Source organism: Exiguobacterium flavidum, from assembly GCF_003344535.1.
Classification (GTDB): domain Bacteria; phylum Bacillota; class Bacilli; order Exiguobacteriales; family Exiguobacteriaceae; genus Exiguobacterium_A; species Exiguobacterium_A flavidum.
This window is the reverse complement of sequence record NZ_QPKS01000016.1, coordinates 1-43,006: the sequence shown is the minus strand read 5'-3', so window position 1 is coordinate 43,006 and position 43,006 is coordinate 1. Positions and strand designations below refer to the sequence as shown.

The 43,006-nt window shown below is 54.3% G+C and carries 43 protein-coding genes, 2 tRNA genes and 2 rRNA genes; 46 read left to right on the top strand and 1 reads right to left on the bottom strand.

The genetic code is table 11. The annotated features are described in order from the left end of the window. The 11 genes from DFG60_RS13215 to rsmI all read left to right on the top strand — a co-directional run. Positions 1–1,333: ribosomal RNA gene (locus tag DFG60_RS13215) — 23S ribosomal RNA — on the top strand; the annotation flags it as partial. A 47-nt stretch (positions 1,334–1,380) separates the two neighbouring features. Beyond that, positions 1,381–1,496 (top strand): 5S ribosomal RNA (gene rrf / locus DFG60_RS13210). 78 nt (positions 1,497–1,574) lie between these two features. Continuing rightward, positions 1,575–2,987, top strand: a complete 1,413-nt coding sequence (locus DFG60_RS13205) for an aminotransferase class I/II-fold pyridoxal phosphate-dependent enzyme (protein WP_114572244.1) — start codon at positions 1,575–1,577, stop codon at positions 2,985–2,987. Then, on the top strand, positions 2,988–3,653 hold the full coding sequence (gene tmk, locus DFG60_RS13200) for a dTMP kinase (RefSeq protein ID WP_114572243.1): 666 nt from the start codon (positions 2,988–2,990) through the stop codon (positions 3,651–3,653). Then, complete coding sequence (locus DFG60_RS13195) at positions 3,622–3,951, top strand: cyclic-di-AMP receptor (protein WP_114572242.1); 330 nt, start codon at positions 3,622–3,624, stop codon at positions 3,949–3,951. The genes tmk and DFG60_RS13195 overlap by 32 nt, the downstream gene beginning before the upstream one ends. Then, positions 3,951–4,940, top strand: a complete 990-nt coding sequence (locus tag DFG60_RS13190; protein ID WP_114572241.1) for a DNA polymerase III subunit delta' — start codon at positions 3,951–3,953, stop codon at positions 4,938–4,940. The genes DFG60_RS13195 and DFG60_RS13190 overlap by 1 nt, the downstream gene beginning before the upstream one ends. A 6-nt stretch (positions 4,941–4,946) precedes the next feature. Then, positions 4,947–5,777 (top strand): PSP1 domain-containing protein, encoded by an 831-nt coding sequence (locus tag DFG60_RS13185; protein ID WP_114572240.1) that lies wholly within the window; start codon positions 4,947–4,949, stop codon positions 5,775–5,777. Positions 5,778–5,792: 15 nt separating this feature from the next. Continuing rightward, positions 5,793–6,131, top strand: a complete 339-nt coding sequence (gene yabA, locus DFG60_RS13180) for a DNA replication initiation control protein YabA (RefSeq protein ID WP_114572239.1) — start codon at positions 5,793–5,795, stop codon at positions 6,129–6,131. A gap of 49 nt (positions 6,132–6,180) precedes the next feature. Then, on the top strand, positions 6,181–6,918 hold the full coding sequence (locus DFG60_RS13175) for a tRNA1(Val) (adenine(37)-N6)-methyltransferase (RefSeq protein ID WP_114572238.1): 738 nt from the start codon (positions 6,181–6,183) through the stop codon (positions 6,916–6,918). Then, on the top strand, positions 6,911–7,186 hold the full coding sequence (locus DFG60_RS13170; protein WP_114572237.1) for a GIY-YIG nuclease family protein: 276 nt from the start codon (positions 6,911–6,913) through the stop codon (positions 7,184–7,186). Before DFG60_RS13175 ends, DFG60_RS13170 begins: the two co-directional genes overlap by 8 nt. Continuing rightward, complete coding sequence (gene rsmI / locus DFG60_RS13165; protein ID WP_114572236.1) at positions 7,164–8,015, top strand: 16S rRNA (cytidine(1402)-2'-O)-methyltransferase; 852 nt, start codon at positions 7,164–7,166, stop codon at positions 8,013–8,015. The genes DFG60_RS13170 and rsmI overlap by 23 nt, the downstream gene beginning before the upstream one ends. 55 nt (positions 8,016–8,070) lie before the next feature. Here the strand turns inward: rsmI and DFG60_RS13160 are convergent, their stop codons facing one another. Next, positions 8,071–8,367: an AbrB/MazE/SpoVT family DNA-binding domain-containing protein gene (locus tag DFG60_RS13160; RefSeq protein WP_114572235.1), complete on the bottom strand. Its 297-nt coding sequence runs from the start codon at positions 8,365–8,367 to the stop codon at positions 8,071–8,073. A gap of 341 nt (positions 8,368–8,708) precedes the next feature. On the opposite strand from DFG60_RS13160, the gene metG reads away from it, so the two are divergent. From metG to lysS, 35 genes are all read left to right on the top strand, one after another. Beyond that, complete coding sequence (gene metG / locus DFG60_RS13155; protein WP_114572234.1) at positions 8,709–10,655, top strand: methionine--tRNA ligase; 1,947 nt, start codon at positions 8,709–8,711, stop codon at positions 10,653–10,655. A gap of 54 nt (positions 10,656–10,709) precedes the next feature. Next, positions 10,710–11,477, top strand: a complete 768-nt coding sequence (locus DFG60_RS13150) for a TatD family hydrolase (RefSeq protein WP_114572233.1) — start codon at positions 10,710–10,712, stop codon at positions 11,475–11,477. A 14-nt stretch (positions 11,478–11,491) separates the two neighbouring features. Further along, complete coding sequence (locus DFG60_RS13820) at positions 11,492–12,796, top strand: 3D domain-containing protein (protein WP_269801302.1); 1,305 nt, start codon at positions 11,492–11,494, stop codon at positions 12,794–12,796. 72 nt (positions 12,797–12,868) lie between these two features. Further along, entirely contained in the window at positions 12,869–13,423 is a 555-nt protein-coding gene (rnmV, locus tag DFG60_RS13140; RefSeq protein ID WP_114572245.1) for a ribonuclease M5, read from the top strand. Between the two features lies 1 nt (position 13,424). Further along, a complete protein-coding gene (gene rsmA / locus DFG60_RS13135) occupies positions 13,425–14,303 on the top strand; it encodes a 16S rRNA (adenine(1518)-N(6)/adenine(1519)-N(6))-dimethyltransferase RsmA (protein ID WP_114572231.1) in 879 nt (292 codons plus the stop codon). 84 nt (positions 14,304–14,387) lie between these two features. Beyond that, positions 14,388–14,627, top strand: a complete 240-nt coding sequence (locus tag DFG60_RS13130) for a Veg family protein (protein WP_114572230.1) — start codon at positions 14,388–14,390, stop codon at positions 14,625–14,627. 97 nt (positions 14,628–14,724) lie between these two features. Then, the gene (gene ispE, locus DFG60_RS13125; protein ID WP_114572229.1) at positions 14,725–15,585 is read left to right on the top strand and encodes a 4-(cytidine 5'-diphospho)-2-C-methyl-D-erythritol kinase; all 861 of its coding nucleotides are present in this window, start codon (positions 14,725–14,727) and stop codon (positions 15,583–15,585) included. Between the two features lie 66 nt (positions 15,586–15,651). Then, positions 15,652–16,476 (top strand): pur operon repressor, encoded by an 825-nt coding sequence (gene purR / locus DFG60_RS13120; protein WP_114572228.1) that lies wholly within the window; start codon positions 15,652–15,654, stop codon positions 16,474–16,476. 167 nt (positions 16,477–16,643) lie between these two features. Further along, positions 16,644–16,943 carry a septation regulator SpoVG gene (gene spoVG, locus DFG60_RS13115; protein WP_114572227.1) on the top strand — a complete coding sequence of 100 codons (300 nt, stop codon included), beginning with the start codon at positions 16,644–16,646 and terminating at the stop codon, positions 16,941–16,943. Between the two features lie 169 nt (positions 16,944–17,112). Then, a complete protein-coding gene (gene glmU, locus DFG60_RS13110; protein WP_114572226.1) occupies positions 17,113–18,462 on the top strand; it encodes a bifunctional UDP-N-acetylglucosamine diphosphorylase/glucosamine-1-phosphate N-acetyltransferase GlmU in 1,350 nt (449 codons plus the stop codon). A gap of 55 nt (positions 18,463–18,517) precedes the next feature. Next, positions 18,518–19,474, top strand: coding sequence for a ribose-phosphate diphosphokinase (locus tag DFG60_RS13105; RefSeq protein WP_114572225.1), 957 nt, complete (start codon positions 18,518–18,520; stop codon positions 19,472–19,474). Between the two features lie 61 nt (positions 19,475–19,535). Continuing rightward, positions 19,536–20,093 carry an aminoacyl-tRNA hydrolase gene (gene pth, locus DFG60_RS13100; protein ID WP_114572224.1) on the top strand — a complete coding sequence of 186 codons (558 nt, stop codon included), beginning with the start codon at positions 19,536–19,538 and terminating at the stop codon, positions 20,091–20,093. A 59-nt stretch (positions 20,094–20,152) separates the two neighbouring features. Continuing rightward, the gene (mfd, locus tag DFG60_RS13095) at positions 20,153–23,674 is read left to right on the top strand and encodes a transcription-repair coupling factor (RefSeq protein WP_114572223.1); all 3,522 of its coding nucleotides are present in this window, start codon (positions 20,153–20,155) and stop codon (positions 23,672–23,674) included. Beyond that, complete coding sequence (locus DFG60_RS13090; protein WP_114572222.1) at positions 23,671–25,221, top strand: polysaccharide biosynthesis protein; 1,551 nt, start codon at positions 23,671–23,673, stop codon at positions 25,219–25,221. Before mfd ends, DFG60_RS13090 begins: the two co-directional genes overlap by 4 nt. After that, positions 25,218–26,642, top strand: a complete 1,425-nt coding sequence (yabN, locus tag DFG60_RS13085; protein ID WP_114572221.1) for a bifunctional methyltransferase/pyrophosphohydrolase YabN — start codon at positions 25,218–25,220, stop codon at positions 26,640–26,642. The genes DFG60_RS13090 and yabN overlap by 4 nt, the downstream gene beginning before the upstream one ends. Continuing rightward, positions 26,639–26,911 (top strand): RNA-binding S4 domain-containing protein, encoded by a 273-nt coding sequence (locus DFG60_RS13080; protein WP_114572220.1) that lies wholly within the window; start codon positions 26,639–26,641, stop codon positions 26,909–26,911. Before yabN ends, DFG60_RS13080 begins: the two co-directional genes overlap by 4 nt. A 65-nt stretch (positions 26,912–26,976) precedes the next feature. Next, positions 26,977–27,363, top strand: coding sequence for an FtsB family cell division protein (locus DFG60_RS13075; RefSeq protein WP_114572219.1), 387 nt, complete (start codon positions 26,977–26,979; stop codon positions 27,361–27,363). 86 nt (positions 27,364–27,449) lie between these two features. Then, on the top strand, positions 27,450–27,974 hold the full coding sequence (locus DFG60_RS13070) for a S1 domain-containing RNA-binding protein (protein ID WP_114572218.1): 525 nt from the start codon (positions 27,450–27,452) through the stop codon (positions 27,972–27,974). A gap of 152 nt (positions 27,975–28,126) precedes the next feature. Next, positions 28,127–28,203 (top strand) — tRNA-Met (locus DFG60_RS13065). Between the two features lie 10 nt (positions 28,204–28,213). Further along, positions 28,214–28,285: transfer RNA gene (locus tag DFG60_RS13060), tRNA-Glu, on the top strand. A gap of 102 nt (positions 28,286–28,387) precedes the next feature. Beyond that, the gene (gene tilS / locus DFG60_RS13055) at positions 28,388–29,629 is read left to right on the top strand and encodes a tRNA lysidine(34) synthetase TilS (protein ID WP_114572217.1); all 1,242 of its coding nucleotides are present in this window, start codon (positions 28,388–28,390) and stop codon (positions 29,627–29,629) included. A 29-nt stretch (positions 29,630–29,658) separates the two neighbouring features. Continuing rightward, positions 29,659–30,204 carry a hypoxanthine phosphoribosyltransferase gene (gene hpt, locus DFG60_RS13050; RefSeq protein WP_114572216.1) on the top strand — a complete coding sequence of 182 codons (546 nt, stop codon included), beginning with the start codon at positions 29,659–29,661 and terminating at the stop codon, positions 30,202–30,204. Between the two features lie 114 nt (positions 30,205–30,318). Next, positions 30,319–32,322, top strand: a complete 2,004-nt coding sequence (gene ftsH, locus DFG60_RS13045; protein WP_114572215.1) for an ATP-dependent zinc metalloprotease FtsH — start codon at positions 30,319–30,321, stop codon at positions 32,320–32,322. 120 nt (positions 32,323–32,442) lie between these two features. Beyond that, the gene (locus DFG60_RS13040; protein ID WP_114572214.1) at positions 32,443–33,204 is read left to right on the top strand and encodes a type III pantothenate kinase; all 762 of its coding nucleotides are present in this window, start codon (positions 32,443–32,445) and stop codon (positions 33,202–33,204) included. Positions 33,205–33,220: 16 nt separating this feature from the next. Beyond that, a complete protein-coding gene (hslO, locus tag DFG60_RS13035; RefSeq protein WP_114572213.1) occupies positions 33,221–34,147 on the top strand; it encodes an Hsp33 family molecular chaperone HslO in 927 nt (308 codons plus the stop codon). A 12-nt stretch (positions 34,148–34,159) separates the two neighbouring features. Next, positions 34,160–34,471 carry a hypothetical protein gene (locus tag DFG60_RS13030; RefSeq protein ID WP_114572212.1) on the top strand — a complete coding sequence of 104 codons (312 nt, stop codon included), beginning with the start codon at positions 34,160–34,162 and terminating at the stop codon, positions 34,469–34,471. 76 nt (positions 34,472–34,547) lie between these two features. Further along, complete coding sequence (cysK, locus tag DFG60_RS13025) at positions 34,548–35,495, top strand: cysteine synthase A (RefSeq protein WP_114572211.1); 948 nt, start codon at positions 34,548–34,550, stop codon at positions 35,493–35,495. 73 nt (positions 35,496–35,568) lie between these two features. Beyond that, entirely contained in the window at positions 35,569–36,969 is a 1,401-nt protein-coding gene (locus tag DFG60_RS13020; RefSeq protein ID WP_114572210.1) for an anthranilate synthase component I family protein, read from the top strand. Next, complete coding sequence (locus DFG60_RS13015; protein ID WP_114572209.1) at positions 36,966–37,547, top strand: anthranilate synthase component II; 582 nt, start codon at positions 36,966–36,968, stop codon at positions 37,545–37,547. Before DFG60_RS13020 ends, DFG60_RS13015 begins: the two co-directional genes overlap by 4 nt. Next, complete coding sequence (locus DFG60_RS13010; protein WP_114572208.1) at positions 37,531–38,367, top strand: aminotransferase class IV; 837 nt, start codon at positions 37,531–37,533, stop codon at positions 38,365–38,367. The genes DFG60_RS13015 and DFG60_RS13010 overlap by 17 nt, the downstream gene beginning before the upstream one ends. Next, positions 38,364–39,155, top strand: a complete 792-nt coding sequence (folP, locus tag DFG60_RS13005) for a dihydropteroate synthase (protein ID WP_114572207.1) — start codon at positions 38,364–38,366, stop codon at positions 39,153–39,155. The genes DFG60_RS13010 and folP overlap by 4 nt, the downstream gene beginning before the upstream one ends. A 2-nt stretch (positions 39,156–39,157) precedes the next feature. Continuing rightward, positions 39,158–39,529 (top strand): dihydroneopterin aldolase, encoded by a 372-nt coding sequence (gene folB, locus DFG60_RS13000; protein WP_114572206.1) that lies wholly within the window; start codon positions 39,158–39,160, stop codon positions 39,527–39,529. Further along, entirely contained in the window at positions 39,526–40,044 is a 519-nt protein-coding gene (gene folK, locus DFG60_RS12995) for a 2-amino-4-hydroxy-6-hydroxymethyldihydropteridine diphosphokinase (RefSeq protein ID WP_114572205.1), read from the top strand. The genes folB and folK overlap by 4 nt, the downstream gene beginning before the upstream one ends. 2 nt (positions 40,045–40,046) lie before the next feature. Then, complete coding sequence (gene dusB / locus DFG60_RS12990) at positions 40,047–41,045, top strand: tRNA dihydrouridine synthase DusB (protein WP_114572204.1); 999 nt, start codon at positions 40,047–40,049, stop codon at positions 41,043–41,045. Between the two features lie 159 nt (positions 41,046–41,204). After that, positions 41,205–42,686 (top strand): lysine--tRNA ligase, encoded by a 1,482-nt coding sequence (lysS, locus tag DFG60_RS12985; RefSeq protein WP_198661603.1) that lies wholly within the window; start codon positions 41,205–41,207, stop codon positions 42,684–42,686. Positions 42,687–43,006: the final 320 nt, after the last annotated feature.

The window sequence follows — 43,006 nt, the reverse complement described above, 5'->3', positions numbered from 1 at the left end:
GGGACGAAGGTCACGATTTCACACTGCCAAGAAAAGCCTCTAGCGAGGTGGAAGGCGCCAGTACCGTAAACCGACACAGGTAGGCGAGATGAGAATTCTAAGACGCGCGGGATAACTCTCGTTAAGGAACTCGGCAAAATGGTCCCGTAACTTCGGGAGAAGGGACGCTCCGCCTCAGGCGGAGCCGCAGTGAATAGGCCCAAACGACTGTTTAGCAAAAACACAGGTCTCTGCTAAATCGCAAGATGACGTATAGGGGCTGACGCCTGCCCGGTGCTGGAAGGTTAAGGGGATGGGTCAGCGCAAGCGAAGCTCTGAACCGAAGCCCCAGTAAACGGCGGCCGTAACTATAACGGTCCTAAGGTAGCGAAATTCCTTGTCGGGTAAGTTCCGACCCGCACGAAAGGCGTAACGATTTGGGCACTGTCTCAACGAGAGACCCGGTGAAATCATAGTACCTGTGAAGATGCAGGTTACCCGCGACAGGACGGAAAGACCCCATGGAGCTTTACTACAGCCTGATATTGGGGCTTTGTGCATGATGTACAGGATAGGCGGGAGACGTCGAGCCCGGAGCGCCAGCTTCGGAGGAGTCACCCTTGGGATACCGCCCTTCATGCATAGAGTCTCTAACTCGCAGCCGTGATCCGGCTGGAGGACCGTGTCAGGCGGGTAGTTTGACTGGGGCGGTCGCCTCCTAAACAGTAACGGAGGCGCCCAAAGGTTCCCTCAGAATGGTTGGAAATCATTCGAAGAGCGCAAAGGCAGAAGGGAGCTTGACTGCGAGACCTACAAGTCGAGCAGGGACGAAAGTCGGGCTTAGTGATCCGGTGGTTCCGCATGGAAGGGCCATCGCTCAACGGATAAAAGCTACCCTGGGGATAACAGGCTGATCTCCCCCAAGAGTCCACATCGACGGGGAGGTTTGGCACCTCGATGTCGGCTCATCGCATCCTGGGGCTGGAGTAGGTCCCAAGGGTTGGGCTGTTCGCCCATTAAAGCGGTACGCGAGCTGGGTTCAGAACGTCGTGAGACAGTTCGGTCCCTATCCGTCGTGGGCGCAGGAAATTTGAGGAGAGCTGTCCTTAGTACGAGAGGACCGGGATGGACGCACCGCTGGTGTACCAGTTGTTCCGCCAGGAGCATCGCTGGGTAGCTACGTGCGGACGGGATAAGTGCTGAAAGCATCTAAGCATGAAGCCCCCTCCGAGATGAGATTTCCCTTTGAGCAATCAAGAAAGACCCCTCAGAGACGATGAGGTAGATAGGTCACGGGTGGAAGCATGGCGACATGCGGAGCTGAGTGATACTAATCGGTCGAGGCTTTGATCTAATCGATGTTTGTTGATGGCTTCAGTTTTGAGGGCGCGAGCCCGATCGTCTGGTGGCGATGGCCAGGTGGCCACACCCGTTCCCATGCCGAACACGGAAGTTAAGCACCTGAGCGCCGAAAGTAGTTGGGGGTTTCCCCCTGTGAGGATAGGACGTTGCCAGGCAAGAACAAAAAGGTTGATTCGCGTAAGCTGCGGATCAACCTTTTTTGCATTATACATTCAATTTAGGAGGAATGAAACATGTCCAATCGAGTTCCAATCATCGAAGGACTGATCTCACATCAGAAAAGAGAAGCAGTTTCTTGGCACGTTCCCGGACATAAAAGTAGTGATTTGTTTCCGAAGGACATTCTGCAACTCGAGTGGGATCAAACAGAATTACCGGGACTCGACGACCTCCATCATCCGGAGGGAATCATTGCAGAGTCTATCGGCCTCCTCGAAGAACTATACGGAGCACCTCACAGTCATTTTCTTGTCAATGGATCTACTGTCGGGAACTGGGGGATGCTCGCAGCAGTTGCGAACCGGGGAGACCGGATCTATGTGCAGCGCAATTCACATAAATCCGTATTCAACGCTATGGAATGGCTAGGGCTAGAGCCTGTCTTCCTGCAGCCTGAGCTTGGGACGGATTTGGCGATCGGTCGACATGTTTCACGTGAAACGCTTACAGAAGCGATGGAACGCTTCCCGGGAGGGGTTGCTGTTTTCCTGACGTCGCCGACCTACTACGGAGAGGCTGCAAAAATCGAAGAGATTGTTGAGGTTACGAATGAACAAGGCATCCCGCTTCTGGTCGATGAGGCACATGGAGCGCATTTCAATGCGAATTTCGGCCAGCGTTCTGCCTTTGAACTCGGTGCGACGGCTGTCGTCCAGTCTGCGCATAAGACGCTTCCTGCCCTGACGATGGCTGCATGGATGCATGACCGCTTCACAGAGGGGCAAACAAGACGGCTGAAACATGCATTACAGTCGTTCCAGAGCTCGAGCCCATCTTATCTGCTCCTAGCCTCGCTTGATTACGCACGAAGTTACCTGGCATCTCTAACGGAGAGTGACTGGACGGAGATACGTAGGAGCCATGAACGTTTTCATGAGGAACTTCGGCAGATAGAGGGCTTAGAAATCTTCATTTATCATGACTGGACGCGTTTTACGTTGCGCTACAAGGCCGCGTCCGGAGCGGCCTTGCTTGAGGCACTGTCGCGTAACGGAATCGATGCGGAATTCGCGCTGCATGACCATGTCGTCTGCCTGTTGCCACTTGCCTATCTGGACGACGAGACTTTCATCCAGTACATGGGACGGGTTCGCCTGGCTTGTGATTCTCTGAAAGAGAATCAAGCGAACGTATGTATAGAACCTCCAATTAAGGGTAAAATGAAGGTATCCGAACTGGAGTACCCTTTCGACAGCATGATGGACGCTGAGGGAACATGGGTCTTGCTTGAAGACAGCGTTGGATGCGTTACGCTCGAGACATTGATTCCTTATCCTCCTGGAATACCACTTCTTTTTAAAGGAGAGAGGATTTTGGCTGAGCATGTGGAACATATTCGTTACTATCTAAATGTACACGCCCATATTCAGGGAGGCGAACGCCTTGTTGAGGATATGATTTGCGTGTTGAAGGAAGGACAGCTTTGAATGAAGGGTTTGTTCGTTACAGTGGAAGGTCCAGACGGCGCGGGAAAGACGACGCAATTGAAGCTTCTCGCGCAAGAACTTGAAATGGCAGGAATCGAAGTCGTATTAACCAGAGAACCTGGGGGAACGGAAATCGGGGATCATATCAGGTCCTTGATTCTTGATCCTGCGTTTGCAAAGATGGCGGATATGACAGAAATACTGCTTTATGCCGCTTCACGGGCACAGCACGTCAATGAGCTGATCCTGCCGGCACTTGACGAGGGGAAGGTCGTCTTATGTGACCGTTTCGTCGATGCATCAGTCGCGTATCAAGGATACGGGCTCGGTTTTCCTGTCGAGACGATTGAACAAGTGAATGCCCATGCGACAGGCGGACTCGTCCCAGACCGGACGTACTTATTCGATTTGACGGTAGAGGATGCGAAGAAGCGCATGCATGCACGCGGAGCACTTGACCGGATCGAGCAGCGGGATGATACATTTCGCCAGCGTGTCTATGATGGATTCATGGCGATTGCCGCTGATGAACCTGCCCGAGTCAGAAGAATCGATGCCAATCGAGAGGTTGAAGAGATCGCAGAAGAATTGCGAACCGACCTCTTGGCATTCATGAAAAAAAGGAGAGATGACGATGAAGATGGTAATCGCGATCGTTCAAGATAAGGACAGCCTTCGTTTGGCAGAATCACTCGTCGAACATGACTTTCGTGCGACGAAGCTTGCGACGACAGGTGGTTTTTTGAAGGAAGGCAACACGACTTTCATGATGGGGGTCCCGACTGAACGTCTGGATGAATTGATGGGTGTCATTAAACAGAATTGCTCGAGTCGGGAACAGATGGTATCACCGATTTCACCAATGGGAGGACACGCAGATTCCTATATCCCGTATCCTGTAGAAGTTCAAGTCGGTGGAGCGACAGTATTCGTCTTGCCGATCGAAGGATTTTATCAATTCTGATGCAGACATTCAAAGAATTGGCAAAAACGCAGTCGATCATCGCTACGATCCTTCAAAACTCACTGCGCGACCATCGAATCAATCATGCTTACATCTTCACCGGCGACTATGAGCCGCTTCTTCTGGAGGCGGCTCGCTTGTTTGCCAAGACGCTCTTTTGTGAGAAGCAGGAAACGGAGCCGTGCCTCGTCTGCAGCAATTGCCGGCGTATGGATAGCGGGAACTTCGTGGACTACTATGAAATCGAACCGGACGGGGCGACCATCAAAAAAGAACAGGTTCAACAGCTGATGCACGATCTTTCGCTTCGTGGTCTCGAAGGGAATCGTCAAGTGTATGTGGTGAGTCAGGCACATAGGATGACACCACAAGCGGCGAACAGCCTGCTTAAGTTTTTCGAAGAGCCGGGAGAAGGGAAAGTAGCGATTTTGCTTACGAATCAGCCTCACCTCCTGTTGCCGACGATTCGGTCAAGGGGACAGTTGCTCACCTTCCGTCCGGCTGACCGGACGATCATCGCCGCCGCTTTGTCAGAGCGTACGGGGCGGGATGCTGAACTTGCGACTTTAGCGGCACGAGTGTACCCGAAAATCGATGATGCGGAGCAAGCGTTATCGGAAGAGTGGTTTGTAAATGCCCGAGCCCAAGTGTTACAATTGATGGAGGAATTAATGAGTCGTCCGGCCGACTTGCCTCTTTTCGTCCAGGAAAAATGGATTGGACAGTTCAAAAGCCGGCAAGACGCAAGGATTGGTCTTGAACTCGTGACAGCTTTTTTCGAGGATGTACTGCACCTGAAATTAGATCCGTCATGGGAGACGATCACCTATTCGCGCCATCGTCCACTCCTTGAACAAGCAGGCGCGAAGAGTCAGGCGACGATCACGCGCTCACTCCAAGCCGTCCTCGAGGCGGTAAAACGGGTCGAGGCGAACGTTAATCCTCAATTAACGGTTGAGCGTCTCATGTTTGACTTACAGAAAGGATAGAGCGACATGCTAGAAGCTGTTGGCGTTCGCTTTAAAGAAGCGGGCAAGATATATTACTTCGCACCCGGACAAGCGTCGCTCCTTCGCGGACAACATGTCATCGTCGAAACGGTACGTGGCATCGAGTACGGAGAAGTAGTCGTTGCGGGTAAACAAATGGACGAGGATGATGTGGTCTTACCTCTAAAACCGATTCTTCGGATAGCGGATGATAAAGATGCCATGATCGTTCGTGAAAATAAAGTTGCAGCGCTTGATGCGCATGCGGTATGTGTCAGCAAGATTCGTGAACATCGGCTCGATATGAAACTCGTCGATGTAGAATATACGTTCGATCGCAATAAGGTCATTTTCTATTTCACAGCAGAAGGACGTGTTGACTTCCGGGAACTCGTCAAGGATTTGGCTGCTGTGTTCCGCACCCGCATCGAGTTGCGTCAAATCGGTGTGCGTGACGAAGCTAAGCTTCTCGGGGGGATTGGACCGTGCGGCCGCATTCTCTGTTGTTCTTCATTCCTCGGAGAATTCGAACCCGTCTCGATCAAGATGGCGAAGGACCAGAACCTTTCGCTCAACCCGACGAAAATTTCGGGCGTTTGCGGTCGTTTGATGTGTTGCTTGAAGTATGAGAACGATACGTACGAAGAGATGCGCCGCGACTTGCCTGATTATGGCAGACGCCTGACGATCCCTGAAGGCGAAGGCCGTGTCGTCGGACTCAATATCCTGGATCAAATCGTCCAGATTGAATTGAAGGACCGCTCGCGCGTCTTGACGTATACGATGGAGGAACTGCTCTCCGTCGGTGCTGTGAAACAAAAACGACCAAAAGAATGACGGGGTGCATAACACGTGGAGAGAGTCGATAAAAGAGAAATCATTACGCGTGTCGATGCCATCGAGCAACAGATCCATCTGCTCACGGAGCATCTGAGCGTGTTGAAGGACCAGCTGGCCTATTTGATGGAGGAAAACCAACATCTGTATCTCGAGAACCATCATCTGCGCGAAAAGATGGACCTTGAAGAACAACCGACGACAGAAGAGGTCGCAGAAGCCGGAGTCGGAGCAGGCTACGACAACTTGGGTCGTCTGTATCAGGAAGGTTTCCACATCTGCAATCTGCACTATGGTCAGGTCCGGAAAGATGGAGACTGTCTGTTCTGCTTGTCCATGTTAACGAAGCATTGAGAGGCTGACTTCCTAGAAGTCGGCTTTTTTTTAGGAAAGGAAGACAATCATGATTGAATTAAACGAAGACGAGCGGCTCGATCATTTGCTTGGCAGAGAGGGCCGCATCATCCAAAGTCCGAGCGTGTTCTCATTCTCGCTCGATGCCGTTCTGTTGTCGAACTTCGTCTGGGTCCCGATTCGACAAGGAAAACTCGTCGATCTATGTGCCGGAAACGGAGCGATCCCGCTCTTCTTGTCTTATCGGACTTCAGGAAGCATAACGGGCATCGAGATCCAGCCGCGGCTCGTCGATATGGCGACGCGCAGCATCCGCTTGAATGAGCGGGAAGACCAGCTGTCCGTGATCGAGGGTGATGTCAAACAGGCGGCTGAACTGCTCGGGCACTCTCGATATGACGTCGTGACATGCAATCCGCCATATTTCCTTGCCCATGAGGCGTCATCGCGGAATATGAGTGAGCATTACACGATTGCGCGGCACGAGGTCCTCTGTACACTCGAAGACTGCATCCGTTCGGCATCTGAACTGCTGAAACAGGGCGGAAAGACCGCATTCGTACATCGTCCGGAGCGCCTGCTCGATATCGTGACACTCATGCGCAAGCACCGGATCGAGCCGAAGCGGATGCAACTCGTCTATCCGAAAGAGGGGAAGGAAGCGAATACGCTATTGATCGAGGGGACGAAGGATGCGAAGCCCGGTCTGAAGATCCTTCCTCCGTTCGTCGTCTATGAAGCGGACGACACCTATACGAAGCAGATGCAGGACATACTCGATGCCTGACGGCCATTTCGTCTATATCGTCCGCTGCGGCGATGGTAGTTATTACACCGGCTATGCCGTCAATGTCGATAAGCGGCTCGCGGTCCATAACGCGGGACAGGGTGCGAAGTATACGAAGGCGCGCCTGCCCGTGACGTTGATGTACAAGGAGACATTCGCAAGCCGCAGCGAGGCATTGAAGCGGGAATACGCGATCAAACAATTGACGCGCACGCAAAAGGAAAAGTTGATCAAGGAGGGGCAACATGCGGGCAACCAGCAGCTTTAAAGGACAGGAAAATGGCCTCTACATCGTTCCGACACCCATCGGAAACCTTGAGGACATGACGATCCGGGCTATTCGGATCTTGAAGGAAGCGGACATCGTCGCTGCTGAGGATACGAGGCAGACGATGAAACTGTTTCGGCATTTTGAGATCGAGAACAAGCTCGTCAGTTACCATGAGCACAACAAACAAGTCAGCGGAGCACGGTTGCTTGCGGACCTTGAGGAGGGAAAGACCGTCGCACTCGTCTCGGATGCAGGCATGCCCGGCATCTCTGATCCGGGGAGTGACTTGATCCGCCTGGCGATCGAAGCGGACATCCCGGTCGTCGTTTTGCCGGGAGCGAATGCAGCGTTGACAGCGCTGATCGCCTCGGGACTTTCAACGGATCGTTTTCTCTATTACGGATTTTTGCCGCGGAAGAAGAAGGATCGTCGGGAAGCGCTGGAGACGCTCCGCTATGAGCAGGGAAGCCTCATCTTCTACGAAGCCCCTCACCGGCTGCGCGAGATGCTCCAAGGCCTGCTTGAGGTGCTAGGGGATCGCCCTGTCGTGCTCGCGAGGGAATTGACGAAGCGTTATGAGGAATACATCCGTGGGACGGTCTCGGAAATGATCGCCTGGGCGGCTGAGGACGTGCGGGGAGAATTCGTCGTCATCGTCGAAGGCGGAACCGGGGAGATGCCGGAAGAGAAGGTGTTGCTTGAACCGCTCGAGGAGATCGAGCAGAGCGTCGCGACAGGCGAGAAGCCGAATGCCGCGATCAAGCGCGTCGCGAAGGAACGCGGAATCGACCGGCAAGAGCTGTATCGTCTCTACCATGAACAGTGAGAAACGGAAAAAAGGAAGCCGGGATCCCGGCTTCCTTTTCGATAGCTGCTAAAGCTTATTCGTTTCCTGCATAGTGGCGATCGAGGAAATCTTTCAACTCGACGAGAACGCGCTGTGCGCCTTCCGGCGAAAGGATGAGTTTACCGTCAGCGAGTTTGAAGTTATCTTCTGAAACTTCGCCTGTGACTTGGCAAGTCATGTTCGGCTTATACTTCTTGAGGATGATCTGGTCATTGTCGACATAGATCTCGAGTGCATCCTTCTCAGCGATCTGAAGCGTACGGCGCAATTCGATTGGAATGACGACGCGGCCGAGCTCGTCTACTTTACGGACAATTCCTGTTGATTTCATTAAGGGGTTCCTCCTTTGATGTCTGTGTCTCTGTCTTGTATTAGAAAATCGTCAAAATTCGACATCAATACTACAGAAAGTAGAATACTAAACTTTCCAAAAGTAGTCAACCAATCTGAAAAGCTTGAAATCAAAATGTCATTTATTTCTGATTTTCTCCAAAAACGAATCGTTTTATTGAATCTTTTTCCCTTTTTTAAGCAAAGTAAACTATTGAATGTTTTTTTCTGTAAAGTTCAATAAATGTAAAAAAATGTTTCAATTCGACAAAAGTCGATTTTCGACACAGCCCGCTGAACAGCGTATAATGGTTTCATGCAGAATCAGAACGGAGGAGTAACATGTCAAAGACATTCTATATCACGACACCTATCTATTATCCAAGCGCGAAGCTACATATCGGCCATGCCTACACGACGGTCGCGGGCGACGCAGTAGCCCGCTACAAACGGCTTCAGGGCTTCGACGTCCGCTACCTGACAGGTACGGACGAGCACGGTCAAAAAATCCAGGAGAAGGCCGCTGAAGCCGGCGTCACGCCGCAAGCGTTCGTCGATGAGGTCGTCAAGGACATCAAAGTTCTCTGGGATCGCCTCGACATCTCTTACGACGACTATATCCGCACGACGGAATCCCGCCACAAGGAAGTAGTCGAGAAGGTCTTCGAGACGCTCCTTGAAAAGGGCGACATCTATCTCGGGGAGTACGAAGGATGGTACTCGGTACCGGATGAGACGTATTACACGGAATCTCAGCTCGTCGACGGTAAAAGCCCTGACAGCGGACATCCGGTCGAACTCGTCCGTGAGGAGTGTTACTTCTTCCGCCTGAGCAAATATGCTGACCGCCTCGTCGACTACTATGAAGCCAATCCGTCGTTCATCTTGCCGGAATCGCGGAAGCATGAGATGATCAACAACTTCATCAAGCCCGGCCTCCAAGATCTCGCCGTCTCCCGGACGACATTCGATTGGGGCGTCAAGGTCCCGTCGAATCCGAAACACGTCGTCTATGTATGGGTCGATGCGTTGACGAACTATATCTCTTCGCTCGGGTACGGTACGGACGATCAAGGGAACTTCGATAAATACTGGCCGGCGGACGTTCATCTCGTCGGTAAGGAGATCGTCCGTTTCCATACGATCATCTGGCCGGCGCTATTGATGGCGCTCGATCTGCCATTGCCGAAGCAAGTTTTCGCTCACGGATGGCTCCTGATGAAGGATGGGAAGATGTCGAAGTCGAAGGGCAACGTCGTCGATCCGATTCCGTTGATCGAACGCTACGGCCTTGACGCACTTCGCTATTATCTGCTCCGTGAAGTCCCGTTCGGTGCAGACGGCATGTTCACGCCGGAAGCCTTCGTAGAGCGGATGAACTTCGACCTCGCGAACGACCTCGGCAACCTGCTCAACCGGACGATCGCGATGGTGACGAAGTACTTCGATGGAACTGTTCCTGCGTATGCCGGTTCGGTCACACCATTTGACGCGACGCTCTCTGAGCTCGCAGACGAGACTGTGAAGAAGGTCGAAGCAGCAATGGAGCACATGGAGTTCTCTGTCGCGTTGACGAACATCTGGCAGCTGATCAGCCGCGCGAACAAATACATCGATGAGACGCAACCTTGGGTGCTCGCGAAGGACGAGGCACATCGCACGGAACTCGCGTCGGTCATGACGCACCTCGTCGGTACGCTCCGTCACGTCGCAATCATGCTTCAACCGTTCATGACGCGTTCGCCAAAAGAGATGTTCCGCCAACTCGGACTCGAGAACGAGTCGATGGACTGGGCAGCACTCTCGAATTTCGCCGGCTTTGCTGACGGAACGAAAGTCGGGACGGCAGAACCGATTTTCCCGCGTCGCGACATGAAGGAAGAAGTCGATGCGATCGTCGAGATGATGAAGAAGGCTTCTGCTTCCCGCGTCAAAGAGGAAGAGGAAGAAGACCTCGACGTGCGTGCAGAGACGACGATCGATGTCTTTGATCAGATCGAACTTCGCGTCGGCGAAGTAGTGACGGCTGAGAAGATCAAGAAGGCGAAAAAACTGCTCAAGTTGCAGGTCGACCTCGGCAAGGAGACGCGCCAAATCGTCTCAGGAATCGCTGAATGGTACGAGCCGGAGGACTTGATCGGTCGGAAAGTGATCGTCGTCGCGAACCTGAAGCCGGTCACGCTGCGCGGGGAACTGTCACAAGGCATGGTACTCGCAGCAGAAAAAGCAGGCAAGTTGGAACTCGCGACCGTCCCATCGACGATGCCGAATGGCGCGAGCGTAAAATGATTCCGGTGCCTGTGGAGTTCTCCACAGGCATTTTTTTTGAAAGGGGAAAACAGAATGTTGATTGATACCCATACGCATCTCAATTCTGAACAATACGGTGACGATGTTGCTGAGACGATCGAACGCGCACGCGCGAACGGGGTCTCGCCGATGCTCGTCGTCGGTTTCGATCATCCGACGATCGACCGGGCGATCGAGCTCGTGGAGGCATATGATGACCTGTACGCCGTCGTCGGTTGGCATCCGGTCGATGCGATCGACTTCGACGAAGCGGCCTATGCGAAGGTCGAACGGCTGCTAGATCACCCGAAAGTCGTAGCGCTCGGTGAGATCGGTCTCGATTATCACTGGGATAAGTCACCAAAAGATGTGCAGGAACGTGTCTTTCGTGAACAGATCCGCCTCGCGAAGAAGAAGGGCATGCCGATCGTCATCCATAATCGGGACGCGACGGAGGATACGCTTCGAATTCTCGAGGAGGAGGAGGCGAAAGAAGTCGGAGGTGTTCTGCACAGCTACAGCATGAGCGCAGAATTATTGCCGCGCTGTCTCGACCTGAATTTCTATATCTCGCTCGGCGGTCCGGTCACATTCAAGAACGCGAAGGTGCCAAAACGTGTCGCACAGGAGGTCCCGCTTGATCGATTGCTCGTCGAGACGGACTGCCCATATTTGACGCCGACTCCGCATCGCGGTAAGCGAAACGAACCGGCATACGTCCGCTTCGTCGCTGAGGAAATCGCGCAACTGCGGGGGATGATGTATGCGGACATCGAACAGGCGACGACCGCGAACGCGAAACGCCTCTTCCGCCTGCCATGATGCGATCGCTCTGGATGACAGCGACAGGGGTGTTGATGCTCGCCGCCGCCTGGTTCAGCTACTCGTTCGCGTCAAACGAACCGGTGACGGTGCTCGTCGATGGACAGAAGACGATCATCGAGACGAAAGAAACTTCCGTCTATGGTGTTCTTGATCAGATGGGACTTTCGCTTCGGCCGGAAGATGAGATCGAACCGGCTGCAAGTGCCGACCTGCCTGAAGACCGTCTGATCGTCATCGAGCGGGCGAAGGAAGTGACGTTGCTCGTGGGATACGGCGAGAGCAGGTCGATCAGGACGCATGCGAGGACGGTCGCGGAACTTCTTGAGACGCAGGGAGTGAGACTCGACGAGACGGACGACGTCTATCCTGGCAAGGAGGCCGTCGTCACGAACGGGATGACGGTCCGTTACCGCCCGGCCTTTGCGGTCGAGCTGATCATCGGCGGGAAGGCGAGAAAAGTGTTCACCTATCAGACGACGGTGCGTGATTTGCTCAAGAGTGAAGACGTCAGCTTGAAGGCGACGGACGACGTCGCGCCACGCCTTGACGATGTGGTCGAGGAGGGGGCGACGATCGCAATCAATACGACGCGGACGGCCTCTCTCGTAGAAGAGGAGCTCCTCCCCTTCGAGACCGAGACGGTCGAGGATCCGACGCTTGAGAAGGGGCGGCAGGTCGTCGAGAAACCGGGGCGTCCGGGGATTCGGGCGCGTACGTTTCGTTTGACGCTCGAAAACGGCCAAAGCAAGGAACGGGCTCTCCTCTCGGACGAGGTGACGCGCAAACCGGCGAAGCAGGTCATCAAAGTCGGAACGAAACCTCCCGAACAGGCAGAGACCAAGACTGAGACTGAGGCTGTAGAACCGAAGAGCGAAACTGCCGAGGTGGCGGATTCGTTCGTCGAGGAGGCAGCCGAGGTTCCGCTCGTCTCGAAACCGGAGGCGAGTGATGCGCTCGACTTCAAGAACGCAAAGACTCTGACGGTCGAGGCGACAGCCTATACGAATAATCCGGAGTCGAACGGAAGCCGCTTGTACGACGGGCGTGCCTTGACGGCGACCGGGTACGACGTGACGGATACGATCACCTATCAAGGGATGACGATCATCGCTGTCGATCCGAAGGTCATTCCGCTCGGCAGCCGTGTCTATGTAGAAGGCTTCGGTTTGGCCGTGGCACTCGACACGGGCGGTGCCATCAAAGGGAATAAGATCGACATTCTGGTCGACGGAGAGGCTAGGGCGCTTCAGTTCGGCCGCAAGCCGATCAAGGTCTGGGTCATTCCTTCAGCAAAGGACAAGGAAGCTGTCGACTGACGCTTCCTTGTTTTTTTTCGGGAAAGAGGTACAATAACGAAAGTGCAGTTAATGAAACAAGGTGGAGATCTGATGCGGAAACGCTTAAAGGAAGTCATCGTCGTCGAAGGAAGAGACGATACGACACGGCTTCAGGAAATATTCGAAGTAGATACGATTGAGACGAACGGTTCGGCTGTCAATGAGCGAACGATGCAACGGATTGAGAAGGCGCTCGAACGTCGGGGCGTCATCGTCTTTACCGATCCAGACTATCCTGGTGACCGGATTCGCGCCCGGATAAACGAACGGGTACCGGGCTGTAAGCATGCCTACCTGCCCCGGGAAGCGGCAAAGGACAAGCGGGGAAAAATCGGCGTCGAGCACGCCTCGCCGGCAGCGATCGAGCAAGCGCTCGCCGCTGTATATGAGATCGGCGAAGAACGGCAGCCGGAGGTGACGCGCGAAATGATACTCGCAGCTGACCTGATCGGCGGTCCCGCCGCCTCTGCCAGAAGAAAGCGGCTCGGCGAGATTCTTGCGATCGGTCAACCGAACGCGAAGCAGCTCGTCAAACGCGTAGACGCCATCCGGATCACGAAAGCGGAATGGGAAGCGGCGCTCGCCCAACTAGAGGAGGAAATTTGAAGTGAAAGATATCGCAACGTTGCACCGGACGAAGGAGATCCTCGCAAAACACGGGTTCTCCTTCAAGAAGTCGCTCGGGCAGAACTTTTTGATTGATTTGAATGTACTCGGCAACATCGTCGGGGCTGCCGGTCTGACACCGGAGAGCGGCGTCCTTGAGATCGGTCCCGGTATCGGATCACTGACGGAACAGTCGGCGAAACTCGCAAAGAAGGTCGTCGCCCTTGAGATCGACCAGCGGCTCCTGCCGATCCTCGATGATTCGATGGCGCCGTATCCACATGTGTCTGTCATCCACGGGGACGCGCTTGAACTCGACCTTGCCGAAATCGTGGAGCGGGAGTTCACGTCGCAAGGCATAACGGACCTCGCCGTCGTCGCGAATCTGCCGTATTATGTCACGACACCGATCATCATGCGGATTCTTGAGGCGAAGGCGCCGTTCCGGACGCTCGTCATGATGATACAAAAGGAAGTCGCTGAACGGATCGGTGCGAAGCCGGGGACGAAAGCGTACGGCTCGTTGTCGATTGCGATCCAGTACTTCGCAGAGGCCGAAGTCTGCTTCACCGTACCGAAACAGGTCTTCATCCCGGCGCCGAACGTCGATTCGGCTGTCATCCGTCTCAACATCAGAAAAGAGCCTGCGGTTCGTGTGGAGGACGAGGCGTTCTTCTTCGAAGTGACGCGGGCGAGTTTCGCGCAGCGCCGGAAGACGATCCTCAACAACTTGACGAGCCACTTCGGAAAAGCGGCGAAACCGGATGTCGAAGCAGCGCTCGAGAAGGCAGGAGTCGATCCGAAACGCCGTGGGGAGACACTCAGTCTGGAAGAATTCGCACAGCTTGCGGACGCACTTCTTTCACTTAAAAAACGTTGACGGACTGGAACATAACATATATAATATTTCTCCTTTCTAATATTTAATTAATATGCTATAATAAATATTAGTGAGGTGAAGCGTATGCCAAAGACGTTGAACGAAATCAGACATGTGTTTGAAACGCATGTAGGTGAAAGACTGACGCTAAAAGCAAGCGGCGGTCGCAAGAAGGTCGTTACCCGCATCGGTACGCTCGTTGAGACGTATCCGTCGGTTTTTGTTGTCAAGCTAGACGCAGAGCGCCACAATGTCGAGCGAGTCTCTTACAGCTACGCCGACGTCCTGACAGATTCCGTACAAATCGAATTCGCGAATGCGTGACTTTATCTTTCGGAGCGGGCTAAAATGCCTGCTTCTTTTTTTTGGGAAAGGTTGATACAATGCCTAAAGAACGAGGTGGAAGAGGAGGAAGGGCAGGATGACGATAACTGTGAAAGCGCCAGCTAAAATCAACTTGGTGCTCGATGTGACGGGGAAGCGACCGGATGGGTATCATGACGTACATATGGTGATGACGACGGTGGATCTTTCCGACCGTCTCGAACTCTCGCTGCTCGAGGGCGGAGAGATCCGGATGAACGCTCAGCATGCCTATGTCCCAAACGACGAGCGGAACTTGGCATACAAAGCAGCGGCTGTACTGAAGGAAAGGTTTCAAGTGAAAGAGGGAGTGGAGATTTTTCTCGAGAAGCACATCCCGGTCGCAGCAGGTCTCGCTGGAGGGTCGAGTGACGCGGCGGCCACGCTTCGCGGACTGAACGAGCTGTGGAAGCTTGGTCTCTCGCTTGAGGAGCTCGCGGAAATCGGCGCTGAGGTCGGTTCAGACGTCCCGTTTTGTGTGATGGGTGGGACGGCGATCGCGACGAGCCGGGGTGAAGTGCTCGAGGATCTTCCGGCGCCGCCGCCATGCTGGGTCGTCCTCGCGAAACCATCGATCGGCGTCTCGACGGCGGACGTATACGGAGCGCTCGACCTGAAGACCGCGCAGCATCCGGACGTTCCGAAGATGATCGAGGCGATCAAAGGACAGGATTTCAAGGGGATTTGTGAAGGACTGGGCAATATACTGGAATCCGTCACGCTTCCGATGCATCCGGAAGTCCAGCAAATCAAGGACTTCATGGCGAGCTGCGGAGCAGAAGGCGTGCTCATGAGCGGCAGCGGCCCGACAGTTTTCGCGCTGACGGAACATGAGAATCGTGCACATCGCCTCTATAATGGCTTGCGCGGTTTTTGCAACGAAGTATATGTCGTTCGGCTTATTGGGGAAAAGCATTGAATATTTCCGTATGAAAATGATATATTCACTAGTGAATATTCGGATATACGGAGAGGTGGAACATTAATGAAAATACGGAGAAGCGGCCGGCTCGTCGATATGACGCGCTATTTGCTCGATCATCCGCATCAGCTCGTTTCCTTGACGATGTTCTCGGAACGATATAAATCGGCTAAGTCCTCGATCAGTGAGGATCTCGACATCGTCAGTGACATGCTCGAACAAGAAGGGACAGGCAAGCTCGTCACGGTACCGGGGGCCGCGGGCGGTGTCATGTTCATTCCGACTTGGAGCAGTGAGAAGGCGCTCACCTTCATCGATGAGCTGTGTGAACGCGTCGCACGACCAGACCGTCTGTTGCCGGGGGGATATCTGTATTTGACGGATCTTCTTGGCGACCCGCGAATGGTGAAGCAGATGGGGCAAGTTTTTGCATCGGTCTTTAGCCAGAAGAAGGTCGACGTCGTCATGACGATCGCTACGAAAGGGATTCCGCTCGCGTATGCCGTTGCGGAGCAGCTCGGTGTACCGTTCGTCATCGTGCGTTCTGACAGCCGGGTGACGGAAGGATCGACGGTGAGCATCAATTACGTCTCAGGCTCTTCAAAAGCGATTCGGACGATGGCACTCGCACGCCGGAGTCTTCCGCGCGGAGCGAATGTGCTGTTGATTGATGACTTCATGAAGGCCGGCGGAACGATTCGCGGTATGATGAGTCTGCTCAGCGAGTTCGAGGCTAAAGTCGCAGGCGTCGGCGTGCTGATTGAGGCGGAAGGCGCAGAACGCAAGATGGTCAGCGAGTACGTTTCCCTGATGAGGCTCGCGGATGTCGACGTCGATCAAGGTCAAATCCATGTCCATCGCGGGAACGCCGCTGCACATTTCGAGTGATTCTTAATATTTGACATACCTAATTTTAGAAATTAGACTGAAAATAGCAAACTTTTGGAAAAAAATCTTGAAAAGATGGGAAACGACTAAACGTTTAGGACTTTTGAGCCGTAACTAGGAGTAGACAACGATGAGTTGTGACACGGACATAAAGGGGTGCGAACCAAATGAACGTTACTGACGTCAAGATTCGTCGCGTCGTGGCCGAAGGCCGGATGAAAGCTTTAGCTTCGATCACGCTTGACCATGAATTCGTCGTCCACGATCTGCGCGTCATCGAAGGGAACAGTGGTCTCTTCGTCGCGATGCCTAGTAAACGGACACAAGAAGGAATTTTCCGGGATGTCGCCCATCCGATCAACGCGCTGATGCGTAAGAAGGTAGAGGATGCCGTTCTCGAGGCTTATGCTGTTCGGGACGAGGCAGAGGAAGGCGCGACGGCGTCGGCCGAACTTGAATCCATCTGAATGTGCGCATGAATAAAGCAGCTCCCCTCAAAAAGCGAGGCGGAGCTGCTTTTCTGTGTCCGGAGGACCGGGGCGAGCATTGAATAGTGTCACAAGTTTCGTTATAGTAAGAACGAGTGTATTTTTTCAGATAGAAAACGACACTAATTTACGTGGAGGAGCGACAAGGATGAATCATTTCGCGGTAATTCTAGCAGCTGGTAAAGGGACGCGCATGAAGTCGAAGCTCTACAAGGTACTTCATCCGGTGGCAGGAAAGCCTATGGTGCAACACGTCGTCGACCAATTGAAGACGCTCGGTGTAAAGCGCCAAGTCGTCATCGTCGGCCACGGAGCGGAAGCAGTCCGGGAAGTGCTCGGCACATCGGTGGATTATGCACTTCAAAGTGAGCAGCTTGGCACAGGACACGCTGTTCAAATGGCTGAACCCGTCCTCGGACAGGAAAAAGGCTCGACGCTCGTCGTCTGCGGAGACACGCCTCTCCTGACGAGTGAAACACTGGCCGCCCTGATTTCACATCATGAAGAAACGAACGCGAAGGTCACCGTATTGACGGCTCATGCAGAAGACGCGACAGGTTACGGGCGAATCGTGCGCGGCGAAGACGGAAACGTCGAGAAAATCGTCGAGCACAAGGATGCGAGCCCGGCTGAACTTGAAATCGGTGAAATCAATACAGGGACATATGTCTTTGATAACGAGATGCTGTTCGCGGCGCTCAAGCAGGTCAAAAACGACAATGCCCAAGGCGAATACTACTTGCCGGATGTCATCGCAATCGCGAAGGCGGCAGGTGAGACGATCGCGGCACATGCAGCGCCGGCTTTCGAGGAGACGATCGGTGTCAATGACCGTGTCGCTCTCGCACAGGCTGAGACATGGTTCCGCGAGCGTACGAATGAGCGTCTGATGCGTGAAGGCGTCACGTTCGTCGATCCCGCTTCGACGTACGTCGGACCTGACGTCGTGATCGGTCCGGACACGATCCTGTATCCGGGTACGCAGTTGCTCGGCAAGACGGTGATCGGCTCAGAATGCGTGATCGGTCCGAACTCGGACATCCGCGACAGTGTCGTCGCCGACAAGGCGATCGTTCGCCAGTCGGTCGTCACGGACAGTGAGATCGGTTCGGAGGCACAGGTCGGTCCGTTCGCCCATCTGCGTCAACAAGCTGTCCTCGGTGCGAACACGCGCATCGGCAACTTCGTCGAAGTGAAGAAGTCGACGTTCGGTGAAGGCAGCAAATCAGCGCACCTCAGCTACGTCGGAGACGCAAGCGTCGGCAAGGATGTAAATCTTGGCTGCGGTTCGATCACTGTCAATTATGACGGGAAAAACAAGTTCCAGACGGTCATCGAAGACGGAGCGTTCATCGGATGCAACGTCAATTTGATCGCGCCGGTAACGGTCGGGAAGAACGCGCTCGTCGCCGCAGGATCGACGGTCACGGAAGACGTGCCGGATAATGCCCTTGCGATCGCGCGCGAACGTCAAACGACAAAACAGAATTACCGATAAAATCAGCATTGTCGCCACCCTCGTCTAAACTAAACAATTTGGAGGCCACCCAACCATGTCTACTGTCCTAGAACATGAAATTCGTATTTTCGCGCTCAACTCGAACAAACCACTGGCAGAGGAAATCGCCAAGGTCATCGGCATTCCCGTCAGCAAAAGTTCAGTCAAGCATTTCAGCGATGGCGAAATCTCGATGAACATCGAAGAGAGCGTTCGCGGTGATGACGTCTACGTCATCCAATCGACGAGCCAACCGGTCAACGAGAATCTGATGGAGCTGCTCATCATGATCGACGCATTGAAACGTGCTTCGGCACGGACGATCAACGTCGTCATTCCGTACTACGGCTATGCGCGTCAGGACCGTAAAGCCCGTTCGCGTGAACCGATCACGGCGAAGCTCGTAGCGAACCTCCTTGAAGTCGCGGGCGCTACACGCGTCGTGACGATGGACTTGCATGCTGCGCAAATCCAAGGATTCTTCGATATCCCGGTAGACCAGCTGCTCGGCGTTCCTCTTCTGGCCTCTTATTTCGAGAAGAAGAACATCGACCCGAATGAACTCGTCATCGTCTCTCCGGACCATGGCGGTGTGACGCGGGCACGTAAATTAGCGGAACAATTGAAAGCACCGATTGCAATCATCGACAAGCGCCGTCCGAAACCGAACGTCGCTGAGGTGATGAACATCGTCGGTCAGGTCGACGGCAAGATTGCGATCATCATCGATGACATCATCGACACGGCAGGGACGATCACGCTCGCTGCGAACGCCTTGATCGAAAATGGTGCGAAGCAAGTCTACGCATGCTGCACACACCCTGTTCTCTCAGGTCCTGCGATGGAACGGATCGAGAACTCGGCAATCGAGGAGCTCGTCGTCTTGAACACGATCGATTTGACGAGCCGCGAGTGCGCAAGCAAAATCAAACAAATCTCAGTGGCGCGCCTGCTCGCGGAAGCGATCATCCGTGTCCACGAACAAAAATCAATCAGCCCGCTGTTCGGCTGATGAGCCAGCTGCCTAGACCTTCTAGGCAGCTTGTTTTTGATGAATGAAAGGAGGGATTTCCTTGAAATGTATCGTCGGACTTGGGAATCCAGGCAGTAAGTACACGTATACGCGGCACAACATCGGATTCCTTGCGATCGATGCCCTGGCTGAGAAGCACGGGATAAAATTGACGGAATCGAAGTTTAAAGCGCTCTTCGGGACGGGAACTATCAATGGAGAGCGTGTCGTGCTCGTAAAGCCGCTCACCTACATGAACGCTTCTGGAGAGGCAGTGCGTCCGTTGCTCGATTTCTATAAGATCGAGACGGAGGACATGCTCATCATCTATGATGATCTCGATCTGCCGCTTTCGAAGATGCGGCTGCGATCGAAAGGGAGCGCGGGTGGCCATAACGGCGTCAAATCGCTCATTCAGCATCTCGGCACGCAAGAGATCAAACGGTTGAAACTCGGTATCGGCAGACCGCCGGCCCCAATCCAGGTCATCGACTGGGTGCTGATGCCGTTCGCGAAGAACGAGCAGCACGAACTGAAGGAAGTACTCGAGCAAGCGGCGAACGTAGCGGCGGATTTCGTCGATACGCCATTCCTCGCGCTCATGAATCGCTATAATTGAACGAAACGCTTTGGGTTCCCAAAGCGTTTTTGCTGTCGTTCGCAGTAGGAGGAAACGGGATGAAACAGTTACAAAATCTATTGCTTGGCATGCCGGAAATCAAAACCGTCCGCGAACGGTTCCGCTCCGGCGCGAAGGCCCAGCTGATCACAGGTCTGATGAATACGGGGAAGGCGCTGTTCGTCGCCGGGATCTATGAGGAGACGAAACGGCGCTTCGTCCTCGTCACGCATAATATGTTTCAAGCCCAGAAGCTGTATGACGACCTGATCGAACTCGTTCCTGAGCAGGAAGTCATGCTCTATCCTGTCGATGAGACGCTAGCCGGAGAGCTTTCGCTCAGCGCAAGTCCCGAGCTTCGTGCGACACGGATCGAGACGCGGTTGCGGCTGTTGAACACGACCGACGGTATTTTGATCATTCCGCTCGTCGGATTGCGGCGCTTCGTCACAGCGAGTAAAGATTTCCTTGCACAGACGCGCGTCGTCAAACCAGGGGACATCCTCTCCGTCCCGGACTTCATCCAGGAGCTCGTCAGTTCCGGATATGAAAGGATGGCGACCGTTACATCTCCTGGCGAGTTCGCCGTTCGCGGAAGCATCATCGACGTCTATCCGCTGACGGTCGAGCGCCCTTATCGCCTCGATTTGTTCGATGAGGAGGTCGATTCGATCTTTACGTTCGATGCGGAGACGCAACGTTCGCTCGGTGTGGTCAAGGAGGCGGTGTTGCCTCCTGCGAGCGAACACCTCGCTACGGCAGAAGAGTTGAAGGTGGCCGGTGAGAGACTGCGGGCTCTCTATGACGAGACCCGTGAACATATCAAGAATACGGAAGTGCTCGCTTCCCTCGAGGAGGGGATCGCATACGACATCGAACAGCTCGAACGCGGGGAGAAACCGAAGCAGCTGGCGAAGTACGCGCCTCTCCTTTATCGCGACACGCTTCTCGAGGACGTGGGGGATGCGGTCATCGTCGTCGATGAAGTGTCGCGTATCCAGGAAGCCGGCGACGTCCAGGACAAGGAAGAAGCAGAATGGATGGCCTCTCTGATCGAGCGCGGTCAAAGTGTCAGCGGCTATACGCTGTCCGTTCCGATGACGGACGTATTCGGTGACCGTCCGCTGCTCTATCTTTCCCTGCTCCCGACCCGCCGGAGCGGTGTGCCCGAGAGTGCATCGATCCATTTCAATATCAAGCCGTTGACACCGTTCTATGGCCAGATGGAACGATTGAAGCAGGAAATCGACCGCTACGAACGGCAAGGCATGTGGATCGTGCTGCTCGCGGCCACGATGGACCGGGCGGAGCGGATGCGTCAGACCCTGTCCGACTACGGTGTGACGGCGAGTATCCATACAGCGAAAGAGGATATCAGCAAAGGGCACCCGGCTATCCTGATCGGTGGCATCCAAGGGGGCTTCGAGATGACGAATGCCCGTCTCGTCGTCATCACGGAAGAGGAATTGTTCAAACAGACGATGAAGCGGCGCAAGCAGACGACGAAGCTGACGAACGCCGAGCGGATCAAGAGCTATCAGGAATTGAAGACCGGCGACTACGTCGTCCACATCCACCACGGGATCGGGCGATACCATGGAATCAAGACGATCGAGGTGGCAGGAAATCACCAGGACTACCTCCATCTGATCTACGCTGGCGACGACTCCCTCTATGTCCCGGTCGACCAGATCGATCTCATCCAGAAATATGTCGGTGCAGAAGGAAAGGAACCGAAAATCTACAAGCTCGGAGGAGCGGAGTGGAAAAAGGTCAAAGCGAAGGTCCAGAAATCGGTCGAGGATATCGCGGACGAACTGATCAAGCTGTACGCCGCGCGCGAGGCGTCGGTCGGGTTCGCCTTCCCGCAGGACGACGACAACATGCAGGCGTTCGAGGCGGCCTTCCCATACGAGGAGACGATCGATCAGGTGCGCTCGATCCAGGAAATAAAAGTGGACATGGAACGGGCCCGGCCGATGGACCGGCTGCTGTGCGGAGATGTCGGATATGGCAAGACTGAAGTAGCGATCCGGGCGGCGTTCAAGGCGGTCATGGCGGGGAAACAGGTCGCGCTGCTCGTCCCGACGACCGTCCTTGCCCAGCAACACTATGAGACGATGCTCGAACGATTCAGCGAGTGGCCGATCAAAGTATCAGTCATGAGCCGTTTCCGTTCCCCGGCAGAGTTGAAAGCGACGAAAAAAGGTCTGAAGGAAGGCATCGTCGATGTCGTCGTCGGAACGCACCGCGTCCTGTCGAAGGATGTCCAGTTCGCAGATCTCGGTCTGCTCATCATCGACGAAGAACAGCGGTTCGGGGTCAAGCATAAGGAACGCCTGAAACAGCTCAAGACGAATGTCGATGTCCTGACGCTGACGGCGACACCGATTCCGAGGACGCTTCATATGTCGATGATCGGCATCCGTGACCTGTCCGTCCTCGAGACGCCGCCTGAGAACCGTTATCCGGTCCAGACGTATGTCATGGAGTATGACGGCATCGTTCTCCGGGAAGCGCTCGAGCGTGAGCTTGGACGCGGTGGCCAGGCATTCTTCCTCTACAACCGGGTCGAAGGGATCGAGCGGAAGGCGGAGGAAATCCGGGCGCTTGTTCCGGAGGCGCGCGTCGTCACGGCTCACGGACGGATGACGGAGAGCGAGCTCGAAAGCCAGTTGATCACGTTCTTCGAAGGAGATGCCGACGTGCTCGTCAGTACGACCATCATCGAGACGGGGATCGATATCCCGAACGTCAACACGCTGATCGTCAACGATGCCGACCAGATGGGGCTGTCTCAGCTCTACCAGTTGCGCGGACGCGTCGGGCGATCAAGCAGGATCGCCTATGCCTACTTCACGTACCGGCCGCAGAAGCGTCTGACGGAGGTCGCAGAGAGCAGGTTGCAGGCAATCAAGGAATTCACGGAGCTCGGCAGCGGATTCAAGATCGCGATGCGCGATTTATCGATTCGCGGGGCGGGGAACCTGCTCGGCTCACAACAATCCGGTTTCATCGATTCGGTCGGCTTCGACCTCTATTCGCAAATGCTCTCAGAAGCAGTCGAAGAGCGGAAGGAGCGGATGAGAGGAAAGAAGAAGCAGAAGAAGTTCGTGCCGGAGTTCGCCTTTACGCTCGACGCGTACATCCCGGACTACTACATGGCCGATTCGGAACTCAAGATCGAGTTCTACAAGCGCTTCAAGTATGTCGACACACCGGAAAGCCTCGAGGCGTTGCAGGACGAGCTGCTTGAACGGTTTGGTGAATTCCCGGGCGAAGTCGCCCGCTTGATCCAATTGACGCGGATGCGAATATACGCTGAACGCGCACGAATCGAGAAGGTCAAGCAAACGGATGCGAAGATTGAAATCGTCCTGACACCGGAAACGACTGAACGGCTGGACATGTCTGATTTCGTCAAATGGAGCGTTCCGCTCGGCCGTGGTCTTGGGATGGGGCAACAAGAAGGTAAGCTCCTCCTGACGTTCAACCAGCAGCAGAAGGCGGCAATCGGCACCCTCGTCGATCAGGCGGAGCAGGCTCTCGCTGAGATCGACCGGCGGATGGCGCTCGCATGAAGTCGAAGGTGACGATCGCGCAAGGCGCAGCGTTGCTTGCGATTTCAGGCTATCTCTCGAAGATGATCAGCTTTTTCTACCGTATTCCTTACCAGAACATCGCGGGAGATATCGGTCTTTATGTCTATCAGACGGTCTATCCGCTCTTCGCGATCGCTTCAGCTCTTGGCATCTATGCCTTGCCTGTGATCGTCGCGAAGTTGACGCTCCATCATCCGGAGGAACGCAGGGAGGTGTTGTGGTCGATCCTATGGGCCATGCTCGTACTGACCGGTCTCTTCGGGGGATTAGGCTGGTGGCTCGCTCCATCCGTGGCCGCCCTGTTCGGGGATGCCCGGCTCGTCTTGCCGATCCGGGCCGTCACGCTGACCTTCTACCTGCTTCCTTTCATCGCGGTTCTGCGCGGGATGTTCCAGGCGGAGGACGAGATGCGGCCGACGGCGTTTTCTCAAATCGCCGAGAACGGAACACGAGTCGTCCTACTGCTCTTCGCGACAGCGCTGTCCGTGTCTCTCGGATACAGTCCCTACCTCACCGGAGCGCTTGCGCATGCGAGTGCGGCTGGAGGGAGCATCGTTTCACTGATCCTCTTGCTGAAGATGGCGAAAGGGCGGGTCGGGAGACCTGTCTTTTCGAAGCGGCATATCATGCGTGTCGGCAAGGTGCTCGTCACGAGCGGCTTTGCGGTCAGCATTGCTTCGCTCGCGCTGTTGCTCATGCAATTGATCGACGGGTTGACGTTCGTCAATCTGCTCGGTGACTCGCTTGAGACGAAGACTGAAAAGGGGATTTTCGACCGGGGCTATCCGCTTCTTCAGTTTGCCATCCTGTTCGCGACGACGATCAGTCTTGCGAGTGTCCCTTCGTTGTTGAAGGCGTACCGTAAGCAAAATCACATGGAGACGACGCGTCGTCTTGAACTGTTGCTTCGCTCGGGTCTTGCGATCGCAGCGGCTGCAGCGGTCGGCCTAGCCGGCATCATGCGTCCTCTCAACATCGCCTTTTTCGAGGATGGGAAGGGGACGGCGGCGCTCATCATACTTGCGAGCTCGGCTTTTTTCGCCTCCCTGTCGATGATCATCGTCTCCTGCCTGCAGGCAGTGGACGCCGAGAAGTATGCATTCGTCGGCGTTTGCGCCGGCCTTGCGGCGAAGCTCGCGATGAATATCTGGCTGTTGCCCCGCTATGGTATGATCGGTGCAGGAATGGCGACCTTTGGCGGATTCGCCGTCATGGCACTGAGCCAGACGGTCCTACTGAACCGGAAATTCGGCCGGGTGACGGCTGGAAGCCGATTTTACGCGAAGCTGGCTGTCAGCCTGTCGCCGATGGGGTTGTTCCTCATTCTGATGGATGACCTGTTCGAGTCTTACGGATTCGACAGCCGCCTCGGCTCGCTCGTCGAGGTCGGTGTCCTCATCGCCGGTGGAGGTTCGCTCTTTTTCTTCATGATGCTGAAGTCTCGTCTGTTGACGGAGCAGGAGTGGAAGCTGTTGCCCTTTGGCGAAAAAATAATGATATACGAACAAAGAAGGAGAACTTTATGACACATCCGATAACAATCGTCGGACTCGGAGCAGGGGAAATCGGGCAGTTGCCGCTCGGAGTCTACCGCCTGCTGAAGTCGACGGATCAACCCATCTATTTGCGGACGGCCGAGCACCCTGTCGTTTCGGAACTTGAAGCGGAGGGAATGAAGTTTACGTCGCTCGATGCAATCTATGAAAAACACGATACGTTCGAAGCGGTATATGAAGAAATCGTCGAGATGCTGATCGTTCATGCCGAGAAGGGTCCGGTCATCTATGCTGTCCCTGGGCACCCGCTCGTCGCGGAAAGTGCGGTCCAGCAGCTCATCGCAAGAACCGAGACGATCATTGGAGGGGGCCAGAGCTTCCTTGACCCGATGTTCACTGCACTCAAGGTAGACCCGATCGAAGGGTTCCAGCTCCTCGATGCGACTTCGCTCGATATCGATGAAGCAGAAATCGGGCAGCACGTCTTGATTGGCCAAGTATACGATGCTCTCGTCGCAGGAGACGTGAAGGTCATGCTGATGGAGCGCTATCCGGACGAACATCCGGTCAAGCTCGTCACGGCTGCCGGCACGAGTTTCGAACAGGTCGTCGAGGTCCCGCTCTACGAACTGGACCGCGTAAGTGAGTTGAGCAATTTGACGACATTGTATGTACCTCCTGCGCCGCCTGAATCGGCGGAACGTGACTTTGCCACGCTAAAGCGGATCATCGCGACGCTTCGCGGAGAGAACGGCTGCCCATGGGACAAGGAGCAGACACACGTTTCCTTGAAGCGCCACCTGATCGAGGAAGCGTATGAATTGCTCGAGGCGATCGATCTCGAAGACGATGAACTGATCGTCGAAGAACTTGGAGATGTCCTGCTTCAAGTGATGCTGCATGCCCAAATCGGAGCGGACGAAGGATATTTCGACATTCGTGATGTCATCGGGACACTCAGTGAGAAGATGATTCGCCGTCATCCGCATGTCTTCGGTGATGCACATGCCGATTCGAGTGAGCAGGTCGTCGAGAACTGGCAACGCATCAAGGCAGAGGAGAAGACAGAGCGGACTTCACTGCTCGACGGGATCGTCAAAGGACAGCCAGCGCTCATGCGCGCGGAGCAAATCCAAAAGAAGGTCGCGAAGGTAGGGTTTGAATGGAGCGACGTCGAAGGAGCGCTTGAAAAGGTACGTGAAGAGATAGAGGAGCTGCTTCAAGCAAAAGAAGAAGAACGATTGTCGGAATTCGGGGACATCCTGTTCTCCCTCGCAATCGTGGGCAAATACCTCGGATTATCTGCTGAAGAAGCGCTTCAGATGACGAATGATAAATTCATCCGCCGTTTTATGCGGATGGAGCAACTGAGCGATCGTCCGATCGGCCAGTTATGCTTGGCGGAGCAGGATGCGTTGTGGAATCAAGCGAAACAGGAGGAGAAGAAATGAGACTCGATAAGTTCTTGAAGGTGTCGCGGCTGATCAAACGCCGTACGCTGGCAAAAGAAGTAGCGGATCAAGGAAGGATTTCAATCAACGGCGTCGTCGCGAAGGCGAGTTCGAACGTCGCAGTCGGCGACGAGATGATGATTCGTTTCGGTAATAAAATCGTCACGGTCGCGATCGAGGGAATCCAGGAGCATGCGCGTAAAGAGGATGCTTCCGAGATGTACCGCATCGTCCGTGAAGAAAAAGTGAATTCGGAAGAATCCATGTAAATCCTTCCGAAAAGGAAGTATACTGGAAGTATGCAGAAATGAGATCACTCAGGAGGAGGGACGTCATGTCGACAGCGCCGCATCGTGACTTGGAAAAACCGGTCGTACCGAAGATCAAACCATTGAATGATCGCAAGAAACAATTGAGCCAGAATGCGCTTGAGAATCGCCGGCGCTTGAAGCAACGTTTGATCGCCTGTACGGTCGTCTTCGTTCTCTTTGCCTCTCTCATGGGGTGGTCGTATGTTCAGAAGCAACAGCTCATCGCCGAACAGCAGCAATCATTTCAAGTGGCAAAGCAGGAACAAGTGAAGGCGAAAAAGGAATCAGTCCGCCTGAAAGAGGAAATCGAGCGTCTGAACGACAAGGAATACGTGGCGAATCTTGCACGAAGCGAGCTCCTCTATTCAAAGAAGGGTGAGACGATTTTCTACTTCTCCCCGGAGGACTGATGGACAGAAGCAGCCGATTGATTGAAAAAAAGCAATGACGCTCGTATAATAGAAGACGAATCAAATAAAAAGGAGCAATACAATTTATGTCGATTGAAGTAGGCAGCAAAGTACAAGGGAAAGTTACAGGCATCACCAATTTCGGCGCGTTTGTAGAATTACCGAATGGCAAGACAGGTCTTGTTCACATCAGTGAAGTGGCAGATTCGTACGTAAAAGACATCAATGATGTCCTGACAGTCGGTCAAGAGATCACAGTCAAAGTCCTCAGCGTAGAGAACGACGGGAAGATCGGCCTTTCAATCAAAAAGGCAGTCGATCGTCCTGAAGGTGAGCGCCCGCGTCCTGCTCGACAATTCGACCGCGGACCACGTCCGGCTGGTCAAGGTTTCGATAAGGGACCTCGTTCGTTCGACAAAGGACCACGCCCTGGTGGCGGCGGTGGCGGTCGTGGCGGCTTCAATAAAGGTGGCCGGGGACCTGCTCCACGTAAGGAACAGACTTTCGATACACTGATGAGCAGCTTCTTGAAGGACAGTGAAGATCGCTTAGCGACACTGAAACGCCAAACTGATTCGAAGCGCGGCGGACGCGGTGCCAAACGTCAATAACTTGCTGACCTGTTTTTAGGTATAGAGAAGGGGGATGACGCTGTTCATCCCTCTCTTTTATTTTTTTAGAATTTTTTTCAGGAAAAGCGTTGACTTTCCTTTGTACCCTCAGTATTATAGAAAATGTGCTTAGGACGCACAGTACAAAATATGGCGGTGTAGCTCAGCTGGCTAGAGCGTACGGTTCATACCCGTGAGGTCGTGGGTTCGACTCCCTCCGCCGCTACCATATTTTTTTTGGCCCGTTGGTCAAGCGGTTAAGACACCGCCCTTTCACGGCGGTAACACGGGTTCGAATCCCGTACGGGTCATACATGAAAAGCTGTCTCTTTCAATAGAGGCAGCTTTTTTCGTACAATGAGGAAAATCTGCCCGAACAAACGGCGAAAAGACGTTGTCAAGGAGGATGAAGGATGGAGTGGATCAAATCAGTGCCGAGCGGAAAGCTTGTCGTCGGTGTATCAGGCGGAATCGATTCGATGGTGCTCGCAGACGCCTTGCACCGGGCGGGGCGTTTTTTTACGATCGCGCATGTCGACCATGGACTCCGTCCGGAATCGAAAGAAGAGGCGTCATTCGTCAAGGAGTGGGCGTCAGCCCGGTCATTGCCATTTCGACTGACCGAACTGGACTGGCGTTCTTTGCGAGCGACGCAAGAAGCGTGTCGTGTGAGAAGATACGGTTTTTTCGAGCGGGTGATGGAGGAAGAGCAGGGGGATATATTGTTGCTCGCGCATCATCTGGATGATCAGCTCGAGACCATGCTTGTACAATATGTACGGGGGGAAGCACGGATTGACGGGATGCCGAAGGAAAGGCGTTTCGCAGGAGGGAGACTCCATCGCCCGATGCTTGAAGTCCCGCGGGCCGACATCGAGGCTTATGCGAAACTTCATGAAGTGGAGTGGCGAGAAGATGCTTCGAATACGAAACGTGATTATTTGAGAAATCGCCTCCGTCTCGATCTGTTGCCCTCACTCGAAGCGATCCGTCCAGGTTATGGGAAGCAGACCGTGGAAGCGGCAGCGGAACGGCGGGCGGTCGAACGGGAACATGCCGCCTTCGTAAAAGAGTGGGCCGAGCGGAACCGGACGGCGAAAGGCTATTCTCTCGAGGAGATTCGTCGCTTGCCGAGCGACTTCAGACGACATCTGTTGCGCGTCCTGTTGCCGGAAGAGAAGCTCGGAAAAGCCGAGCACGATGACTGGGAGACGTTCCTGGAAGCACGAGGAGCTTCAAGAACCTGTGAAATCGGACGCTGGCTGCTGACGAGGAGTTACGGCTGGGTGAAAATTGACGAAGTCGTTCCTATTTCCATGAAGCCGTTTGAAATCACTGCGGCGCAGGGAACATATCGTTATGGCTCTAAATCATTTCATCTAAAAAAAGGAGCGGAGGGGCTTCCGTTGTCCTCCATCCGATTTCCGCTGTTGGTCCGCTCGCCTCTGCCGGGAGACCGGATCGAACTTAGCGTCGGGATGAAGAAGGTCAGCCGTATCCTGATCGATGCCAAGGTCCCGCTTCATGAACGGGGACAGGTGCCAGTCCTCGCAGATGCGACAGGACGGGTGCTCGCGGTGATCGGTCACAGAGTTGCACAAATCGGGTCATTTGAACTCCTCCATTCGCCCCGATTAATGATAGAATGGACTTAGTGTCTAAATATAGAGGAGGATTATCCAGCATGACGTTACGAAACGATATGGAAAAGATTTTAATTTCAGAAGAAGAGATCCAACATAAAGTGAGCGAGCTCGCATCGACTCTCGAAGGTGATTACAGCGAGCGCTTCCCGCTGCTCGTCTGCGTACTCAAAGGCGCGATGCCGTTCATGTCCGATCTCGTCAAGAACATGGACATGCACCTCGAGATGGACTTCATGGACGTCTCGACGTACCATGGCGGAACTTCTTCGACCGGAGAAGTGAAAATCGAGAAGGACTTGAACACGTCGGTCGAAGGACGCGACATCCTGATCGTCGAGGACATCATCGACAGCGGTCTCACGCTCGGTTACCTCGTCGACCTGTTCAAGTACCGGAAGGCGAAGTCGGTCAAGATCGTCACACTCCTCGACAAACCGTCTGGCCGCAAGAACGACCTCGAAGCAGATTACAGCGGATTCATCATTCCGCATGAGTTCGTCGTCGGATACGGCCTCGACTACGAAGAGAAGTATCGTAATCTGCCATACGTCGGTGTTCTGAAGCCGAGCGTCTACGGCGGCTAATCATTTTTCATATCCATTCCTGCATGATAAGATGGAAACAATCATTAAACGCGCTTCGACGCGTCAGGATTCGTATCGTCCGAGACATCGGGTGGTGCGGAGAGGAGGCATAAGATGAACCGAGCAGTGAAGAATACCCTCGTGTTTGGGGTCATTTTTCTAGCTTTGATCTTGTTCCTGCAGTACTTGCAGAGTCCAGTGAACAAAAGCAAAGAAATCAATTACACACAGTTTCTAGAGTATGTGGAAAAAGGTGAGATCAAGACGGCGACCTTCCAGTTCGAGGGTCAGGTCTATAACGTCACAGGTGAACTCGATGATAAGGACAAGACTCGTTACGAGTCGACGGTTCCTTACAACGAGAAGGAATACAGCGATGTGCTCACGCAGTTGAAGAGCCAGGATGTCTCGATCAACCCGGAGCCGGCTGAGACGAACGGAGGCTGGATCGCTCTTTTAACGACGATCGTTCCGTTCATCATCATCTTCATCCTCTTCTTCTTCTTGATCAATCAAGCGCAAGGTGGCGGCGGCGGAGGCCGCGTCATGAACTTCGGGAAATCGAAGGCGCGTCTGTACGATACGGAGAAGAAAAAAATCACGTTCGACGACGTCGCAGGTGCTGATGAAGAGAAACAAGAACTCATCGAAGTCGTCGAGTTCCTGAAGGATCCGCGCCGCTTCGCTAAGCTTGGCGCACGGATTCCAAAAGGTGTCCTCCTCGTCGGTCCTCCAGGGACAGGTAAGACCCTCCTCGCCCGTGCGACAGCTGGTGAGGCCGGTGTGCCGTTCTTCTCGATCTCAGGTTCTGATTTCGTCGAGATGTTCGTCGGCGTCGGGGCATCACGTGTCCGTGACTTGTTCGAGAACGCGAAGAAGAACGCACCGTGTATCATCTTCATCGATGAGATCGATGCTGTCGGGCGCCAGCGTGGTGCCGGCCTTGGCGGCGGACATGACGAACGTGAACAAACGCTCAACCAGTTGCTCGTCGAGATGGATGGCTTCAGCGAGAACGAAGGCATAATCATCGTCGCAGCGACGAACCGTGCGGATATTCTTGACCCTGCCCTTCTCCGTCCAGGCCGTTTCGACCGTCAGATCACGGTTGATCGTCCGGACGTCAAGGGACGTGAGGCAGTTCTTCACGTACATGCACGCAACAAACCGCTCGACTCGACTGTCGACCTGAAGGCGATCGCTCAGCGGACACCAGGTTTCTCGGGCGCTGATCTTGAGAACCTCCTGAACGAGGCGGCGCTCGTCGCGGCCCGTTCGGACCGCAAGCAGATTTCGATCGTCGACGTCGAGGAAGCGATCGACCGTGTCATCGCCGGTCCGGCGAAGAAGAGCCGGATCATCTCGGCAAAAGAGAAGAACATCGTCGCTTGGCACGAGTCGGGCCATACGATCATCGGTCTGACACTCGATAATGCGGATGAGGTCCACAAAGTCACGATCGTTCCACGCGGTAACGCAGGCGGCTACGTCGTCATGCTGCCGAAGGAAGACCGTTACTTCATGACGAAGCCGGAGCTCGAGGATAAGATCACAGGATTGCTTGGCGGACGCGTAGCAGAAGACATCGTCTTCGGTGAAGTGTCGACGGGTGCGAGCAACGACTTCCAGCGCGCGACAGGTATCGCACGCAAGATGGTCATGGAATTCGGGATGAGCGAGAAGCTCGGACCGCTCCAGTTCGGTTCCGGTCAAAGCGGTAACGTCTTCCTCGGACGCGACTTCCAAAACGAACAGAACTACTCGGACGCGATTGCGCACGAAATCGACATGGAAGTCCAGGCGATCATCAATCGCTGTTACCAGAAGGCAAAAGACATCCTGACAGAGAAACGCGACCAGCTCGACCTCGTCGCACGGACGCTGCTCGATGTCGAGACGCTCGATCAGAAACAAATCCATCATCTCATCGCTACAGGCGAATACAAAGAGTACCAGCCGGATGAGCCGGAAGAAGAAACAGAAGTGAAGCCTGAGTCGACGAATCCAGTCGTCGATCAGCCGACTGAGTCCCCGGTACAACGCGGGACGGCAATCGATGAAGGCGAACGGGTCGACGCAGGAGAAGCGGATAAACCGCGCCGCGACGATCAACTGTAATACAAGGCGTGCCAAGGATCTCCTTGGCGCGTTTTTTCATGTCCGAGCGCCATGATAGGACGTCCCTGCAGTGCGTGGTATAATCAGCACGTATCGTTACAGAAAAGTGGGGGACCAGTCATGATTTTAGTAATTGATGTCGGGAACACGAATATCGTCTTAGGTGTATATGAAGGAAAGACTCTCGCTCATCACTGGCGCATCGCGACGGACCGGAACCGGACGACGGACGAGTACGGCATGCTCGTCAAGGCGCTTTTCCGGGACGCGGAGCTTGACGTGGAGAAGATTGAGGGAATCGTGCTATCATCGGTCGTACCTCCTGTCGTCTTCCCGCTTGAGAACATGTGCCATCGCTACTTCGGGAAAAAACCTTTCGTAATCGGCCCAGGGATCAAGACGGGACTCGATTTGAAAGTCGACAATCCGAAGGAAGTCGGCGCTGACCGGATCGTCAATGCCGTCGCGGCTACCGTCAAATATGACGGTCCGCTCATCATCGTCGATTTCGGGACGGCGACGACCTACTGTTATATCGATTCCGAGAAGCGCTACTACGGCGGCATCATCTCGCCCGGTGTGATGGTTTCAACGGAAGCTCTCTATAACAAGGCGGCGAAGCTTCCGCGGATCGAGATCGCGAAGCCGCAGTCGACGATCGGCCGTAACACGATCCATGCGATGCAGTCGGGGACGTACTTCGGCTATGTCGCGCAGGTCGATGGTCTCGTCGCACGGATGAAGGCGGAAATGGGAGAGGCGAAGGTCATCGCGACTGGAGGGCTCGCCCGTCTGATCAGTGAAGAAGCCGATTCGATCGATGTCGTCGACTCGTTCCTGACGCTCGATGGTCTCCGGATCATCTATGAAAGAAATAAATGAAGAGGTGTAGATAAACATGAATAGAGAAGAATTATTATCCCAATTGAAGGACGACTATCTCGTCCGCGCACTCGGTTTTGACGGACAAGTCCGTGCGTTTGCGATCCGCTCGACGAAGACGGTCTATGAAGCGCAGCTGCGTCATCAGACGACGCCTGTCGTCTCGGCGGCTCTCGGGCGCACGCTGACGATCGGCTCGATGATGGGTGTCATGCAAAAAGGTGAGACGAAGGTGACGTTGAAAGTAGAGGGGGACGGTCCGATCGGGAAGATCATCGTCGACTCCGATACGTCCGGCCACGTTCGCGGGTATGTCAGCCATCCGCGCGTCGAGTCGAGCAGCTTCGTCAACGCTGACGGGCACACGAAACTGAAGGTCGGCGAAGCGGTCGGCCGCGGAAACCTGTCTGTCATCAAGGACATGGGACTCCGTGACTTCATCGGCGGCCAGTCACCAATCCAGACGGGTGAGATCAGTGAAGATTTTACTTACTACTTCGCCGTCTCGGAGCAAGTGCCGTCCGTCGTCGGAGCAGGTGTCCTCGTCTATCCGGAGGATGAGTCGATCATCGCTGCTGGCGGATTGATCGTCCAGTTGATGCCGGATGCGACGGAAGAGACGATCGCATTGCTTGAGCAACGCGTCGCGGCGCTTAAGCCGATCTCGATGCTGATTGGCGAAGAGAAGACACCGGAGGAGATGCTTGAGCTGATCCTCGGCGACACGCTCGAAGTTCTTGACCGCATCCCTGTGAAGTTCCAGTGCACGTGCAGCCGCGAAAAGCTCGCGACGGCAATCGTCGCGCTCGGACCGGACGAAATCCAGGACATGATCGATGAGGATGGAGGAGCGGAGGCGGTTTGTCATTTCTGTTCGGAACATTATCAGTACAGTGTCGATGAATTGCGTGAACTCCGTGAAAAATCGCTCGAGAAAGCATAAGAGGGCGCTTAAATGGGAAATGTACAACCGAAGTATCTTTGGATGCTCATTTTCATCCTTCTCCTGACGAACTTCGCGACGGGTGCCTTCGCGTTCTACGGGGCGCTTCCGAAGACGGACGCTCCGCGGGTCGTCCAGGAGAGTATCGGCGGGTCGCTTGAGGATGTCATGGCAAAAGTCGGAAAGACCGACATCACCCGGGCGGACGTCTACAAGAAGATGAAGCAGGAAGATGCGGAACGGACGCTCGATGAGTTGATTCAAGCGGAAGTGGATCGCCAGACGAATGATGGGAAAAAACCGGAAGTCAAGCGCTTTGATTGACAGATTTCATCCAATCTGCCGATAATAAGCTATCGGTTAACTTGGAATTAAGAATTTCATTCGAGGAGGAATTGTCATGCGCATTGCGAATTCAGTAGCGGACCTAGTCGGACGCACACCAATCGTCAAGCTCAACCATCTTACAGGTCCGGAGGATGCAGACGTCTATTTGAAGCTCGAGTACATGAACCCGGGTTCGAGCGTCAAGGACCGGATCGCACTCGCGATGATCGAAGAAGCCGAGGCGGCAGGTAAGCTCAAGGCAGGAGATACATTGATCGAGCCGACGAGCGGAAACACGGGAATCGGTCTCGCGATGATCGCCGCTGCGAAAGGCTACCGCGCGGTTTTGGTCATGCCGGAGACGATGAGCATGGAGCGTCGAACGCTTCTCCGTGCGTACGGCGCGGAGTTGATTTTGACACCGGGTCCTGAAGGTATGAAGGGTGCGATCGCACGTGCGACTGCTGAAGCGGAAGAGAACGGTTATTTCATGCCGCAACAGTTCAACAACGAAGCGAACCCGAACGTACATGAAAAGACGACGGGTCCTGAGATCGTCGAGGCGTTCGACGGCATGTCACTCGACGCCTTCGTCGCGGGAATCGGTACGGGCGGTACGATCACGGGAGCCGGCAAGGTTCTGCGCGCCGCGTATCCGAACATCCAGATCATCGCTGTCGAACCGACGGACTCACCGGTCCTCTCTGGCGGAAAACCGGGACCGCATAAGATCCAAGGCATCGGGGCAGGATTCATTCCATCGATCCTCGACACGGAGATCTATGACGGGATCGAACAAATCACGACAGACGAGGCTTTCGATCATGCACGCCGCGCCGCGAAGACGAACGGCGTCCTCGGCGGCATCTCGTCAGGTGCTGCGATCGCGGCTGCTCTGAAGGCAGCGAAGCGTCTTGGCAAAGGGAAGAACGTCCTCGCCATCATCCCGTCGAACGGAGAACGCTACTTGAGCACGCCGCTTTATCAATTCGAACAGGAATCGGATGGAGCAATCATCTGAATTCGGGACGCTCTGAAGCTAACAGGCTTCCGGGCGTCTTTTTTTTGCGTATAATAAAGGCAGATTGTGAAAAATGGGGGATGGAACGGTGCGGGAGACGGTATATACATCATTTGAATGGACGAAGGAGCAATTCTATCGTCGATATGTGGAACGGACGAGCGACAAGACAGGTCATGCTTGGCTCGAGAGCGGCCGGATCGGGCGCTACACGATGGCCGGGGTCCGTCCTGTCGGAAGTGTAAGGACGAAGGACGGCGTGACGACGATCATCGAGGACGGCATGTCGGAATGGACAGCCGAGCATCCGTTTGACGTCCTCGAATCCGTCCGTAAGCGGAATGCCGCAGAACGGCCTGTCGGGATGCCGCCTTTTTTCGGTGGTCTCATCGGATATGTGAGCTATGATGCAGTCCGTTATCTCGAGCGTTTGCCGGAGAAGGCGGAGGACGACCTCCTGACACCTGAACTCTCCTTTTATTGGTTCGACGAGGTTGCGGTGTTCGACGCAGTGGAAGAAAAGCTATATGTCGCGGTAAGCAGGCCGACCCGAGAAGAGGCGGAAGCCGTCCTTTCCGAGGAGGCATCTTCGTGGAAGAAACAAGCGAAACCGGCTGAATTCAAGGCGGGTGCAAATGAGGCGGGACGGACGCGTTCCCTTTCGAAGGAGGAATTCGTCGAAGCGGCTGACGCGATCAAGGAGTACATCGCGGCAGGGGATGTCTTCCAAGTCAATTTGGCTGTACGCCAAAGTGAACGGCTCGCTGCGAGTCCGAGTCATGTCTATGATGTGTTGCGCCAGTTGAACCCGTCTCCTTACATGGGGTACTTCTCAGATGAGGCATTGACGCTCGTCTCGGCCTCACCTGAGTTGCTCATCGAGAAGACCGGCGAAGAGCTGTCGACACGCCCGATCGCCGGGACAAGACCACGCGGGAAGGATGAAGCGGAAGACCTCGCGCTCGCGAAGACGCTTCTCGACAATGAGAAGGAGCGGGCGGAACACGTGATGCTCGTCGACCTCGAGCGGAACGACCTCGGTCGTGTCAGCGCCTATGGAACGGTCCATGTCGATGAATTGATGGTGATCGAGAAATATTCGCACGTTCAGCATATCGTCTCGAATGTAAGAAGCAAGGCGGCAAGCGGCATCTCCGGAAGCCGGATTCTTGCTGCGATGTTCCCTGGTGGTACGATCACGGGAGCTCCGAAAATCCGGACGATGGAGATCGTCGATGAGCTGGAGCCGGTCAGACGCGGGATCTACACCGGATCGCTCGGGTTCATCAGTTGGGCAGACGACATCAATTTCAACATCCTGATCCGCACCCTCGTCGCCAAGGACGGTATGGCGCATATCCAGGCAGGGGCAGGTGTCGTCATCGATTCGTCGTCGGAAGCGGAATATGAGGAATCACTAAAAAAGGCGGAAGCGCTTTGGGTCGCCAAAAAGACAGCGGAGGGACAGCGATGATTTTACTGATTGATAACTATGATTCTTTCACGTATAACCTCGTCCAGTACTTCGGAGAGCTGGGCGAGCAGATCATCGTGCGGCGGAATGACGCCATCACGATCGATGAGATCGAGGCACTCGGTCCGGATTATCTTGTCATCTCTCCCGGACCTTGCACGCCGGACGAGGCGGGGATCAGTCTGGCGGCGATCCGTCATTTCGCAGGGACAATTCCGATCCTCGGCGTTTGCCTCGGACACCAGGCGATTGGACAGGCGTTTGGCGGACGCGTCGTTCGGGCAAAGGAATTGATGCACGGCAAAGTCTCACTCCTGCAGCATGACGGGAGCGGGATGTTCGAAGGGATTGAGCAGTCGACTCCGGTCACGCGCTATCATTCGCTTGTCGTCGAACGGGAGACATGCCCGGACGTTCTGCGGGTGACCGCTGAAGCTGGCGGCGAGATCATGGCTTTCGCCCACCGGGATCTTCCGGTTCACGGCGTCCAGTTCCATCCGGAAGCCATCTTGACGCGGGACGGCAAACAAATGTTAAAAAATTTCTTGGAGTTGAATCGATATGCACCTTTGGCATAATGGAAAGATCATCGAAGAACAAGAGTTGCGCATCTCCCCGTTTGACCATGGCTATCTCTATGGAATGGGCTTGTTCGAGACGTTCCGCACGTATGACGGTCATCCGTTCCTGTTCGACGATCATATCGAACGGTTGCAGATCAGCTGTGCGGCGCTCGGCATCACACTTCCGTACAGCCGCGAAGAATTGCGGGCGGCGCTCGACGCATTGACGGAATTGAACGGACCGAACCTCTACTTCCGCCTCAACGTCTCGGCCGGACCACGCGAAATCGGTCTGTCGACGGCTGCATACCTCGAGCCAGAGGTGATTTTTTTCGTGAAGGATACTCGGGAGCGGACAGAAGTCGAACGTCCGATGGAGACGGTGCGTTTGCCTCGGAGCGGTCCTGAGACGACATACCGCCTGAAGTCCCATCACTACATGAACAACCTCGTCGCGAAACGGCAACTGTTCGATTCATCGGCGGAGGGACTATTCTTGACGAGTGACGGATTCGTCTGCGAAGGCATCACGTCGAACGTTTTCTGGCGTACGGGAAACAAGTGGTTCACACCGCCGCTCAGCACCGGGGCGCTTAACGGGATCACGCGTCAGTTCATCATGGCGCGTATCCAGGTCGAGGAGCGTCTTGCGCTGTTGCCTCAGCTCTTGGATGCGGACGAGATCATCTACACGAATTCGATCCAGGAAGCCGTCGCAGTCTCGTCGCTTGACGGGAGACCTTTCCCGGGAACGAAAGGGGAAGGCTACCGGGCGCTTCGCAAGCTTTTCGATAAAGAGATTTCGAGCAGCCTGTCGAGGAGGGAACGCGTATGACGAAGATCATGGGAATCTTGAACGTGACGCCGGATTCGTTCTCGGACGGAGGGAGATACGTCGATGTGGAAGCGGCTGTGGCCCACGCGAAGAAGCTCGTCGAAGAAGGTGCGGACATGATCGACATCGGCGGGGAATCGACTCGGCCGGGGGCTGAGTTCGTGACGGCTGAAGAAGAGATCGAACGGATCGTCCCGGTCATCAGACGACTGAAGAAGGAAATCAGCATTCCGCTCTCTGTCGACACGTACAAGCCGGAGGTGGCGGAAGCTGCCATTCTGGCAGGTGCAGACGTACTCAATGACGTTTGGGGGTCGAAATGGGGAGACAGGTCGATGGCGCTCGTCGCGGCCCGTTACGATGTACCGCTCATCTTGATGCATAATCGGGAGAAACCTCATGGCGAGGACTTCCTTGCCGAGGTGAGGGCGGACCTTGCTGAATCGATTGCAATCGCAAAGCAAGCGGGCGTTCGGGAGTCGAACATCTGGCTCGATCCGGGAATCGGTTTTGAGAAGACGCATGAGGAAAATCTCTATTTGATGAAACATCTTGAAGTGGTGACATCGTTCGGTTACCCGGTCCTCCTTGGCACGTCGCGCAAGTCGCTGATCGGGTTGACGCTTGGACTTCCTGCTGCTGAGCGGCTCGAAGGTACGATCGCGACCGTCTGTCAGGGAATCGTGCACGGATGTGAATGGATGCGCGTCCACGATGTGCGCGAAGTAAAGAGGGCAGCATTGATGATGGATGCGATGCGCTCTGCGAAACTGCGGGAGGAGGAATGAGGATGGATCAGATTCATGTATCTGGAATGCGTTTCTATGGTTATCATGGCGTCTTTCCCGAGGAAACGAAGCTTGGACAACGATTCAATGTCGACCTCTCAGTCGGTCTTGATCTGAGGGAGGCCGGGGAACGGGATGATCTGAACGAAAGCGTCAATTACGCGGCACTTTATGAAAAGACGAAGATGATCGTCGAAGGAGAGGCGGTCCAGCTTGTCGAGACGCTCGCTCACCGGATCGCGGAAGCGGTATTCAAGACGGATTCGAAAATCGAAGAGGTGCGGGTGAAGGTGATCAAGCCGGATCCCCCGATCGCCGGGCATTATGACCATGTCGCAATCGAGATTCACCGGACGCGGGAGGCCGCCCGATGAACATCGTCTACATCGCGCTCGGGTCGAACATCGGGGACAGGAAAGTACACCTTGAAACTGCGCTTTCTGCTCTCCGCGAAAATCCGGACATCGGAAAAATCGAAATATCGTCAATCTATGAAACGGCACCGGTCGGATACTTGGACCAGGATTCTTTCTACAACATGGCGGCGAGAGTCGAGACCACTATGGCTGCGGAGGAACTGCTCGCCCTGCTCCAGGAAATCGAATTAAAGGAAGGGCGTAAGCGTGTAATCAAGAACGGACCGCGGACACTCGACCTTGACATCCTGCTTTACAATACTGATGATATACATTCAGAAGGACTTTCCGTTCCGCATCCGCGGATGCATGAGCGTGCTTTCGTGCTCGTACCGCTTGCGGAGCTCGCGGCGGACTACTATATGGAGAAGCAGGGGGCGACGATCGGAGAATTGTTGCATCGCCTGCCAAAAAAGGAACGCGCGGACGTCGTGCGCATTCCCTCGGATTTGATGGAGAGAAAGGAAGAGTGATGATGGCTGGCTTTAAAATCGGAGACGTGGAACTGAACAACCGCGTCATCCTCGCACCCATGGCCGGTGTCTGCAACCCCGCGTTTCGTTTGATCGCAAAAGAATTCGGGGCAGGGCTCGTCTGTGCGGAGATGGTCAGTGACAAAGGGATTCTGTATGAAAATGAGAGGACGCTGCAGATGCTTTACGTCGATGAACGGGAAAAACCGCTCAGTCTCCAAATCTTCGGCGGCTCGAAGGAAACGCTCGTCAAAGCGGCGCAATACGTCGACGCCAATACGAACGCGGACATCATCGACATCAACATGGGCTGTCCGGTCCCGAAGGTCACGAAATGTGAAGCAGGGGCGAAATGGCTTCTTGATCCGGATAAGGTGTATGAGATGGTCCATGCGGTATCAAATGCCGTCGAAAAGCCTGTCACCGTAAAGATGAGAACCGGCTGGGACAGCAAGCACATCTTCTGCGTAGACAACGTCAAGGCGGCTGAGGCGGGCGGTGCGAAAGCCATCGCGATCCATGGCCGGACGCGTGCCCAGCAATATGAAGGTGTCGCGAACTGGGACATCATCGGTGAAGCAAAACGGGCGGCGAACATCCCGATCATCGGGAACGGGGATATCAAAACTCCTCAGGACGCGAAGCGGATGCTCGACGAACATGGTGTCGACGGTGTCATGATCGGTCGGGCCGCACTCGGGAATCCATGGATGCTCTATCAGACGATCCAGTACCTCGAGACGGGGACGCTTGCTGAAGAGCCGACTCCTCGCGAGAAAATAGACATCTGTATGCTGCACACGGATCGTCTGATCGATTTGAAGAGCGAGACGGTCGCGGTGAGGGAAATGCGCAATCACGCGGCGTGGTATTTGAAGGGTTTGAAAGGAAACGGCCAAGTCCGCAAACGGATCTTCGATATCGAGAAGCGTGACGAGCTTGCTTCCCTCCTATACGACTATGTTGAACAGCTGGAGATGCTTGACGAGACCCCTGTGTAAGGCAGTAGTCGATACGAATGATTTGTGTTACGCTATTTTCATTGTAGTAAAGCGAAAATGATTCGCAGGCTGTCGGTCATGCCGACAGCTTTTTGAGTGATAGCAATGACGGAAAACCTCCGTTGAACATCTAAAGGAGTGAATACAGTGAGTCAGGAAATGGAAATGAACGATCAAATGCGGGTTCGTCTTGAGAAGATGAACGCGATGCGTGATCAAGGTCTCGATCCGTTCGGTGAACGATTCGAACGAAGCACGGATACGGAAAGTATTCGTAAAGCATTCGGAGACCACGAAAAGGAACAGTTAGCGGAACTCAAGCCTGAAGTGGCAATCGCGGGTCGCGTCATGACGACGCGTCGTAAAGGGAAGGTCGGCTTTACGAACGTTCAAGACGTCAAAGGGCAAGTTCAGTTATACGTGCGCAAGGATGACGTAGGCGAAGAGGCTTACGAAATCTATAAGACGTGCGACCTTGGAGACATCATCGGTGTACGCGGTCATGTCTTCAAGACGAACGTCGGCGAACTCTCGATTCACGTCACGGAGTTCATCTTGCTGACGAAGGCGTTGCGTCCGCTTCCAGATAAGTATCACGGCCTGAAAGATGTAGAACAACGTTACCGTCAACGCTATTTGGATTTAATCACGAACCAGGAGTCGCGTGAGACATTCATCGCGCGCAGTAAGGTCATCCGAGGAATCCGTCAGTATCTGGACAGCCTCGGCTACCTGGAAGTCGAGACGCCGATGCTCCATACGATCGCGGGTGGTGCTTCCGCTCGTCCGTTCATCACGCATCACAATGCACTGGACATGACGCTCTACATGCGTATCGCGATCGAACTTCATTTGAAGCGCTTGATCGTCGGCGGTCTCGAGAAGGTTTATGAAATTGGTCGTGTCTTCCGAAATGAAGGGATCTCGACTCGCCATAATCCTGAATTCACGATGATCGAGTTGTATGAGGCGTATGCCGACTACAAGGACATCATGGATTTGACGGAGAACCTGATCGCGCATGTCGCACAGGAAGTCCTCGGCACGACGCAAGTCACTTACGGTGAAGACGTCATCGATCTTTCCGTCGGATGGAAACGTGCGCACATGGCAGATCTCGTCAAGGAAGCGACAGGGGTCGACTTCTTTGAACAGATTCCGGCAGAGAAGGCGCATGAGCTTGCGAAGGAGCACGGGATTGAAGTGCAGCCGCATATGTCGACAGGTCATATCATGAACGAGTTCTTCGAGCAAAAAGTAGAAGAAACGCTCGTCCAACCTACATTCGTCTACGGTCATCCCGTTGAAATTTCGCCGCTTGCGAAAAAGAACCCGGAAGATCCGCGCTTTACGGATCGCTTCGAGCTATTCATCGTCCGTCGCGAACACGCGAATGCATTCACTGAGTTGAACGATCCGATCGATCAGCGTGAACGCTTTGAGGCACAACTCGTCGAGAAGGAAGCGGGAAATGATGAAGCGCATGAAATGGATAATGATTTCATTGAAGCGCTTGAATATGGAATGCCGCCGACAGGGGGGCTCGGAATCGGAATCGATCGTCTCGTCATGCTATTGACGAACGCTCCATCGATCCGTGACGTCCTGCTCTTCCCGACGATGCGTCATCAACAAAACTAAAGGATTGCTTCAGGACCACTTCTATTTTAGGGAGTGGTTCTTTTTTGATAAGCCAACTATTAATGGAAAGGGAGAAGGAGTAATAAGGTCACGAATGAAAGTTGAAAATGTTTTTCTAATAAAATGCTTGTGGTATGGATAAGGGCATGGTATATTACTTCTTGTGCCGCAAATGGTTGTGACACACAAAAAAATATCTCTTAAAAGTTGTTGACAATCGTGTTGATAACTTGGTAAGATATTAAAGTCGCTGAAAACGACACGACGAACTTTGAAAACTGAACGATGAGGCAGAAACGTATCCTACGGGATACACAAAC

Bases quoted from the DNA above. Each gene is read 5' to 3' on its own strand.
- DFG60_RS13175 (WP_114572238.1), top strand. From the start codon at position 6,181: ATGATTGAATTAAACGAAGACGAGCGGCTCGATCATTTGCTTGGCAGA.
- DFG60_RS13185 (WP_114572240.1), top strand. From the start codon at position 4,947: ATGCTAGAAGCTGTTGGCGTTCGCTTTAAAGAAGCGGGCAAGATATAT.
- DFG60_RS13015 (WP_114572209.1), top strand. From the start codon at position 36,966: ATGATTTTACTGATTGATAACTATGATTCTTTCACGTATAACCTCGTC.
- glmU (WP_114572226.1), top strand. From the start codon at position 17,113: ATGAATCATTTCGCGGTAATTCTAGCAGCTGGTAAAGGGACGCGCATG.
- mfd (WP_114572223.1), top strand. From the start codon at position 20,153: ATGAAACAGTTACAAAATCTATTGCTTGGCATGCCGGAAATCAAAACC.
- folP (WP_114572207.1), top strand. From the start codon at position 38,364: ATGACGAAGATCATGGGAATCTTGAACGTGACGCCGGATTCGTTCTCG.
- purR (WP_114572228.1), top strand. From the start codon at position 15,652: ATGAAAATACGGAGAAGCGGCCGGCTCGTCGATATGACGCGCTATTTG.
- DFG60_RS13195 (WP_114572242.1), top strand. From the start codon at position 3,622: ATGAAGATGGTAATCGCGATCGTTCAAGATAAGGACAGCCTTCGTTTG.
- DFG60_RS13075 (WP_114572219.1), top strand. From the start codon at position 26,977: ATGTCGACAGCGCCGCATCGTGACTTGGAAAAACCGGTCGTACCGAAG.
- tilS (WP_114572217.1), top strand. From the start codon at position 28,388: ATGGAGTGGATCAAATCAGTGCCGAGCGGAAAGCTTGTCGTCGGTGTA.
- ispE (WP_114572229.1), top strand. From the start codon at position 14,725: ATGACGATAACTGTGAAAGCGCCAGCTAAAATCAACTTGGTGCTCGAT.
- metG (WP_114572234.1), top strand. From the start codon at position 8,709: ATGTCAAAGACATTCTATATCACGACACCTATCTATTATCCAAGCGCG.
- folB (WP_114572206.1), top strand. From the start codon at position 39,158: ATGGATCAGATTCATGTATCTGGAATGCGTTTCTATGGTTATCATGGC.
- DFG60_RS13130 (WP_114572230.1), top strand. From the start codon at position 14,388: ATGCCAAAGACGTTGAACGAAATCAGACATGTGTTTGAAACGCATGTA.
- hslO (WP_114572213.1), top strand. From the start codon at position 33,221: ATGAATAGAGAAGAATTATTATCCCAATTGAAGGACGACTATCTCGTC.
- ftsH (WP_114572215.1), top strand. From the start codon at position 30,319: ATGAACCGAGCAGTGAAGAATACCCTCGTGTTTGGGGTCATTTTTCTA.
- rnmV (WP_114572245.1), top strand. From the start codon at position 12,869: ATGCGGAAACGCTTAAAGGAAGTCATCGTCGTCGAAGGAAGAGACGAT.
- DFG60_RS13070 (WP_114572218.1), top strand. From the start codon at position 27,450: ATGTCGATTGAAGTAGGCAGCAAAGTACAAGGGAAAGTTACAGGCATC.
- DFG60_RS13020 (WP_114572210.1), top strand. From the start codon at position 35,569: ATGGGGGATGGAACGGTGCGGGAGACGGTATATACATCATTTGAATGG.
- cysK (WP_114572211.1), top strand. From the start codon at position 34,548: ATGCGCATTGCGAATTCAGTAGCGGACCTAGTCGGACGCACACCAATC.
- folK (WP_114572205.1), top strand. From the start codon at position 39,526: ATGAACATCGTCTACATCGCGCTCGGGTCGAACATCGGGGACAGGAAA.
- lysS (WP_198661603.1), top strand. From the start codon at position 41,205: ATGGAAATGAACGATCAAATGCGGGTTCGTCTTGAGAAGATGAACGCG.
- DFG60_RS13105 (WP_114572225.1), top strand. From the start codon at position 18,518: ATGTCTACTGTCCTAGAACATGAAATTCGTATTTTCGCGCTCAACTCG.
- tmk (WP_114572243.1), top strand. From the start codon at position 2,988: ATGAAGGGTTTGTTCGTTACAGTGGAAGGTCCAGACGGCGCGGGAAAG.
- DFG60_RS13205 (WP_114572244.1), top strand. From the start codon at position 1,575: ATGTCCAATCGAGTTCCAATCATCGAAGGACTGATCTCACATCAGAAA.
- DFG60_RS13150 (WP_114572233.1), top strand. From the start codon at position 10,710: ATGTTGATTGATACCCATACGCATCTCAATTCTGAACAATACGGTGAC.
- hpt (WP_114572216.1), top strand. From the start codon at position 29,659: ATGACGTTACGAAACGATATGGAAAAGATTTTAATTTCAGAAGAAGAG.
- DFG60_RS13090 (WP_114572222.1), top strand. From the start codon at position 23,671: ATGAAGTCGAAGGTGACGATCGCGCAAGGCGCAGCGTTGCTTGCGATT.
- DFG60_RS13030 (WP_114572212.1), top strand. From the start codon at position 34,160: ATGGGAAATGTACAACCGAAGTATCTTTGGATGCTCATTTTCATCCTT.
- DFG60_RS13820 (WP_269801302.1), top strand. From the start codon at position 11,492: ATGACAGCGACAGGGGTGTTGATGCTCGCCGCCGCCTGGTTCAGCTAC.
- DFG60_RS13190 (WP_114572241.1), top strand. From the start codon at position 3,951: ATGCAGACATTCAAAGAATTGGCAAAAACGCAGTCGATCATCGCTACG.
- DFG60_RS13170 (WP_114572237.1), top strand. From the start codon at position 6,911: ATGCCTGACGGCCATTTCGTCTATATCGTCCGCTGCGGCGATGGTAGT.
- DFG60_RS13010 (WP_114572208.1), top strand. From the start codon at position 37,531: ATGCACCTTTGGCATAATGGAAAGATCATCGAAGAACAAGAGTTGCGC.
- DFG60_RS13080 (WP_114572220.1), top strand. From the start codon at position 26,639: ATGAGACTCGATAAGTTCTTGAAGGTGTCGCGGCTGATCAAACGCCGT.
- spoVG (WP_114572227.1), top strand. From the start codon at position 16,644: ATGAACGTTACTGACGTCAAGATTCGTCGCGTCGTGGCCGAAGGCCGG.
- DFG60_RS13040 (WP_114572214.1), top strand. From the start codon at position 32,443: ATGATTTTAGTAATTGATGTCGGGAACACGAATATCGTCTTAGGTGTA.
- rsmI (WP_114572236.1), top strand. From the start codon at position 7,164: ATGCGGGCAACCAGCAGCTTTAAAGGACAGGAAAATGGCCTCTACATC.
- dusB (WP_114572204.1), top strand. From the start codon at position 40,047: ATGGCTGGCTTTAAAATCGGAGACGTGGAACTGAACAACCGCGTCATC.
- DFG60_RS13160 (WP_114572235.1), bottom strand. From the start codon at position 8,367: ATGAAATCAACAGGAATTGTCCGTAAAGTAGACGAGCTCGGCCGCGTC.
- yabN (WP_114572221.1), top strand. From the start codon at position 25,218: ATGACACATCCGATAACAATCGTCGGACTCGGAGCAGGGGAAATCGGG.